A 56,329-nucleotide genomic window follows, 5' to 3' on the forward strand; every position below is an offset into this window, starting at 1 on the left:
TGTCGGTGACGGCGAGCAGCTGGGAGTGGGTCAGGTCGTTGGCGAACGCCTGCCGCTGGGCGGTGGTCCAGCTGGCGGCGCCGGACCGCCAGGCCTGGGCGAGCGGGACCATGTGGTCGATGTCGACGTCGGAGGCGGCGGTCCAGGTGGCGCCGTCGTAGGGAGAGTGCCAGGTGCCGCTGACGGCGGCACAGGAGGAGTCCTGGACGACGCCCGTGCCGTCGCGCTTGAGGACGACCTCACGGGTGTTGCAGGCGCCGCTCTGGGTGATCCAGTGCGGGAACTTGTCGCGGCTGTAGCCGGTGGACGATCCCTCGGCCTGCACGGTCAGTGCGGCCAGTTCGGTACGGGCGGTCGCGGCGCTCGGCGGCGTGGGGGGTGCGGCCTGGGCGGTGGTGGGGGCGACGAGCAGCCCGAGTGCGGCGGCGATGGCGGCGAACGCGGTGAGCACACTCACGCGTCGACGCGCGTAGACATTGCGTATCCGGGACATGCGAACTCCCTGTGGGGTGGGGGTGCTTGTGAGGGTGATGGGCCCGGTAAGCGTGCCGGGTCCGGATTGCCTGCCGAGGTGCGGCAGGTTACAGATTGGCGACATGATCACGTCATGTCGAGGGGTGGCGCACCATCAGTTCCCTTGGGTCCGGCCCGCACCCGCCTACAGTGACCCCGTGTTCGCCGTCGTGTCCGCCGCCACCACGCCTGCCGCCGGTACGGCCGCCGGCACCACTCTCCCGGCCCTGACGTCCGCCGCCACCACCTCGCTGCTGCCCGTCGACCGCACCCTCGGCGTCGTGCTGGCCGTCCTGCTCGTGGTGGCCACCGGGGTCGCCGCGTACGCCCATCTCGCGGACGAGCGGGAGAACTACGCGCGCGGGATCGCCGTCGCGGGGCTGCGTGCCGCACTGCAGCTCGCGGTCGTCTCGCTGCTCATCGGCTGGGTCGTTCGCTATCTGCCGGCGCTGCTCGCCTTCGTCGCCGTCATGTACGCGGTCGCGGTGTGGACCGCGGGACGCCGCATCACCCGCGACCGCAGCTGGCGGTGGGCGGCCGTGCCGATCGGGGTGAGCGCGCTGCCGGTCGTCGCGCTCCTCGTGCTGACCGGCCTCGTGCCGCTCGACGGCATCGCGCTGATCCCCGTCGCGGGCATCCTCATCGGCGGCGCGCTCACCGCGACGGTCCTCGGCGGGCGCCGCGCGCTGGAGGAGCTGCACAGCCGGCACGGCGAGGTCGAGGCCGCGATGGCGCTGGGATTCGAGGACCGGGACGCCCGGCTGGAGATCGCCAGGCCCGCCGCGTCCGGTGCGCTGGTGCCGGGGCTCGACCAGACGCGGACTGTGGGACTGGTCACGCTGCCGGGTGCGTTCGTCGGCATGCTGCTCGGCGGGGCATCACCCGTGATGGCGGGCGCCGTTCAGCTCTTCGTGCTGGTCGCGCTGCTGGTGGTGCAGGCGGTCGCGGTCTCGTCGGTTCTGGAGCTGGTCGCCAGGGGCCGGCTGACCCGTGGCGTAGAATAGGTGGCGCAGAAGGGGAGTAGCTCTTCGCCGGACCGTCGACATACTGCTCAGATCCTGAGCCGGCGCCCGGAGGCACGGTGGGTTTCCCACCGGGCCAGCGAGACCTTCGGCCGCAGCGTTTCCATTGACGCTGTCGAGCCGAAGCGACCCCTTTTCCCGGCGCTCTCGGTGCGGCAGCCCGACCGATGAGGATCCCGCCCCGTGTTCAGCTTCACCGTCGCCGCCATCGTCTTCGGCGTCGTCTTCCTGGCAGAACTGCCCGACAAGACCGCGCTCGCCGGTCTCATGCTCGGCACCCGCTACCGCGCCTCGTACGTCTTCTGCGGTGTCGCCGCCGCCTTCGTCGTCCATGTCGCCCTCGCCATCGCGGCGGGCAGCGTACTGACCCTGCTCCCGCACCGCTGGGTGCAGGGCGTCGTCGGGCTGCTCTTCCTCGCGGGCGCGGCCATGCTGCTGTTCAAGAAGGACGATGACGAGGAGGGCGTCCGCGAACCCGCCGACCAGAGCTTCTGGAAGGTCGCGGGCACCGGCTTCATGCTCATCCTGGTCGCGGAGTTCGGCGACCTGACGCAGATCATGACCGCCAACCTCGCCGCCCGCTACGACGATCCGGTGGCCCTCGGCCTCGGCGCGGTCCTCGCGCTGTGGGCGGTCGCCGGGCTGGGGATCTTCGGCGGGCGGCTGCTGATGAAGCGGGTGCCGCTGGCGCTGATCACGAAGGTCGCCGCCGCGGTGATGGTGCTGCTCGCCGTCTTCAGCCTCTACGAGGCGATCGCGGGCTAAGGGCTAAGGGCTAAGGCCTTACGGCCGGAAAGTGCGGCGCTCAGCCGATGTGGACCAGGAGGCCGCCGTCCGCGGTGGCCTCCACCCGCACCTGCTCCAGCGAGTCGACGTGCGCGGTGGGCGCGTGGACGGCGGCGCGCGGGCCCACGCCGATGACGCGCATCCCGGCGGCCTTCGCCGCGGCGATGCCGACCTCGGCGTCCTCGAACACGATGCAGTCCTCGGGGGCGAAGCCCAGCTCGGCGGCGCCCTTCAGGAAGCCCTCCGGGTCCGGCTTGCTCGCGCTCACCCGCTCCGCGGTCACCATGACCTCCGGCATCGGCAGCGCGGCGGCGCCCATCCTCGCGCGAGCCAGCGCCTCGTCGGCGGACGTCACCAGGGCGTGCGGCCGGCCGGCGAGCGACGCCAGGAAGGCGGGGGCGCCCGGGACGGGCACGACGCCGTCGAGGTCCGCGGTCTCCTCGGCGAGCATCCGCCGGTTGTCGGCGAAGTTCTCCGCCATCGGGCGGTCCGGCAGCAGCACCGCCATGGTGGCGTGGCCCTGCCGTCCGTGCACGACCTTCAGCACCGCCCGCGCGTCCAGCCCCTGCGCCTCCGCCCAGCGGCGCCAGCAGCGCTCGACCACGGCGTCGGAGTTCACCAGGGTGCCGTCCATGTCGAGGAGCAGCGCTCGGGCGGTCAGGACGGACGGGGTGGACGGGGTGGACGGCATACGGACTCCTTGGAAGTACTCGGTGGCCCCGCCCGCCGGTCAGGGGAAACGGGCGGAGCCACTTTGTTTCTCTACGATACAAAACAGGGACCCGGTTGCGCCAGTGGCCCCCCGGTCCGGGTCACCGGGGGGCCAGGAACGGGGGCCGGGAACGGGGGCCGGGAACGGAGGCCGGGAACGGAGGCCGGGAACGGAGGCCGGGAAGGGGCTACGCCTCCTCGACGTACTGCAGCAGACCCCAGGTGAAGTGGGCGATGCGGCGGGTGCCGGCCGAGGAGTCGCCGAAGGCGAGCCGCCAGCGGGTGGGGGCGCTGCCTTCCAGGGGTGTCGCGGGCCGGAAGGCGCGGGCGACCTCGTCGACGGTGCAGGACCACGGGACGAGGTCGTCGGGACTCTCCAGGACCGGTGACGGGGCGCCCGGGGCGCGGATGAGCCACTCGTTCCACACCGCGCCGCCGCCGGGCGCGCACAGCACCTCGAAGCGCAGCTCCGGCCAGAGCGGTACGGGCCACAGCAGGGCCTCGCAGCTCAGATCCCCGATACGGCGGACGATCGTGCTCTCGGGCGGGCCGAGCACGGCACGGTAGCGGCGTTCACCACCCGGGGAGTGCCGCCCGTGCAGCCGCGCCTGCCAGCGGCGGTTCGCCTCCCGCAGCTCCGCGCGGGACGCGCCGAGCGTACGGAGCGCCTCCTCGACCAGCTCGGGCCGGTGGTCCGCCATCCGCCGCAGCAGGACGAGCTGGAACTGACCGGCCCCGAATTCCTCCATCGCCACGGGACGATCCTCGCAGACGCGGCTACCAGGAGGTCTGCCGCTCCAGCGCGGTCCGGGTCGCCGGGCCGTAGACACCCTCGGGGTCGCTGGTGATCCCCATCCAGAACTGGAACGTCGCCACGGCGTCCCTGACCTCCGTGTCGAAGACGCCGTCCACGCTGCCCATGTACACGTAGGCGCGGCGCAGCCGCTGCTGGAGGTCCCTGACCTGGGTGCCGGTGTCGCCCATCCGCAGCGCCGGGGTCGCGAGCGTCGGGTGGTTCGTGGGAGCGGGAGTGCCGCTCGGGGTCGCGTCGGGCCCTGGCACCACCGGGTCGCCCACCGTTGCAGGGGGCGGGGACGGGGTCGCGGACACCGGGGCGACGGTGGCCGGGGGAGTCGTCACCGGGGTGGACGGGGCACGGTGGGTCGCCGTCGGCGAGGCCGTGGGGGCCTTGCCGTGGGCGGCGGTCGGTGCCACGGCGGCCATCGCGTCACTGGTCGGCAGGACGACGTCGGGGACGCTGCTGCTGTTGTCCGGCAGCGCCCGCTCCGGCCGGTCGGGCGTGCTCAGCAGCTGGTTGGCGACGGCGACCGCGCCGGCGGCCATCGCCGTGGCGGCCACCGTGGCGGCCGCGACGACGAGGCCCCGTCTGCGGCGGCGGGGCCGGCGGCGCCGGCCGCCGCGGTGCTGACCCGGACCCTCGACGTCGTTCCAGTCGGAGTCGGAGTGGCCGGTGCGGTCCAGCAGCAGCCCGGACTCGTGGGGGCCCGCCGCGGACAGGTCCGCAGGATCTCCGGGACCGTCGCCGGCCGGGTGGGCGGGAGCGTCGTCCGCCGGGTATTCGAGGCCGTCGTAGGTGGCCGGGAACATGCCCACGTCGGTGGCCGGGAACACGCCCGCGCCGGTGGCCGGGAACATGCTCACGTCGGTGGCGGCCGGGCGGTACGCGGCCGTCCCGATCAGCGGCTTGACCGTCGACTCGGCGGGCCCGGTGCCCGGCTCCGCCACGTATGGCCGAACGCGCAGCGGGTGGAAGCCCTCCGTCGCCGCGAGCGCGATCTGCCGTTCGGCCGACCGGGCCGCGGCCGTGGCCACACCCTGCTCCGGCCCCTCTTCCCCCTCCGGCGCCACTGGGCTCCCCTCCCGCAAACGGTCCTCGGATACCTCAAGACGCAGTGATTATGCCGCCGCGGGCATGCCGTGCCCAGGTCCGTCCAGCACTACCGGGGGTCCATAGAGCGCGAAACCGGAGCGAATAGTGTGAATATTGATTCGCGATCAAGCGGCGCGACGCGAGGAGCACGGCATGGCGCAGGAGACCACGGCCCCGACCGGACCGCCGACCGCCCCCGGCGAGATCCAGGACCGGCGATCGGTGCGCCTGGCCATCAGCGCGCTCGCCCTCGGCATGCTGCTGGCCGCGCTGGACCAGACGATCGTGTCCACCGCCCTGCCGACCATCGTCAGCGACCTGGGCGGGATCGAGCACCTGTCCTGGGTCGTCACCGCATATCTGCTCGCCTCGACGGCGGCCACCCCGCTGTGGGGCAAGCTCGGCGACATGTACGGCCGGAAGAAGCTCTTCCAGACCGTCATCGTGATCTTCCTGATCGGCTCCGCGCTGTGCGGCATCGCGCAGAACATGCCGCAGCTGATCGCCTTCCGCGCCCTCCAGGGCCTGGGCGGCGGCGGTCTGATGGTGCTGTCGATGGCGATCGTCGGCGACATCGTGCCGCCCCGCGAGCGGGGCCGCTACCAGGGCGTGTTCGGCGCGGTGTTCGGCGCGAGCAGCGTCCTCGGGCCGCTGCTGGGCGGGGTGTTCACCGAGGAGCTCTCCTGGCGCTGGGTGTTCTACATCAACCTGCCGATCGGCGTCGTCGCGCTGGCCGTCATCGCGGCCGTGCTGCACATCCCGGTACGCCGCACCACGCACCGCATCGACTACCTGGGCATGGCGCTGGTCGCCGCGGCGGCGACCAGCCTGGTGCTGGTGACCTCGCTCGGCGGCACGACCTGGGCCTGGAGCTCCCCGAAGATCATCGGGCTGGCGGTGCTCGGCCTGGTCCTGGTGGCCGTGTTCATCGTCGTCGAGCGCCGGGCGGTGGAACCGGTGCTGCCGCTGCGGCTGTTCCGGATCCGCACCTTCTGGCTCGTCTCGGTGATCTCCTTCGTCATCGGCTTCGCGATGTTCGGCGCGATGACGTACCTGCCGACGTTCCTGCAGGTCGTCCACGGCTTCTCACCGACGCTGTCCGGCGTGCACATGATCCCGATGGTCATCGGTCTGCTGGTGTCCTCCACCGGCTCCGGGCAGATCGTCAGCCGCACCGGCCACTACAAGATCTTCCCGATCCTCGGCACCGGGATCACGGCCATCGGTCTGCTGCTGCTGCACCAGCTCGACGAGTTCACCAGCACCTGGGTGATGAGTCTCTACTTCCTGATCTTCGGCCTCGGCCTGGGTCTCGTCATGCAGGTGCTGATCCTGGCCGTCCAGAACTCCGTCGGCTACGAGGACCTGGGCGCCGCCACCTCCGGCGCGACGTTCTTCCGTTCCATCGGCGCCTCCTTCGGCGTCTCGATCTTCGGCACGGTCTTCGCCAACCAGCTCAACAGCAAGATCGACGCCCTGGTCGCGCACACACCGCTGCCGCCCGGCTTCGACCCGTCGCTGATCTCCTCCGACCCGCGCGCCGTGGAGTCACTGCCGGCCGCGATCCACGGTCCGGTGGTGCACGCGTACTCGGAGTCGATCACCACGGTGTTCCTGTGGGCGGTGCCGGTCACCCTGATCGCGTTCGTACTGGCCTGGTTCCTCAAGGAACAGCCGCTGCGCGGTTCCGTGACGGTGCCGGACGCCAGCGAGACCCTGGGCACCAACCCGGTGGAACGGTCCTCGATCGAGGAGATCGCCCGCGGGCTGTCGGTGCTCGGCAGCCGGGAGGCGCGCCGCGACCTGTATGTGCGGATCACCGAGCTGGCCGGGCTCGACATCCATCCGGCCTCCAGCTGGCTGCTGTTGCGGATGGCCAAGGGCGGCGAGACCGACCCGGTCGAGCTGGCCCGGCGCACCACCGTGCCCGCCGACGTCATCGAGGAGGCGGCCGTCGAGGTCGAGACCCGCGGACTGGCCGTCCGGGACGGCAATCCGCTGGTCCTCACCGACAGCGGCCGGGCGATGGCCGCGCAACTCGGCGAGGCCCGGCGGACCGTGCTGGGCGAGTTGCTCGGCGACTGGGACCCGGAGCGGCACGCGGAGCTCGCGGCGCTGCTGACGAAACTCAGCGGCGAACTGTGCGGCGGCGACACCGACCGCCTGGAGAAGGGCCGCCCGGCGACGGGCGGCGCCACCGCCTGACGCTCCCGCCGCTCGCGCGACCGCCGCGGGAGCGCACCACCCGACCCTCCAGCAGCACCCGTAACACGCGTGTCCCGCCCCCGGTCCGGCGGCCGGCCCCCGGACCCCGCAGGTACGCCCGTCCGGCCCTGACCGGACGGGCGTTCGACGTTTGGGCGCCCGCTTTCGGGCAAGCCGATCGATGAGCCGGCAACGCAACACACCCTGTCCTTCGACCCGTAGCAGACCCGTAGAAACGGGAGGCATTCCCATGTCCACTGGCGTCATTATCGCCATCGTCGTGGTCGTCATCGTTCTGGCCGCCGCTCTCACGACCGTGATGCTCCGGCCGGGTGGGCTGGGCGGCCGGAGCCTGCACCGGCGCTTCGGGCCCGAGTACGACCGGGTCCTGCGCCGTCACGACGGTGACACCAAGGCCACCGAGAAGGAACTGTCCGAACGGCTGCGCAAGCACGAGGGCCTCACGACCCGTCCGCTGCCGACCCAGGCCCGCGAGGAGTACACGGCCCGCTGGACCGCCGTGCAGGAGCACTTCATCGACTCGCCCGCGAAGGCGCTCGGCGAGGCCGACACGCTGATCGAGAACCTGGCCCGCGACCGCGGCTTCCCGGGCGCGAAGTCCGGCGAGCACTTCGACGCGCTGTCGGTGCACCACGCCCGTCATCTGCACGGCTACCGCGACGCCCATGAGATCGCCGGGCGCGGCGACGACGGCACCTCCACCGAGGAGATGCGCGAGGCGCTCGTCCGGGCCCGCGCGATGTTCGAGGAACTCATCCAGGCAGACGCGGACCGTGCTCCGTCGAACCGCGACGCGGACCCCGAGCGCCTCGACGACGGCGCCGACCGCACCGACGCGCGTGCCGCGGAGAAGCACCACGGCGTGCTCGGCCGCCGGCAGAACTGACGGAACACCGCCGGTACCGACCCCCCGCAGGACCAGGGCCGTGAGGCCGTCAGGCCGCCGGCCCATGCCGTGATCCGTAGTCCACGAGACATCAGCGAACTGTCAGGAGCGCAGAGACGATGAGCGAAGGCCAGGACCAGACCCGCCAGGACCAGATCAGCCAGGACCAGGCCCGCGGCAGCGCCGCGCCGGACCGGAACACCGGCCGGGTCCCAGCCCAGAACCCCGACGAGCCGCCCCGTCCGCCGCGCATTGACGGCGGCCGCACGGACGACCCGCGCAAGGACGCAGCGGCCACGGCCCGCCCGACCGAGGCCCCGCGCACGACGGACCCGGCGCGGACGACGGACGCGGCGCGCACGAACGAGCCGACGCGGACGAACGAGTCCACCCGCACCACCGATGCCACCCGCGCGAGCGAGGCCAAGCACGTGGCCGACCCCACCCGCAGCGGCACCGGTGACGCCCCGCGAACGGGGGACGCCACCCGCGCCACCGACCCGGCGCGTACGACCGAGGCCGCGCGCACCGGCGAAGGCAGCGTCCCCCGCGCCGCCGAGCACACCGCCGAGACCCACACCGCCCGCCACGGCGGAGCCGCGGGCTCGGGCGACGGGCTGGAGGAGCGCCTGCAGCACGCGATGGGCACGTTCGTGGACGAGCCGCGCAAGTCCGTGGAGGAGGCCGACGCCGTTCTCGAGCAGGCCGCCAAGCAGCTCACCGAGAAGCTCGCCGAGCGCCGTCGCACCCTTCGGTCGACCTGGCAGAACGACGACGCCAAGGCCGACACGGAGGAACTGCGCGTCGCGCTGACGCGCTACCGCGACCTGACGCAGCAGCTTCTCAGTATCTGATCAGCGGTCGGGAACGTGAAGCGGCCGGTTCGGGCCGCGCCGCGCCGCCCTCCGGGCGGAGTGGTGGCCATGGGCCCCCGGCGCTAGAGCCCCTCCAGGGCGATCTGGAGGGGCTCTTCCCTTTCGCCCCACCGGCGTACACTGGCTGTGAAGGGTGGTGACGCATGTCGGATGAACTCGCAGACAACCTACGGCGATACCGGCGCGCGAAAGGGATCAGTCAAGAGCAACTGGCGCACCGCGCCGGTCTCTCGGTCGGGCCGGTTCGCAGGATCGAGCAAGGCGACGACGGGGTGCGCATGGAGACCCTTCACGCCATCGCTCGCGCCTTGGAGATCAAGACCTCTGAACTGATGAAGGCCGGACCGCCCGAGCCGGTCAAGCACGACGATCCGAACAGTCTGAACCTGCGCGAGCTGCGCATCGCCCTCACACCGGCCATCGGCCTCCGCTCCGAGGTCACCCCGGTCGGAGCGGAGCCGGACCTTCGCCGCCTTCAGCGGATGACCCGCGACAACGCCGTCCTTTACTTCGGAGACAGCTACCGGAGTATTGCCGCGGATCTCCCGGCACTCATCCGCGGAGCCAATGATGCCGTGGCGTACTACGACTCCGGCGAGGAGCGAGCGCACGCCCTGGTGGCCCGCTCGCAAGCCCTTCAGCTTGCCGGCCGGTACCTGACGCAGATTCGCCAATACGACCTTGCTCACGGGGCTGTGCGTGAGGCCATCGCCGACGCCAAGGCCGCCGGGGACCAACTCGTCGCCGCTTCGGGGGTTGGCGGGATGTGCTGGATGCTGATGCGGACCGAACGCTTCGACGAGGCCGAGGATGTAGCCGTAGCGACCATGGATCTGGTCGAGCCGAAGATCAAGGGCGCCACGTCGGACGCATACGCGACGTGGGGCGGTCTGGCGATGGAGGCAGCCGCAGCGGCGGCGAGGAACAACCGCCCCAACGAGGCCAAGGCGCTTCGCCGTGCCGCAGGCACCGCGGCCAAGGCGGTCGGGGTGACGCACAAGAACCTTCTGCGCCATTGGTCGATGTTCGGACCCGTGACGGCGTCCATGAAGGAACTGGAAGACCTCATGGTGGCCGGGGACGCCCGGGCGGTGGTCCGGAAGTCCGGCGACGAGGAGAACCTGCAGGAGAAGAGCTGGAAGCGGCTTGGCGGCCCCAGCACCAACGACGGCAACCGGTACCACCTCGACCTGGCACGCGCCCAGGTCCGCACAGGTGACGCGACGGGCGCCATGGAGCAACTCGCGCGGCTGGACGAGATCGCACCCGAGTGGTTCCGCCACCAGGCATCGGCCGCCGTCACCTTCGAAGAGATCACCAAGAAGCGCCGCACCCTCACGACAGAGATGCGTGAAGTCGGATCCCACCTGGGCGTATTCGCCTAACTGCACGGCCGCGATGCACTTCTGACGAACCGTCGTCGCAAGTGCATCGGCGTGCGCCTGGTCGGCGCTCATCACGCCCCGTAACTTCGTACTCACGGCGCGAGACCGGTAGGCCGGAGCCGAATCGGCTAACTGGCCGCAAAATCCCAGCAGTTGCGCCGTGGTGAGAGCGAACGAAGGAGCGACGCATGACGAGTCTGTGGGCCACCGCCCCCACCTGGGGTGGGAGCGACGACAAGGACAAGCATCCCGGCACCCCCTGGACCCCGCCGAAGGACCCGCCCAGCCCCGACGGGGGAACCCCGCCCGGCGACGGGAACCGCCGCAGGTGACGCTGAACCCTGCGCAGGTGGAGCGCCCCGGCCGCAAGGAGCTGGGGCGCGTCCTCCTTGAAACGCACTCGATGACGTCGGACTGGGCTCCGACCTTCGCGGCCGTGGACCGGGCCGCGTTCCTGCCGGACCTGATGTGGCCGTTCGACATGGACGCAGGGACAAGCGTCCCGGTGGATCGAACGGCCGACCCCGACACCTGGTACGCCACGGCGGACAGCGACATCCCCATCGTTACCCAGTGGGATGACGGGAAGCACGCGGGCTCCGCACCTGGGGACGTGTCCACCAGCTCCTCGTCCATGCCCTCCGTCGTGTACGCGATGCTTCAGGCCCTGGACGTGGACGCGGGCATGAACGCGCTCGACGTGGGCACCGGTACGGGCGAGACGGCCGGTGCGCTGACGCACCGTCTTGGCGGTGAGAACGTCACCACGATCGAGGTGGACCGCGACGTGTCCGCCCGTGCCCGTGAGCGGCTGTGCGCGGCTGGGCTGTACCCGGTGGTCGTCAGGGGCGACGGGTTCGCCGGATGCGCGGAGCAGGGCCCGTACGACCGCGTTCTGGCCACCGTCGGGCTCCGGGAGATTCCTGGTGCCTGGATCGAGCAGACCCGCCCGGGCGGACTCATCGTCGCCCCATGGGGGACGCACTTCTCCAACGCGGATGCCGTGGTCCGGCTGGTGGTGAAGGACGGCAAGGCGATGGGGAACTTCACGCGCCCCGTGGAATTCATGAAGCTCCGGGCTCAGCGGTCGTCCCGCCCCGACCACGACGACTATCTCGCCACGGGCTCGATGAATGACGCCGACACGTCCCGTACGACGATCACTGAAGCCGAGTTCGTCACCGGTCCGTACACCGCCGCCCCGTTCGCCCTCGGCCTTCGCGTGCCCGACTGCTCGCAGGCCGTGGCCGACAAGCGTGAAGGCGCGCGGCCCGTCTGGTTCTACGGGCTGACCGACAGATCCTGGGCGTGCGTCATGTTCCGGGACGCGGAGAACGAGGCGCGCGTCTGGCAGTCGGGTCCGCGCCGGCTGTGGGACGAGACGGAAGCGGCCTTCCGGTGGTGGGAGGAACAGGGCCGTCCTGAGCACTCGCGGTTCGGGCTCACCGTGACGCGGGAGGGCGAGACCGCCTGGCTCGACGACCCCTCGCGGTCGGTGCGGCCGGAGGACTGATGCCGGCCGGCAGAACGAAGAACGCTCCCCCCGGCCGGGAAGGCCGGGGGGAGCGTCCTGCCGCGCAGTTCCCTGGGCCGGGGCAGGCCCTAACTCTTGGGGGCCGTCTGCTGGACGACCTCGAACGACCACAGGGCGGAGTCCGAAGCGGCCGGCTTGGGCCGCTCGCCGCCGCCCTCACCGCCGCCCGCGCCCGCGCTGCCGCCCGCGCCGCCGCCGTGCGCGCCCGGGCCGCGCATCGAGGTGGACATCCAGTTCTTGAAGTCCTCCTCGCTGCGCCAGCGCGTGTACACGAGGTACTGGTCGGTGCCTTCGACCGGGCGCAGCAGTTCGAACCACTCGAAGCCGTCGGAGTTCTCGACGGAGCCGGCACGCGCCGCGAACCGCTTCTCCAGCGTCTCGCGCATCTCCGCCGAGACGGTCAGGGCATTGATCTTCACGATGCTCATGGCCTCATCCTGCCGTATGCGCCGGCCGGCTCAGCCCTCGTAGCTGACCTGCATCTCCTTGACGCCGTTGATCCAGGCGGAGCGCAGCCGGCGGGGGTCGCCGACCAGCTTGATGTCGGGCATCGCGTCGGCGATGGCGTTGAACATGAGGTCGATCTCCATGATCGCCAGGTTCTTGCCCATGCAGTAGTGCGGGCCGCCGCCGCCGAACCCCAGGTGCAGATTGGGGTCGCGGGTGATGTCGAAGCGCTCGGGGTGGTCGAAGACCTCGGGGTCGTGGTTGGCGGAGGCGTAGAACATGCCGACGCGCTGACCCTTCTTGATCTCCTGACCGCCCAGCACGGTGTCCCGGGTGGCGGTGCGCTGGAAGGACGTGACGGGGGTCGCCCAGCGGACGATCTCCTCGGCGGCGGTGCTCGGCCGCGTCGCCTTGTAGAGCTCCCACTGCTCGGGGTGGGTGAGGAAGGCGTGCATGCCGTGGGTGATGGCGTTGCGCGTCGTCTCGTTCCCGGCGACGGACAGCACGAGGACGAAGAAGCCGAACTCGTCCGTGCTGAGGTTGCCTTCGTCCTCGGCGGCGACCAGCTGGCTGACGATGTCCTTGACCGGGCACTCCTTGCGGGCGGCGGCGAGGTTCATGGCGTACGAGATCAGCTCCATGGCCGACTCGGCGCCCACCTCCTCGGTGATGGCCAGCTCGGGGTCGTCGTAGGCGATCATCTTGTTCGACCAGTCGAAGATCTTGATCCGGTCGTCCTGCGGGATGCCGATCAGCTCGGCGATGGCCTGCAGCGGGAGTTCGGACGCGACCTCGGTGACGAAGTTGCCCGTCCGGCGGCCGCGCGCCTCGGCGACGATGCGGTGGGCGCGGTCGCGGAGCGTCTGTTCCATCTGGCGGATCGCGCGCGGGGTGAAGCCCCGCTGGACGATCTGCCGGACGCGGGTCAGCTCGGGCGGATCCATGTTGAGCATGATCAGCCGCTGCATCTCGATCTGCTCGCGGGTGATGTGCTCGTTGAAGCGGATGACCGCGGTGTTGAGGAACGACGAGTAGACGTCGGGGTTGAGCGAGACCTCTTTGACGTCGGCGTGCCGGGTGACGACCCAGTACCCCTCGTCCTCGAACCCCGCGGTGTTGAAGGGCTGTTCGTTCCACCACACGGGGGCGGTCTGGCGCAGCTGCGCGAGTTCGGGGAGCGGTACCCGCTGCTCGTACACGTCCGGGTCTGTGAAGTCGAAGCCTTCGGGAAGCGCTGGGCAGGGCATCGGCCACTCCATGTCTGACGGTCCATCAGATATGGCTCGAAGGTAGTAACCAGTTCTACAAGTGGCAAGGGGAATGACCGTGTGGATTGGGTGCGGGCCCATGGAGGCTTGTGCACGAGTCTTGCGCGCCGCGCTCCATGGGTAATAAGACTGCAGACAGAACTAGTACGCGTTCTAGTTCTGCCGGAGGCGCCGGGACGCCGACCGGTCGAGGAGAGGACGAGATTCATGGCCGCTGAACCCGTCATCGTCGAAGCTGTACGCACGCCCATCGGCAAGCGCGGAGGCGCGCTCGCCAATCTGCACCCCGCCTACCTGCTGGGTGAGACGTACCGCGAACTGCTCGGCAGGACCGGGATCCAGCCGGACGCCGTCGAACAGGTCGTCGGCGGCACCGTCACGCACGCCGGCGAGCAGTCGATGAACCCCGCACGCAACGCCTGGCTCGCGATGGGACTTCCGTACGAGACCGCCGCGACCACCGTGGACTGTCAGTGCGGTTCCTCGCAACAGGCCAACCACATGGTCGCGAACATGGTGGCCGCCGGAGTGATCGACATCGGCATCGGCTGCGGGGTGGAGGCGATGTCCCGGGTGCCGCTCGGCAGCGGTTCCAAGCACGGGCCGGGCAAACCGTTCCCCGACGAGTGGAACGTCGATCTGCCCAACCAGTTCGAGGCCGCCGAGCGGATTGCCCGGCGGCGCGGGCTGACCCGGGAGAACGTCGACCGGCTCGGCCTCATCTCGCAGGAGCGGGCCGCCCGGGCCTGGGCGGAGGAGCGGTACAAGCGCGAGACGTTCGCGGTGCAGGTGCCCACCAACGAGGAGGAGCAGCAGGCCGGTCAGGGCATGTGGCGGCTGGTCGACCGCGACCAGGGCATGCGGGACACCACCATGGAGGGCCTGGCCAAGCTGAAGCCGGTCATGCCGACCGCCGTGCACACCGCGGGCAACTCCTCGCAGATCTCCGACGGGGCCGCGGCCGTCATGTGGGCCTCCAAGCGCATGGCACGGGCCCTCAAGCTCCGCCCGCGCGCCCGGATCGTCGCCCAGGCGCTCGTCGGCTCCGACCCGCACTACCACCTGGACGGCCCGGTCGACGCGACCCGCGCGGTGCTCGGCAAGGCCGGGATGTCGCTGAAGGACATCGACCTCATCGAGATCAACGAGGCGTTCGCGTCCGTCGTGCTGTCCTGGGCGCAGGTCTTCGACCAGGACCTGGAGAAGGTCAACGTCAACGGGGGCGCGATAGCGCTCGGCCATCCGGTGGGGTCGACGGGGGCGCGGCTGATCGTGACGGCGCTGCATGAGCTGGAGCGCACGGACAAGGAGTTCGCGCTCATCACGATGTGCGCGGGCGGGGCGCTGGCGACGGGCACGATCATCCAGCGGCTGTAGGCCGGGGTTCCGCCCCGGTCCCCGGTCCTCGAGCACCGGACGGCTGCATCAGCCGTCCGGCGTCTGGAAACCGGTGGGCACGTCGAACGCCGCGCGCCGCGTCGCCCGGCGCAGCGCCTTGAGGATCGTCGCGCCGAGCGTGAGCGTGAGGATCGCGGTGACGGCGGCGCGCGGGAGGTCCCAGCCGAGCGAGGTGGCGAGGCAGTACGCGACGAAACGGCGGAGGTTGTCGAGGACCGGGTCGCCGCCGACGTAGGAGATCCCGGAGGACAGCCCGCCGATGGTCACCCAGCCCTGCAGATTCATGACCGTGCCGTAGAAGATCGACGAGAAGACGCCGTAGCAGGCGAGCATCACCCGCTCGCCGCGGCCGCGCAGCGTGTCGGGGCGTGGCAGCAGGCCCGCGCCCATCGCGACCCAGCCCATCGAGAGCATCTGGAACGGCATCCACGGTCCGACGCCGCCGGTGAGCAGCGCCGACGCGAACATCGACACGGCTCCCAGCACGAAGCCGAATCCGGGGCCCAGCACCCGTCCCGACAGCACCATCAGGAAGAACATCGGCTCGATGCCGGCCGTGCCGGCGCCCAGTGGGCGCAGGGCCGCACCGACGGCGGCCAGCACCCCGAGCATCGCGATCGACTTGGCGTCCATCCCGCCGTCCGCGATCGTCGCGATCACCACGGCGATCAGCATCGGCAGCAGCGCGGCGAACAGCCAGGGGGCGTCCTTGCTGTGGGCGAGCCCGGTGCCGGGGTCGGCGAGCAGCGGCCAGCCGAACAGCGCGATGCCGATCGCGGAGATCAGTGCCAGCGCGACGACGGACCGCGGCCCGAGCCGGATGGGGCGTACCTGACGGTCGGCGCGCGGTCGCAGCCCGGGAGACGTTCCGGGTGGTGGTCCGGGAGACGTTCCGAGGGGCGTTCCGGGTGGTGTTGCAGGAGACGTTCCAGGTGGTGTTCCGGGAGGCGTCATGACGACTCCTCCAGGGCCAGCGCGACCTGCGGGACGGTCAGCCAGGGGAGCGGCGCGAGGATCTTGGAGACCTGGGGGGCGAAGCCGGGGGAGGAGACCACGACCTCGGCGGTCGGGCCGTCCGCGACCACCTCGCCGTCGGCCAGGATCACCACCCGGTGGGCGAGTTCGGCGGCGAGCTCGACGTCGTGGGTGGCCAGCACGATCGCGTGGCCGTCCGCCGCCAGCGCCCGCAGCTGGGCGATCAGCCGGCCCTTGGCGGCGTAGTCGAGGCCGCGGGTCGGCTCGTCGAGCAGCAGCAGCGGCGGCCGGGCGGCCAGGACGACGGACAGCGCCAAGGCCAGCCGCTGGCCCTCGGAGAGATCACGGGGATGGGTCTCGTCGAGGACGCCCGGCAGGAGTGCGGTGACCAGCGCGCGGCAGGTGCCGGGCGCGGCCTGCGCGTCCTGGTCGGCGGCCGCGCACTCGCCGGCCACGGTGTCCGCGTAGAGCAGGTCCCGCGGCTCCTGCGGCACCAGGCCCACCTGCCGGATCAGCTCGCCCGGCTTCGTCCTGGACGGGACCAGGCCGCCGACCGTCACCGTGCCGGAGGCGGCCGTGTGCAGCCCGACGAGCGTGGACAGCAGCGTCGACTTGCCCGCTCCGTTGCGGCCCATCAGCGCGACGGCCTCGCCCGGCCGGACGGTCAGCGACACCTGGCGCAGCGCCTCGGTCCTGCCCCGGCGGACGGAGAGCCGGTCGAGCACCGCCACCGGCGCGGCGGCGGCCGGCAGCACGGGCGCGGCCGGGGGAGTACGGTCCGCCAGCCGCTCACGCAGCGGTCCGGCCTTCCGGCGCGCGTCACGCACCGACAGCGGCAGCGGCGACCAGCCCGCGAGGCGGCCCAGCGCCACCACCGGCGGGTGCACGGGGGAGAGCGCCATGATGTCGGCGGGCGCCCCCTGCAGCGGGGCGGCGCCGGGGGCGGGCAGCAGGATCACCTGGTCCGCGTACTGCACGACGCGCTCCAGCCGGTGCTCCGCCATCAGCACCGTGGTCCCCAGGTCGTGGACCAGCCGCTGCAGCACGGCCAGCACCTCCTCGGCCGCGCCGGGATCCAGCGCGGACGTCGGCTCGTCCAGCACCAGCACCTTGGGGTGGACGGTGAGCACCGAGCCGATGGCGACGCGCTGCTGCTGGCCGCCGGAGAGCGTGGCGATCGGCCGGTCCCGCAGCTCGGCCAGGCCCAGCAGGTCGAGGGTCTCCTCGACGCGGCGGCGCATGGTGGCGGGCGCCAGGCCCAGCGACTCCATGCCGTAGGCGAGTTCGTCCTCGACGGTGTCGGTGACGAAGTGCGACAGCGGATCCTGGCCGACCGTGCCGACGACATCGGCGAGTTCGCGCGGCTTGTGCGTGCGGGTGTCACGGCCCGCCACGGTGACCCGGCCGGACAGGACCCCGCCCGTGAAGTGCGGCACCAGGCCGGACACCGCGCCCAGCAGAGTCGACTTACCGACTCCGGACGGCCCGACGAGCAGGCACAGTTCACCCTCGGGGACGGTGAGGTCCACTCCGGCGACGGCGGGCTCCGCGGCGTCGTCGTACCGGACGGAGACCTGCTCGAAGCGGATCACGTGCGGTCCTCCTTCGAGTTCGGCTTGGGGATGACGTGCCGGGTCGGGACGACGTGTGGGGCCGGGACGACGTGCGGGGCCGGCCTGACCTGCGGGGCCGGCCCGACGTGCTGGGCCGGGGACACCAGGGTGGGCCGGGGCGGCGCCGGGGGTGGTGCGACGAACGCCGGCAGCAGCCCGATCAGGATCGAGAGCGCGGGCCACAGGGGCAGCGTGGGCGCGGCGAGCGGGATCGTCGGCGGGGCCAGCGCCAGCGGATCGTGCGAGGCCGCCCAGATCATCAGCCCCGCCACCGCGACCCCGGAGCCCGACACCAGCCAGGCCCGCGCCCCCCACCGGTCGGGCCGGTAGCGGCTGCGGATCGACCGCCGGCCGCCGAGCCGCAGCCCCGCCAGCGCCGAGACCAGCCCGAGCAGCAGCACCGGCACGCCGTACCCGGCGCCGGACGCGGACAGCAGTGCGTACGTTCCCGCGCACACGCCGAGCAGTCCGCCCAGCGTCAGCGCGGCCGTCGTCCGGCGTATCCCGGCCGGCACGTCGGCGGAGCGGCCGTAGCCGCGGGCGTCCATCGCGGCGGCCAGTGCCACCGACCGCTCCAGCGCCCCTTCCAGAACCGGCAGTCCGACCTGCAGCAGCGCCCGCACCCCGCGGTCGTCACGGCCCCGCAGCCGGCGGGCGGCGCGCAGCCGCTGCACATCGGTGACGAGGTTCGGCGCGAAGGTCATCGCCACGACGACCGCGACACCCGCCTCGTACAGCGCGCCCGGCAGCGACTTGAGCAGCCGGGCCGGGTTGGCGAGCGCGTTCGCCGCGCCCACGCAGACCAGCAGGGTGGCCAGCTTCATGCCGTCGTACAGCGCGAACAGCAGACCCTCCGCGGTCACCTTCCCGCCCAGCCTGACCCCCCGCGCCCAGTCGGGCAGCGGGACCTCGGGCAGCCTGAACAGCACGTAGGTCCCCGGGATCGGCGAGCCGAGCAGGACCGCGAAGGCCAGCCGGATCGCCAGCACCACCAGTCCCAGCTTCAGGAACGCCCCGTAGGACTTCGCCCAGGGCGCGTCCGTGCGGCGGGCGGCGACCACATAGCCCGCGACCGCGACCAGCAGCAGGAGCAGCAGCGGATTGGTGGTCCTGGACGCCGCCGTCGCCAGCCCCAGCGCCCACAGCCACCACGCCCCGGCGTGCAGCGCCGTCGACCGGGTGGCGACGGCGGCCCCGCGGCCGGCGGTGTTCCGGCGTACCCCGGTGTTCATCCGCGCCGGCGGCGGGCCTGCCAGAGGGCCGCCCCGCCGAGGGCGAGGACGGCGGCGATGCCGGCGAACCAACCGACCGAGGGACCCCCGCCGTCACCGCCGGAATCGCCCGACGCCTGCGGCGCGGGGCTCTTCGACGCCGATGCCGTGCCGGAGCCGCCGGAGCCTTCGGCGACCGGCTCCCCGCAGCCCGCCTTCGGGTAGCCGGCGATGGCGCACACCATGCCGGCCGAGTTGTAGCGCAGCGGCTTGGCGACGGCGGCGAGCGCGTCGGCGCCCGTCGCGTCGCCCGGGACCTGGGCGCAGGCGGTACGCGGCGCGGGCGGTGCCGCACCGCCGCCCGCGTCGGCGGCGGTGCCGAAGTCCAGCACGAGGGCGATGCGCTTGGTGCCGCCCTTGGGCGGGGTGCCCGTGCAGATCGCGGCGAACGACGTGGCGCCGGGGACATCACGCGGCTTCGAGGAGTCCTGCGCCTCGGCGCTGGCCGCGAAGCGCCAGCCCTCCACCGACCCGTCGGCGGGCCGGTCCAGCGCGGGACCGGTCTGCGCGTACGTCCAGGTGTCGCCGGAGCGCTGCCAGAACGACCAGTAGCGGTACGCGGCGGCCTGCGCGGGCAGGGCGGAGACCGCGAGCAGCGCGCCGAGCGCCAGCAGGACGGCGAGGACCCGCAGCCGGGGGCGCGGCATCAGCCCTGCTTCTTCTTGCGGCCGCTGACGAGGAACCCGACGCCGATGCTGGCGACGAAGAAGACCCCGACGATCCACCAGGTGGCCGAGGAGGACTTGTCGTCCTTCTTCTCGGTCTTGTCGGACGGCGACGGGCTCGCGCTCGCCACGGCGGCCGGCTTCGGGCCGAGGTTGGTCAGCTGCTGGACGAGGTCCGCGCCACCGGCGCTCCGCGGGTCGTTGCCCGTCGCGTGGGCGGCGAGGATCAGCTGGGACAGGGCCGCGGGGTTGCCCTTCGACCAGGTCGCGGAGTTCTTCGCGAGCCAGTCGTACGACGTCTTCGCCGTGTCGCGCTGGTGGATCGCGGCCAGCGCGATCACGGCGTCGGCGGTGGTGCCGTAGTCCGGCGTCGGCTTGTCCGCGCCCGGCGTGACGGCGGTCAGGTGGCCGCCGCCCGCGGTGAGCTGCGTCGTCAGGTACGCGCCGCCGGCCGAGGCGGCACCGTCCGCGTCGAGCTTCTTGTAGGCGTCGGGCGACGCGCAGTCCGGGGCGGTCGCGACCACGTTCGTGGTCGACGGGGCGACGACGAATCCCGCGCCGTGGGCGCCGCGCACCGCGTCGGCGGTGGCCTTGGCGTTCACCGTGAGCTTGCCGTTCATCGGGTAGCCGAAGGCGCCGCGGTCGGCGGCCTTGGCGTCGCAGCCGAACTGGAAGGCCTTGAGGCTGTCCGAGGCCTCCCGGACAGCGCTCTGCGCGCCGATCACGACACCGGTGGAGTTCGGGTCGGAGGCGCCGCCGGGGTTGTACGACCAGCCGCCGTCCTTGTTGCGCACCGAGGTCAGCCAGTCGGTGGCCTTCTTCACGATGGCGTCCTTGCCGCCCAGCGCGGTGAGCGCCTGCACGGCGATGCCCGTCGCGTTGGTGTCCTCCGTCTTGGCGTCGCAGGCCTTCGCCGGGTCGGCCCGGTACGACGGGAAGCCGCCGTCCGCGCACTGCTGACCGGTCAGCCAGGCCACGGCGCTGTCGGCCGGCTTCACCCCGGCGGTGTCCAGCGCCAGCAGCGCGTACGACTGCCGCCACACCCCGTCGTACGTCGGGTCCCCGGTGCCGTAGAGACCCGGCGGCAGCGGGGTGTCGGCGGAGGCCGCGGGCACCGCGGCCATACCGAGCACGGTGGCGGCGGCGAGCGCGGCGGCGCTGCGACGGAGGTTCATGAGGGGTTGATGCCTTTCGCTGAGCGGGTGCGTGGCCGGGCGCACCGCTGCGAGCCCGCGCCATGCGCGGGGCACCGGGCTCCGGCTCCGTTACCTCGACGGTGCCGGTCACCGCCGATACGTCGCCGCATCTGCCGGACCGGGAGCCGCTCCCGTCCGCGCGGGTACTCCGACTCGCCGCCCCTGCCCTGGGGACGGCTCACGGTTGCGGGTCAGTGCCGGATTCGCGCCGGCTTCCCCCGCTCGGACGTGGATGGAATTGTCCCGAACATCGTATGCCCTGCGGGTGCCGCTCCCGGTCCCGGCCCGCCCGTGCCCCGGCCGCCCGTTCCGTCAGACCGCCTGGTACGTGACCGGGTCGGAGCCGGGGACGGCCTCGGCGCGGCCGGCCTTCACCAGCCGCCGCAGATGGGCCTCGGCCTCGGAGACGGCGATGTTGCGGGAGCCGAACGGGATCTGCTCCCAGGGGCGGTTCCACTCCATCACCTCGGCGAGCTGCCAGGGCGTGCGCGGTGCGTCGCTGATCAGTGCCGCCAGCCCGGCGAGCCGCTCCTCGTGGTGGTCGAGCAGCTCCCGCACCCGGCCCGCCGCGTCCTTGAACGCGTACTGGTGGGCGGGCAGCACCTCGTCGGGGTCGAGCCGGCCGATGCGCTCCAGCGAGGCCAGGTAGTCGCCGAGCGGATCGGTCTCGACCTCGTCGTCGGGGTCCTCGTACAGCCCGATGTGCGGGGAGATCCCCGGCAGCAGGTGGTCGCCGGAGAACAACCGCCGGCTCTCCTCCAGGAACAGGCAGACGTGCCCGGGGGTGTGGCCGGGCGTCCAGATGGCGCGCAGCCGCCGGCCGGCGAGGTCCACGAGCTCGCCGGGTTCGATGTCCCGGTCCGGGAGCGCGGGCCGCAGCCCCGGCAGGGTGGTCGGCCGGCCGGCGGCGCGGGCGGCGCGCAGCGGGGCGAGGTGCTCCTCGGGGGCCCCGGCGGCGATGAGCTTCGCCATCATGAAGGACATCCAGCGGGCCGGCTCGGCGGACCGGGTGCGTCGCACCACGTCCGCGTCGGCGGCGTGCATCGCGATCCAGGCCCCGGACACCTCCCGGACCTGCGCGGACAGCCCGTGGTGGTCGGGGTGGTGGTGGGTGATGAGGACGCCGTGCACCTCGGCGACGGAGGTGCCCGCCTCGACGAGACCGGCCTCCAGCGCGGCGTACGAGTCCGGGTCGTCCCAGCCGGTGTCGATCAGCACGGGACCACGGTCGGTGTCCAGGAGATGGACGAGCGTGTGGCCGAGGGGGTTGTCGGGAATCGGGACCGGGATGCTCCAGACCCCTCCGCCGTGGTCGGTCACGCGCACCATCTGGTCCCCTCTCGCCGACGAAGTCATTGCCCACTATAACTAGAACTGGTATCAGTTCTGAAACAGCGTCAGGTATGGGCCGACCCGCAGGAGGCACCAGTAATGACCGACCTCATCGAACACGGACAGCTGTTCATCGGCGGGGAGTTGGTGGACCCGCTCGGCAGCGAGACCATCGAGGTCATCTCCCCGCACACCGAGCAGGTCATCGGGCGGGTGCCGCACGCCTCCCGCGCCGACGTGGACCGCGCGGTCGCCACGGCCCGCAAGGCGTTCGACGAGGGTCCGTGGCCGCGGATGACCCTCGACGAGCGGATCGCCGTCGTCACCCGCATCAAGGACGCGATCGCGGTCCGGTACGACGAGATAGGCCGTCTCATCAGCTCGGAGAACGGCTCCCCCTACTCCTGGAGCATCCTCGCCCAGTCGCTCGGCGCGATGATGGTGTGGGACGCGGCGATCACCGTCGCCCGCGACTTCCCCTACGAGGAGCACCGCACCGGCGTCCTCGGCCCGATCCTGGTCCGCCGCGAGCCCGTCGGGGTCGTCGCGGCCGTGGTGCCGTGGAACGTCCCGCAGTTCACCGCCGCCGCCAAGCTCGCGCCCGCGCTGCTCACCGGCTGCACCGTCGTACTGAAGCCGTCGCCGGAGACCCCGCTCGACGCGTACGTGCTGGCCGAGATCACCAAGGAGGCCGGGCTGCCCGACGGCGTGCTGTCGGTCGTGGCGGCCGACCGGGAGGTCAGCGAGTACCTGGTCGGCCACCCCGGCGTCGACAAGGTGTCGTTCACCGGCTCGGTCGGGGCCGGCCGGCGGGTGATGGAGGTCGCGTCCCGCAACCTCACCCGCGTCACCCTGGAACTGGGCGGCAAGTCCGCCGCCGTCATCCTCCCGGACGTGGACCTGGACACCGCCGTCCCCGGCATCACCTCGGCCGCCTGGATGAACAACGGCCAGGCGTGCGTGGCCCAGACCCGGATCCTGGCGCCGCGCTCCCGCTACGACGAGATCGCCGAGCGCTTCGCCGCGGCGGCCTCCGCGCTGGTCGTCGGCGACCCGCTCGACCCGGCCACCGAGGTCGGCCCGCTGGTCGCCCAGCGTCAGCAGCAGCGCTCGTTCGACTACATCAAGATCGGTCAGGAGGAGGGCGCGAAGGTGCTGACCGGCGGCGGCCGGCCGGCCGGACTGGACACCGGCTGGTACGTCGAACCGACGCTCTTCGGCGATGTCAGCAACTCCATGCGGATCGCCCGCGAGGAGATCTTCGGCCCGGTCATCTGCCTGCTCCCGTACGACGACGAGGCCGAGGCGCTGCGGATCGCCAACGACTCCGAGTTCGGGCTGTCCGGCAGCGTGTGGACCGCCGACGTCGAGCACGGCATCGACATCGCCCGCCAGGTGCGCACCGGCACGTACTCGGTGAACACCTTCAGCCTCGACATGCTCGGCCCGTTCGGCGGCTACAAGAACTCGGGCGTGGGCCGGGAGTTCGGCCCCGAGGGCTTCGGCGAGTACCTGGAGCACAAGATGATCCACCTGCCGGCCGGATACCAGGCGCCGGCCGGTACGGCGGGGGCGGAGGGCTGATGGGCGACCGCTGGCACATCGAGGTGGACCGTACGGTCTGCATCGGCTCCGGCATGTGCGTCAACGCGGCCCCGGACGGCTTCACCCTCGACGGCGCCCGGCAGTCCCACCCCGCCGCCGCCGAGGCCGACGCCTCGGAACAGGTGCTGGCGGCTGCCGAAGGGTGCCCGGTGGAGGCGATCACGCTCACCCTGCTCGCCACCGGTGAGCCGGTCTTCCCGCCCGAGGAGTAACGACCTGGTGCGGAACAGCTGTCCAGCCGCAGGTCAGGACACGTCCTGACGTGCGGCTGCACACCCGTGCATTACGCACATATGCGTTCTGCACGGGTGTTTCGTTACGGACGCGACTGTTCCCCGTTTCGGCCACGTGAAAATCTCAGCACCTCGAGGCCGGAGGGGGAGAGTCATGGACAAGCGGTACGAGGTCTTTTGCCTAGTCGACAGGTATTTCTACGAGACCCCGGACCGCTTGTCCACGGGCTCCGGTTCCGACAAGGGATCCGGTGCGTCGCTCTACGAGCCGGCCCAGCGCCCGGTCCCCGAGGGCTGGCGCACCGGACGCTCCGGTGACTGGCTGCACTTCACGCCGGTGGACGGCGCCGGCGTCCCCAGACCCGGATCGCCCCCGCAGGGGTGGAAGATCCATGTCTCCGCGTGTCTGGAAAACGCCGAGAAGACCATCGCGAAGGTTTGGGACCACTGCGTCCCGCGCGGCATACCGTTCAAGTTCGTACCCGGCCCCTACGCCCTGCACCTGCGCAACTCCAAGTACGCGGGACGGGCGTCCAGCGGCAAGTGCATCACCATCTACCCTTCGGACGACGAGCAGTTGCACACGATCCTCCGGGAACTGGAGGACCTGCTCGGCGGCGAGGCCGGCCCGTACATCCTCAGCGACCTGCGCTGGAACCAGGGACCGCTCTACGTCCGCTACGGCGGATTCGTCCAGCGGTACTGCGTGGACGGCTCGGGTGTGCTGGTCTCCGCGGTCGAGGACGGCGACGGGGTGCTCGTACCGGACCGCCGGGAGCCGGCCTTCCACATCCCGCCGTGGGTGACGCTGCCCGCGTTCCTCCAGCCGCACCTGGACGCCCGCAACGCCACGACCACCAACGACCTCCCGTACCGCATCGAGAGTGCCCTGCACTTCTCCAACGGCGGCGGTGTCTACACCGGCCAGGACGTGCGGACCGGCGAGAAGGTCGTCCTCAAGGAGGCCAGACCGTACGCCGGGCTGGCCGCGGACGGGGCCGACGCCGTCGCCCGGCTGGAGCGCGAGAAGACCGCCCTGGAACGGCTGTCGGGGCTGGGCATCGCCCCCGAGGTCCGCGACTGGTTCGTGCTGGGCGACCACCGCTTCCTGGTGATGGACTTCCTGGAGGGCCGCACCCTCAACTCGTTCTTCGCCCAGCGCCATCCGCTGATCTCCATCGATCCCGACCCCACGGCCGTCGCCGACTACACCGACTGGGCGCTGGGCATCCACGCGGCGGTCGAGGAGGCCGTCGCCGCCGTGCACAGCCGCGGTGTGGTCTTCAACGACCTGCACATGTTCAACATCATGGTCGGGCCCGACGAACGGTCGGTCTCGCTGCTGGACTTCGAGGCCGCCGCGCACATCGACGAGCACACCCGCCAGGCCCTGGCCCACCCCGGCTTCATCGCCCCGGCGGACCGCAGGGGCTTCGAGGTGGACCGGTACGCGCTCGCCTGTCTGCGGCTGGCGCTGTTCCTGCCGATGACGACGCTGCTGGTGGTGGACCGCGACAAGGCCGTACACCTGGCCGACGTGATCGCCGAACAGTTCCCGGTGCCCAGGGAGTTCCTCGACGAGGCTGTCGAGACCATCACCGGAACCAGTCCCACCACCCGGGGCCGGACCCCGTACGTACCCGTGGAGCCGGCCGACTGGCCGCGCAGCCGCGACTCGATGGTCGCCGCGATCCTCGCCTCGGCGACCCCGGAACGCGACGACCGGCTGTTCCCCGGCGACGTCGCCCAGTTCTCCGACGGCGGCGGGATCGGGCTGGCGCACGGCGCCGCCGGTGTCCTGTACGCCCTCGCCGAGACCGGCGCCGAGCGGTACGAAGCCGGTGAGGAATGGTTACTGCGCCATACCGACCCGCCGCCGCCCGGCACCCTGCTCGGCCTCTACGACGGGCTGCTCGGCACCGCGTTCGTCCTCGACCGGCTCGGCCACACCCCGCGCGCGCTCGATCTGACCGAGCGCGTACTGGGCGAGAACTGGCAGCGCCTGGTGCCCGACCTGTACGGCGGTCTCGCCGGTGTGGGACTGGCCCTTGAGCACCTGTCCAGGACCACCGGCGAGAGCGGACTGCGGGACCGGGCCGTGGAGGCCGCCCAGTTGCTCGCCGACCGGCTGGCCGGCGAGCCCGGTACCCACACCGGGCTGCTGCGCGGCGCCACCGGCTCCGCCCTGCTCTTCCTGCGCCTGTACGAGCGGACCGGCGCGCCCGAGCTGCTCGACCTCGCCGCGACCGCGCTGCGCCAGGACCTCGCCAAGTGCGGCCAGGACCGGGAGGGCACCTGGCTCGTCAACGAGGGCTTCCGCACCATGCCCTATCTCGGAGCGGGCAGCGTCGGCATCGGCATGGTCCTCGACGACTATCTCGCGCACCGCCCCGACGAGGAGTTCGAACGGGCGCGGGCCGGGATCCTGCCCGCCGCGAGATCGCGCTACTACGCACAGCCCGGACTGTTCAACGGACGGGCCGGCATGATCCTGCACCTCGGCCGCACGACGGCCCCGGACGCGGCTCCCGGCCACCTCGCCGCCCAGATCGCCGCACTCTCCTGGTACGCGATGCCCTATCAGGGCCAGCTCGCCTTCCCCGGCGACCAGATGATGCGGCTCTCCATGGACCTCAACACCGGAACGGCCGGCTGCCTGCTCGCGCTCGGCGCGGCACTGGGCGAACAGCCCGCGGCCCTCCCGTTCCTCCCGCCGCTCACGCGGCCCCAGAGCAGCCCCTTCACCGGGGCTGGAACAACATCAACCCCGTCCCCATGATCGAAAGGACTACACCATGGCACTTCTCGACCTTCAGAGCCTGGAAATCCCGCAGGGCCACGGCGGCGGCGGCGGCGGTGGCGGCGACCTCAGCACCGCGAGCCTCCTCCTCTGCGACACCAACAGCCACGGCAGTGTTCTTCTCTGCCTGTGACACCAGTAGGTAGTTGAGCACGGACGCGGTCCCGGGCGGCAGCACGCCGCCCGGGACCGTGTCCGTCACCGCGAACGAGGTGAGGACCTCCACCACATGGCGACCTCCACCGGTACGGAGACCAGCGGGACCAGCGGGACCAGCGGGACCACCGGGACCTCCACCGCGGCCGAGGCCGACCGGCTGCTGCGCGCGGCGGTCCGGCACAGCGCGGGCCGCAGCGCCGCGCTCTGTCTGTGCACCACCGCCTCCGCGTTCATCGGGCTGGCCCTCCCGGCCGCCCTCGGCCGGACCCTGGACCTGCTGCTCACCCGCGACAGCGGCCCGCAGGCCACCCACTGGATCCTGCTGTGCACCGCCCTCACCTGCGTACTCGTCCTCCTCGACGCGGTCGACGGGCTGATCACCGGCGTCACCAACGCCCGCGGCACCGCCTGGGTACGCGGTCGGCTGCTGCGCCACGTACTGGCCACCGGACCGCGCGCCACCTCCCGCTTCCCGCCCGGCGACCTGGTCGCCCGGCTGATCGGCAACGCCGCGCACGCCGGGACCGCCCCGGCCGCGCTCGCCACGCTGCTCGCCACCGTGATCACCCCGGTCGGCGGCCTCGTCGCGCTCGCCCTCATCGACCCCTGGCTCGCCGTCGCGTTCCTCGCCGGCCTGCCGGTCCTCGCCCTGACCCTGCGGGCCTTCGTCCGCCGCGCCACCGACAGCGTCGCGCGCTACCAGACCGCCCAGGGCGAGATCGCGGGCCGGCTCGTCGAAGCGCTCGGCGGCGCCCGCACCATCGCCGCCGCCGCGACCACCGAACGCGAGATCGCCCGGGTCCTGGAGCCGCTGCCCGAACTGCGCCGCCAGGGGCTCCGGATGTGGCAGGTCCAGGGCCGCTCCAACGCCCAGGCCGCCATCATCGTCCCGCTGCTGCAGATCGCCGTCCTCGCGGTCGGCGGGCTCCGGGTCTCCCAGGGGCACTTGAGCGTCGGCGAGCTGCTGGCGGCCTCGCGGTACGCCGTGCTCGCCACCGCGCTCGGCATGGCCGTGGGCCAGATCAACGGCCTGGTCCGCAGCCGCACCGCCGCCCGCCGGCTCGCCGAACTGCTCGCCGAACCGGCCACCGCGTACGGGACCGGACACCTACCGGCCGGCGGCACGGGACGGCTCGAACTGCGCGGCATCACCGCGGTACGGGGCGGCCGCGCCGTCCTGGACGACCTCGATCTGACGCTGCCCGGCGGCACGTCCGTGGCCCTCGTCGGACGGTCCGGCACCGGCAAGTCCGTGCTGGCCGCGATCGCCGGACGGCTCGCCGACCCGGACCGGGGAACCGTGGAGCTCGACGGCGTACCGCTCGACGGGCTCTCCCACGACGAACTGCGCGGCGCCGTCGGCTACGCCTTCGAGCGCCCCGCGCTGCTGGGCGGCACCATCGGCGGCACCATCGCCTTCGGCATTCCCGAGCCCGCCGGGGCCGCGGTCACCGAGGCCGCCCGCACCGCCTGCGCCGACAGCTTCATCCGGCTCCTGCCCGAGGGGTACGCCACTGCCTGCGGTGACGCGTTCCTGTCCGGCGGCGAGTCGCAGCGGCTGGGCCTCGCCCGCGCCTTCGCGCACCCGGGCCGGCTGCTGATCCTCGACGACGCGACGTCCAGTCTTGACACGGTCACCGAGTTCCGGGTCACGGCGGCGCTGCTGAGCCCGACCCCTGACCGCTCCCGGCTGATCGTCGCGCACCGCGCCTCCACCGCCGCCCGCGCCGATCTCGTCGCCTGGCTCGACGACGGCCGCATCCGCGCCATCGCCCCGCACGACCACCTCTGGCGGCTGCCGGAGTACCGGGCGGTGTTCCACGCCCCGACCGATACCGATACCGATACCGATCCCGATGCTGGTGCTGAGCGCGATTCTGAGCGCGATCGGGAAGGGGCGGCGGAGGAGGCGGGATCGTGGTGACGCGGCGCGGCGGCCGGGCCGGCTCCGGCCTGCGGGCCGAGGGGATCCGCTTCCTGCGGCGGCGGCCGCGGGTGGTCGGCGCGCTCCTCGGGTGGTCGGTGCTGGAGGCCGTCGAGACGTTCCTGACCGGATTCGCGCTGGCGCGGGCCCTGGACGACGGGTTCCTCGCCGGGCGCGCCGGGGTGGGTCTCGGCTGGCTGGGGCTGGCCGCGCTGGCCGTGGCGGCGGGCGCGTTCGGGACCGGCCGGGTCTACCGCGCGGTCGCGGCCCTGGTGGAGCCGCTGCGTGACGGCCTGGTGCGGCGGGTGGTGGCCCGCGGTCTGGACGACGCCGTACGCGACCCGCACGGCGCGGACACCGCGGTCGTCTCCCGGCTGACCCAGCAGGTCGAGATCGCCCGCGACACGTTCGCCGGTCTCGTCATGGTGTCGCGGTCGTTCCTGTTCACCGTCGCGGGCGCCCTCATCGGACTGCTCTCGCTGGCCCCCGTCCTGCTGCTCGTCGTCGTGCCGCCGCTGTTCGTGGGGCTCGGGCTCTTCTGTCTGACGCTGCGGCCGATGAACCGCCGCCAGGCGGCCTTCCTCACCGCGAACGAGGACGTGGCCGAGAGCCTGGGCGCGATGGCCGCCGGGCTGCGCGACATCGCCGCCTGCGGCGCGGAGGAGCGGATGACGGCGGAGGCCGCACGGCGGATCGACACCGAATTCCGCGCGTCACGGGTCCTCGCCCGCTGGGGAGTGCTGCGCGCCCTGGCCCTGGGCGTCGGCGGCCGGCTCCCCGTCGTGCTGCTGCTCGCCTCGGCGCCGTGGCTGCTGGGGAGAGGGGTGACCGCGGGCGCGCTGGTCGGCGCCCTCGCCTACCTCACCCAGTCGCTGCTGCCGGCACTCCAGAGCCTGACCCAGGGGCTGGGCACGGCCGGCTCGCGCTTCGTCGTCGTCCTCGGCCGTCTGGTACCGCAGGCCGCCGCACCGGACCCGGCGGACGCACCGCCTGTCGGGGATGCGCCGTACGTGCCCGCCCTCAGGGACGTACCCGCCGCCCCCGCCGTGGAGTTGCGCGGTGTCACCTTCGCCTACGGGGAACTGGCCGAGCCGGTGGTCCGGGAGCTGGACCTCGTGGTGCCGCGCGGCTGTCATCTGGCGGTCGTCGGGCCGAGCGGGATCGGCAAGTCGACCCTCGCGGGGCTCATCGGGGGGCTGCTGCGCCCGGGCGCGGGCGTGGTGGAACTCGGTGGGCGGCCACTGCGGGAGCGGCCGGCCACCGAACTGCCGGGGATGCGGGTGCTGATCCCGCAGGAGGCGTACGTCTTCGCCGGCAGCGTCCGCGACAACCTGTCCTACCTGTGCCCGGGACCCGAGCCGGTCTCCGACAGCCGGCTGCGGGCGGCGGCCGGGGCCGTCGGGATGGCGGAACTGCTGGACCGGATGGGCGGGTTGGACGGCATCGCGGAGCCGGGCACGTTGTCCCAGGGGGAGCGGCAGCTGCTGGCGCTGACCCGCGCCTATCTGTCGCCCGCGCCGCTGGTGCTGCTGGACGAGGCGACCTGCCATCTCGACCCGGCGGCGGAGGCCCGTGCGGAACGGGCCTTCGCACTCCGCCCCGGCGGTGGAGCGCTGATCGTGATCGCGCACCGCATCAGCTCGGCGCGGCGCGCGGACCGGGTGCTGGTCATGGACGGCACGCATACGGTCTGCGGCGGCCACGAGGAGCTGCTGGAGCGGTCCGCGCTCTACCGGGACCTGGTGGGGAACTGGTCAGAGCCAGCCGGCCACCCGGGATATTCGTATGGCGTCGACCCGGTTCCGGGCGCCCGTCTTGCGGGTGATCGCGGCCATGTAGTTGCGCACGGTGCCGTTGCACAGGTGCAGGACGCGGGCGATCTCGCCGATGGACGCGCCCTCGGCGGCGAGTGACAGCACGCTCAACTCACGGGGTGTCAGCGGAATGTCGGCGGCCTGGAGGAAATCAAAAGCGAGCGAATTGTCGACGAAACGTTCCCCCGTAGCGACTCTCCTGATCCCGCGGACCAGTTCCTCGGGCGGTGCGTCCTTGTTGACGAACCCCAGCGCACGCGCCTGCGAAGCGCGGCGCAGCAGCCCCGGGCGGCTCGCGGTGGCCAGCACGAGCAGCGCGCATTCCTGGCCGACCGCGTAGTCCTGTAACTCCGTCAGCTGGGCCACGTTGCCGTGTTCGGCGCCGGGACACTCCACGTCGACCACGCACACTTGAGGCCGTAACGAGCGGGCGCGTCTTGGTGCGTTGCGCCATGGTGTGGCCACCACTTCGATGTCATGTTCCCTGCCCAGCAGCGCCGCGAGCGCGGATCGCATGAGCCATGTGTCATGTACTAGTAAAACCCGGATCACATTTGCCCCTTCGAGAACCCCGTGGACCGGACCGTGCGAGCAACCCCATTCGTACCCGCGATGTCGTCAGGGATGGCCCCGCAATCCGGCCAAGGAGATGCACGGAGGCGCATTCCGTGCGCCCATGTGCCCCCCGCACGCCGGGAATGTGCGTGCGACAGGGGCCACCTGGGGGTGCCTCCGGCACATCCCCCCGGCCGGTATCGCCAGGTCCCGGGCGTGCCGTTCCTGAGGCGCCTTCTCAGCCGCGCGGCTCCGGCGCCGTCAGGTCGATCAGCCGGCACACAGTTTCGATGTCTATCTTCACCTGGGCGATGGAGGCCCGGCCGGAGAGCCAGGTCACCAGGGCCGAGTGCCAGGTGTGCTCGATCACCCGGACCGCGGAGAGCTGGTCGGCGGTGGGCGGGCCGTCCAGGCCCATCGCGTCCAGGATGATCGCGGTGGTGAGCCGGGAGACCGTGTCGACCTCGGGGCTCACGGAACGGTCGGCGAACGTCAGGGCGCGCACCATGGCGTCGGCCAGATGCGGCTCGCGCTGCATCGCACGGAAGGCGCGCATCAGCGTCTCGGCGACCCGGTCGGCCGGCTCGGCGGTGTCCGGCGGACGCTTGCGCAGCGTCTCGTGCATCTGGCCGAGCTGGTCCTGCATGGTGGCGACCAGCAGATGGATCTTGGACGGGAAGTAGCGGTAGAGCGTGCCGAGCGCGACGCCCGAGTTCTCGGCGACCTCACGCATCTGCACCGCGTCGAAACCGCCGCGGCAGGCGAGCTGCGCGCTGGCGTGCAGGATGCGACGGCGGCGCGCCTCCTGACGTTCGGTCAGCAGGGGCGACGACGGAGTCGGCGGCTTGGGTTCTGTTGTCATATGTCCCATTCCGTGACATTCCATCCGTAATCCGCGGTCACCGTGGCACTGCGTTGCATGATGGCAGGACAGATGTCGTGGTGCGAATCACCTGGTCCGCCTCATTCGGGGCCGTGCCGCTGCCGGTAGATTCGGTTCTGAACGTTCGAGTCTGAAACTTGTTCTAGATTAGCGCGACCGGTTACGCTCCGGCGGAAGTGAGTGAGAAGGGGGCCGGGAGTGACCGTTGAGGCCATGCCACTACGGATCGCGCTGCTCACCTACAAGGGGAACCCCTTCTGCGGGGGCCAGGGCGTCTACGTACGCCATCTCTCCCGTGAGCTCGCCCGGCTCGGCCACACCGTCGAGGTGATCGGTGCCCAGCCCTATCCGGTGCTCGACGCCGTCGGTGCCGGGGTGACCCTCACCGAGCTGCCCAGCCTGGACCTGTACCGGCAGCCGGACCCGTTCCGCAATCCCCGGCTGCGCGAGTACCGCGACTGGATCGACGCGGTCGAGGTCGGCACGATGTGGACCGGTGGCTTCCCGGAGCCGCTGACGTTCTCGCTGCGCGCCCGGCGCCACCTGGCGGCCCGGCGCGGCGAGTTCGACGTGATCCACGACAACCAGACGCTCGGCTACGGGCTGCTCGGCCTGGGCACCCCGCTGGTCACCACGATCCACCACCCGATCACCGTCGACCGGCGGCTGGACCTGGCCGCGGCGCCCAGCTGGAAGCGCCGGCTGTCGGTGCGCCGCTGGTACGGCTTCACGCAGATGCAGAAGCGCGTCGCGCGCCGGCTGCCGTCCGTGCTGACCGTCTCCGGCTCCTCCCGCGCCGAGATCGTGGAGGACCTGGGGGTGCGGCAGGACCGCGTCCACGTCGTCCACATCGGCGCCGACACCCGGCTCTTCTCGCCGGACGCCTCGGTGCCCGAGATCCCCGGCCGGATCGTCACCACCTCCAGCGCCGATGTGCCGCTGAAGGGCCTGGTCCACCTCGTCGAAGCGCTCGCCAAGCTCCGCGCGGAGCGACCCGACGCGCATCTCGTCGTCGTCGGCAAGCGCGCCGAGGACGGACCGGTCGCCGCCGCCATCACCCGGTTCGGCCTCGAAGGCGCCATCGACTTCGTCAAGGGCATCACCGACGCCGAACTCGTCGACCTCATCCGCGGTGCCGAGGTCGCCTGCGTCCCCTCGCTCTACGAAGGCTTCTCACTGCCCGCCGCCGAGGCGATGGCCACCGGCACCCCGCTGGTCGCCACCACCGGCGGCGCGATCCCCGAGGTCGCCGGGACCGACGGCGAGACCTGTCTCGCCGTACCGCCCGGTGACGCCGGCGCGCTCGCCACCGCCCTGGGCCGGCTGCTCGGGGACGCGGACCTGCGGCGCCGCCTCGGCGTGGCCGGCCGGCAGCGCGTCCTCAGCCGCTTCACCTGGGAACAGGCCGCCATCGGCACGGCCGAGCACTACCGAGCGGCGATCGCCGCCCAGTCCGCCGCCCCCGCCCCGACCCACCGGACGAAAGCAGAGGCTCCGTGCTGACCGTCGACTTCTCCCGTTTCCCGCTCGCCCCTGGCGACCGGGTCCTCGACCTGGGCTGCGGCGCCGGAAGGCACGCCTTCGAGTGCTACCGGCGCGGCGCCAATGTCGTCGCCCTGGACCGCAACGGCGACGAGATCCGCGAGGTCGCGAAATGGTTCGCGGCGATGAAGGCGGAGGGCGAGGCCCCGGCCGGCGCGTCCGCCGTCGCGATGGAGGGCGACGCGCTCCAGCTGCCGTTCCCCGACGACAGCTTCGACGTCGTGATCATCTCCGAGGTCATGGAGCACATCCCGGACGACAAGGGCGTACTCGCCGAGATGGTGCGGGTGCTGCGGCCCGGCGGCCGGATAGCGATCACCGTGCCGCGCTTCGGCCCGGAGAAGATCTGCTGGGCGCTCTCCGACGCCTACCACGAGGTCGAGGGCGGCCACATCCGCATCTACCGGGGCGACGAACTGCTCGGCAAGATGCGCGAGGCCGGCCTCCAGCCCTACGGCACCCACCACGCGCACGGACTGCACTCCCCGTACTGGTGGATCAAGTGCGCCGTCGGCGTCGACAACGACAAGGCCCTGCCGGTGAAGCTGTACCACAAGCTCCTGGTCTGGGACATCATGAAGAAGCCGCTGGCCACCAAGGTCGCCGAGCAGGCGCTCAACCCGCTGATCGGCAAGAGCTTCGTGGCCTACGCCACCAAGCCGCACACCCCCGTGCTGGATGCGCGGGTGGAAGCGTGACGAGTCCCGGACGTACCGAACACCTCGTCCTGCCCGGAGTCCTGACCGCCGAGCAGGCCGAGCTGACCGTGGCCGGCATCGCCGCGATCCAGCGGGCCGACGGCGCCATACCGTGGTTCACCGGCGGGCACCTCGACCCGTGGGACCACGTCGAGGCGGCCATGGCCCTGGACGCGGCGGGCGAACACGGCCGCGCCGAGGCCGCGTACCGCTGGCTCGCCGACCGGCAGAACGCCGACGGCTCCTGGTACGCGTCCTACTCGTACGCGGGCGACGTGCCCGGTGCGGACGCGGCCGTGGCGCCCGGGGAGCCCCTCGACCGGACCCGCGAGACCAACTTCGTCGCCTACGTGGCCGTGGGCATCTGGCACCACTACCTGTCCACGGGCGACGACGCCTTCCTGGAACGCCTCTGGCCGACCCTCTCCGCCGCCGTGGAGTTCGTGCTGGCGCTCCAGCTGCCCGGCGGCCAGATCGCCTGGAAGCGCGACGACGACGGCAGCTTCCCCGAGGAGGCGCTGCTCACCGGCTCGTCCTCGATCTACCAGGCGCTGCGCTGCGCGCTGGCCGTCGCGGACTACCGCGAGGAGCCGCAGCCCGACTGGGAACTGGCGACCGGCCTGCTCGGTCACGCGGTGCTGCACCACCCCGAGCGCTTCCTCGACAAGGGGCGCTTCTCCATGGACTGGTACTACCCGGTGCTCGGCACCGCGCTGCGCGGCCCCGCCGCCAAGCAGCGCATCGAGGCGCTGTGGGAGACCTTCGTGGTGCCCGGCCTCGGGGTCCGCTGCGTCTCGGACCGGCCCTGGGTCACCGGCGGGGAGAGCGCGGAACTCGCCCTCGCCCTGTGGGCGATGGGCGAGTCCGATCGCGCGGTGGAGATCCTCGCCGACATCCAGCACCTGCGCACCGGGGACGACGGGATGTACTGGACGGGCTACGTCTACGACGACGACGCCGTCTGGCCGGAGGAACGTACCTCCTGGACGGCCGGCGCACTGCTGCTCGCGGTGGCCGCGCTCGGGGGGACGAGGCGACCACCGCGGTCTTCGGGGGCGAGCGGCTCCCGATCGGCCTGGCTCCGGACGACGCGGGCTGCTGCTAGGACGTACGGCCGTGCTGTCAGGGGACGTTGCCGCCAGGGCTCGGCCGGGCTCCGGCGGCCGGCCTTCCGGCCGGTTTCTTCCGCGCCGCCGGATCAGGCCCGATTGACCCGGCCGGCCACGGCATGGCCGATGACCAGGTAAACGACGGCCGGCAGGCCGTAGTTCAGCACGGTGCGGAGTTTGTCCGAATCCATGGTGAACAGGTCGAGGGACCAGCCCGCGAGCCAATTCGCTGAATGGTGGACCCAGTTGACCAGGTCATTGGCCCTGTTGGCGTCGAGCAGATACATGAGTATCCACAGGATCAGGATCAGGGCCGCGACATCTGCGACGATCAGAATGATCGCCGCTGCGGGATTGCCTCGGTAGCGTCTGGACATAACCCTCGCCTTGCCCCGTTAGGCTGGTTGAAACTGCTGGTGGAAAATCCTTTCGATATGAAGTAGACGAGGGATGGCGGCGCATGGCCTGGCTGGAGCACGAGGCGTACTGCACGGCGATCGTCGAGGAGACCGCCCGGCTGCGTGACACACTCCGCGGTTCCGACCCCGGCGCCAAGGTGCCGACCTGCCCGGGCTGGACCCTGCACGAGCTGGCGGCCCACGTCGGCCAGGCGCACCGCTGGGCGGAGACGATCGTCGGCACCAGGGCCGAGAAGTACCTCCCCGAGAACCAGGTGCCGGACTACGAGGCACCCGCCGGCGAGAAGCTCGACAGCTGGCTGGCCGAGGGTGCCGAGCGGTTCGCGGCCACGCTGCGCGAGGCCGGTCCCGAACTGCCGGTATGGACCTGGGCGCGGCCGCAGCAAGCGGGCTTCTGGGCCCGCCGGATGGTCCTGGAGACCCTGGTGCACCGGGCGGACGCGGCGCTGGCCACCTGGAGCGAGTACCACGCACCGGCCGAGCTGGCCGCGGACGCGATCGACGAGTGGCTGGAGATCATCACCGATCCGCTCGCGGTCGAGCAGACCCCGGAACTCGTCGAACTGCGCGGCCACGGACAGACCCTGCACCTGCACGCCACCGACAGCCCGGCCGGGCTGGTCGCCGAATGGGTGATCGAACGCGGCCCGGAATCCGTCACCTGGCGGCGCGAGCACGCCAAGGGCGACGTGGCCCTGCGCGCTCCCCTCACCGACCTGCTGCTCGCCTTCTACCGGCGGCTGCCGCTGGACAGCGACCGCGTGCAGGTGCTCGGCGACCGCGAGCTGCTGGACCACTGGCTGGCGCGTACGGCGTTCTGAACGGCCCGGACGGCCCGGACGGCCACCGGCAACCGGGCCGGCGGTCCCGGCGCCCGAGTGGCGGGGGTGTGCCGGCCGGGTGATCCTGCGAGGACGTGTGCCCCGTACGTCCTCGGAGGTCGACCGTGCCGAATGGCATCCCCTTGCGCCGCCTGCTGACCGCGCTGCTGCTCTGCGGTGCGCTCCTCACCGCGACGACCGCGTGCAACGACAAGGCGAAGAGCGAGGTGTCCGGCAGCCCGACGCCGTCGACCACGGTGGAGCAGCAGAAGCTCGCCAAGACCCGCTTCGTCGCGAACGCCGGGCTCGCGGCGGGCGCCACCTATCAGTGGATCATCAAGCCGTACCGCGCCGGGACGTTCAAGAAGGGCGCGGACGGCCGGACGTTCGCCCTGGTCAAGGGTGGTCTGGCCGGGGCGTTCGCCTACAACCGGCTGAAGGCCGCGGCGGACAACGCCAAGGGCGACCCGACGCTCTCCAAGCTGGTGGCCCCGCTGACCGCCGGAATCGCCGCCCTCAAGGACCTGCCCAGCAAGCTGCGCAAGGGCGATTCGACGGACGACGTGGTCAGCACGTTCCAGAAGACGATCGACGGTGTGAAGGAGGCGGGCAAGCAGGCGGGCGCCGAGGTCAAGGACCAGATCCCGTCGGCGAGCCAGCTCGGGGGCTAGATCGTCCCCGCTAGCCGTTCAACTCGGCGAGCACACGCAGGGTGTCGGGATCGGGCGCGGTCACCAGCAGGTCGGTGACCGGGCCCGACCGCCACATCTCCAGCCGCTCCGCGATCCGCTCCCGCGGCCCGACCAGCGAGATCTCATCGGCGAAGGCGTCCGGAACGGCCAGCACCGCTTCCTCCCGGCGCCCGTCCAGAAAGAGCCGCTGGATGTGCCGGGCCTCCTCCTCGTACCCCATCCGGGCCATCAGGTCGGCGTGGAAGTTCTTCGCCTGGGCACCCATCCCGCCGATGTAGAAGCCGAGCATCGCCTTGACCGGCAGCAGCCCCTCGGCCACGTCGTCGCACACCTGGGCCCGCACCAGGGGCGCGACCATGAAGTCCTCGGGGGCCTCGGCCAGTGACAGCTCGTAGACGTCGGTACGCATCGGCGACCAGTACAGCGGCATCCAGCCGTCCGCGATCCGGGTCGTCTGGGCGATGTTCTTCGGACCCTCGGCGCCGAGCAGAATCGGCAGATCGGCCCGGAGCGGATGAGTGATCGGCTTGAGCGCCTTACCGAGCCCCGTACCGTCCTCGCCGGAATACGGATGGCTGTGGAACCGCCCGGCCAGCTCGACCGGCCCCTCCCGCCGGAAGACCTGCCGCAGCACGTCCACATACTCGCGGGTCGCGGTCAGCGGGCTCTTCGGGAACGGCCGCCCGTACCACCCCTCGACCACCTGCGGCCCGGACAGCCCGAGCCCCAGCAGCATCCGGCCGCCGGACAGATGATCCAGGGTGAGTGCCTGCATCGCGGTGGCGGTGGGGGAGCGGGCGGCCATCTGCGCGATGCCCGTCCCCAGCTTGATCCGCGACGTGTGCGCCGCGATCCAGGTCAGCGGAGTGAAAGCGTCCGAACCCCACGCCTCGGCGGTCCACACGGAGTCGTAACCGAGGCGTTCGGCCTCCTGCGCGAGTTCCACATCGCGCGGCCGCGGCCCACGCCCCCAGTAGCCGAGTGCCAGCCCGAGCCTCATGGCGTGCCGCCTCCTTGATAACTGACGATGCGTCAGATCAGGACTGTACGGCACCGGTCGGGGCGGCGAAAGACATGAGCCCCCGCCCGGATTCCGGGCGAGGGCTCACACGTCGGTCGCGAACGTCAGCCGCGCTGAATGCCGCTCGTGTCCTGCAGCACGCCACGCCGGCCGTCCTGCGTCTGCGCGATCAGCGCCGCACCCCGCTGCTCCACCGCCAGGTACCACGTACCCGGCGCCAGCTCGGCGATCGGCGTCGGCGAACCGTCCTCCGCGAACAGCGGACGCGGCACCGGCACCGCGAACCAGAACGCCGTGAAGTCCGAGGAACCGGACTGCGGCGGCTGGCCCTGTGCCGGCTGCTGCGACTGCGGGGCCGGTGCGGGCGCGGGCGCCTGGCCGCCGAAGGCATGCGGCTGGGGCTGCGGCTGTCCGCCGAACGACGGGTCGGGCGCCGGAGCGCCGGGGTAGCCGTAGCCACCCGGCTGCGGCATACCCGGCTGCGGCATGCCCGGCTGGCCCAGACCCGGCTGCGGCGCACCGTAGGGCGCGCCACCGTACGGCTGCGGCTGCTTCGGGGCGCCCATCAGCGGGGCCTGCAGGGCCGGAAGGCGGGACGACAGCACCGCGAGGACCGCGAACGCGATGCCGAAGACGAGCGTCAGCCAGGCGCCGGCGCCCTTGCTGATGTTGTCGCCGTCGCCGCCGTGGCCCACGTCCGGGATGACGGTGGAGAACGCCGACCACAGCGCCGCCCAGCCGACGAAGACGGCCAGCGCGGTGCCCCACTGCTCCAGGGTCAGTCCCGCCACCTGGCGGCCCGCGGGCACCATGGCCCGGCCGAGCACGATCAGGGCCGCCGCCGCGAGGGCGGCGAGGGTCACGGTCGGCAGCAGCGGGAACAGCGCCGCGCTCCACGTACTGACCGTCTCGTCGGATCCTGAACCAACATCGATGGAGAAGAACGGCAGGAACGAAGCGATCAGCAGCAGCACCGCTGCTCCGATCACCGCGCCGTCTCCTCGGGACAGGGAGCGGATGTTCACGTAAGGTCCTTTGTCGGTCTCGGTGTCTTCGTCGCTGTCGCCGGTACGCGCAGCGCTCTCTAGCCAGTTCAGGGGCGAGGCGCGGGAGTGGCCCCCCATCGTAAGGGTGTGGTCCGCACCCGGTGAGCCGGGTGCGGCAACTGGTGCGCAATCGGCGCCGAATGGCTACCGGTTGGTCACCTCTTTCCCTGGAGGAAAGCCGTAATACCGTCAGCGATGCCCTCCGCTGCCCGCTGCCGCCACTTCGGATCGGTGAACTGCGCCGCGTCCTGCGCATCCCGCATGTTGCCGCACTCGATGAGCACTTTGGGGACGGTGGAGAGATTGAGCCCGCCCAGATCGCTGCGGGCCATCAGCCCTGTGCCGTCCGCCAGGTAGTTCGCGGGCGCCGAGCCCGTGTCGGTCGCGAAGTGCGACTTCAGCGCCGCACCGAGCAGACCGGACGGCGCCACGATGGGCCGCGTGTCGGCGGCCCCCGCGTGCAGGGACGCCGGGGTGATCACATGGAATCCGCGATTCCCCGCCGCCGAACCGTCCCCGTGAATGGATACGGCCGCGTCCGCGTGCGCCTCGTTGCCGATCCGCGCCCGCTCGTCGATGCACGGTCCGAACGACCGGTCGCCGTCCTGCGTCAGCCGCACCTTCGCCCCGCGCTCGGCGAGCAGGGTGCGGACCCGCCGGGAGACGTCGAGGGTGAACGACGCTTCGGCGTATCCACTGTTGGTGGACGTGCCGGTCGTGTCGCATTCCTTACGAGTCGTCCCGATATCGACGAGCCGGTTGATGTCCGCGGTGTGGTTGACGTTGTTCGTGTTGTGCCCCGGGTCGATGACGACGGTCCTCCCGCTGAGCGGGAGTGCCGCGGCCGGGGCGGCGGGCGTCCCCTTCGCCGGGGACGTACCGGACGCCTTCCGCTGCGGATCCGTCGACGGCGGCCTCCCCGACGCCGGAGACGTCGGGGACTCGGCCTTGCCGTCCGTCTGCTCGTTCGGGTTCGCCGGGGCCGACGTCGACGGCAGGGGCAGCACCCGCTGGGCCCCGTCGTCGCCGCCCGGCCCGTGCATCGACTGGTACACGAGCCAGCCCGCGAAGCAGGTGGGCACCAACGCGGCCACGGAAATGACCACGGCGCCGGTCCTGCCGCTCATCCTCGACTCGTCGCTGAACACGCTTCCGATGCTATCGGCCGCCGGCGGCGGCCGTCCCGGATCCCTGTTTCGGATCCCGGTCCCGGATCCCGGTCCCGGATCCTCGGCTGGGATGCCGGTCTCGGGTCCCGGTCTCAGATCCCCTCGCCGGTGCGCCGCAGGACGCGCAGCGAGCGCGTCACGGAGACCTCCGTGAACGCTCCGGAGTCCAGCGCCCGCCGGTACACCCGGTACGGCGCCTGGCCGCCGTCCGCCGGGTCCGGGAACACGTCGTGCACGACGAGCACGCCGTCCGGCGCCACGTGCGGGGCCCAGCCCTCGTAGTCCGCGGTGGCGTGCTCGTCGGTGTGCCCGCCGTCGATGAAGACCAGGGCGAGGGGCTTGCCCCAGGCCGCGGCGACCTGCGGGGAGCGGCCGGCGATGGCGATGACGTCGTCCTCGAAGCCTGCCGCGTGCAGGGTCCGCCGGAAGGTGGGGAGGGTGTCCATCAGGCCGACCTCGGGGTCGACGAGGTCCTTGTCGTGGTACTCCCAGCCGGGCTGCTGCTCTTCGCTGCCGCGGTGGTGGTCGACGGTGACGGCCACCGTGCCGGTCGCCGTGCCGGTCGCCGTGCCGGCCGCTCGGGCCGCTTGGGCCGCTCGGGCCGCTTGGGCCGCGGCGGCGAGCAGGATCGTGGAGCGTCCGCAGTACGTTCCCACTTCGAGGAGGGGCAGCCCGGGGAGGCGCGCGGCGGCGTCGGTGGCGGCGGCGTGGAGGGCGAGGCCTTCGTCGAGCGGCATGAACCCCTTGGCGGCCTCGAAGGCGGCTTGGACGCGGGGATGCAGGGTGGCCATGGCGCCGCCTTCTGTGTTTGTGCCTGGGTGGTCGTCCGGGCATCCTGCCAGGTGGGGTGGTGGGTGCGGGGGCCGGGTCCTCCGGGGTGGGGGGTCGAAATCGACTATTTAGGGCCTGGCGGCCCACAAATAGCTCGGCAGCATTTCGACCCCCCACCCCTCCGGCCCCGTCCCCCTCCCGTCCGGACGGCGGGGGTGGCTGCCCGCGCCTTCCCCGTCGGCGGGCTGCGTGCCCTCGGCGGGGGCCAGGGCGGGTGGCCGGCCATCCGGCCGGGTGCCCCCGGCGGCCAAAGGCCCGCCGCAGGACCTCGCGTATCTGCGCCCCCGCCGTAGGCGAACCGCCGGCCGGGTGCCGGCGCAGGTCCGCCGGGTCGCGGGCAAAGGGTGGGTGGGTGGGGAAGGGCCCGCCGCAGGCGCAGCCCTGCCGCGGGGCGCCAACCCTGCCGGTAGGCAAAGGGGCGGGTGGGTGGGCGAAAGCCCGCCGCAGGCGTGGCGGTGCTGCGGGCGCCCACGCACCTGCATGCCCGCCGCAGGCGTGTGGCGCGGGTGCGTTTCTGCCTGAACCTCGCCGGAGGCGAACCCGTTTCTGACCTTCCGTCAGAATGGAACACGTTCTAGTATCCGTCCGCATGGGCATCGGAATCACCGAAGAGCACCAGGAGTTGGCGGCAGCCACCCGCGGGTGGGCGGCTCGTACCGTTCCCCCCGAAGCCGTGCGCGCAGCGCTGGACGCGGAGGTGGACCCGGACGCGGGGGCGCCCGTGTGGTGGGGGGAGGTGGCTGCGCAGGGGTTGTTGGGGGTGCATCTGCCGGAGGAGTTCGGCGGGGGCGGCGGCGGGCTGCTGGATCTGGCGGTCGTGCTGGAGGAGCTGGGGGCGGTCTGTCTGCCGGGGCCGTTCCTGCCGACCGTGCTGGCGGCGGCCGTGCTGGGGCGGGCCGCGGAGGGCAAGGCGCTGCTGCCGGAGCTGGCGGACGGCAGCAGGATCGCGGCGGTCGCGCTGGGCGCGGGGTCGATGACGGCCGAGCCGTCGGAGGGCGGCGGGTACGTACTGGACGGCACCGCTCCGCCGGTGCTCGGCGGGGCGGCGGCCGGGCTGGTCCTGCTGCGGGCCGGTGAGCTGTGGATGGCGGTGGACGCGGCGGCGCTGGAGGTGCGCGAGCGGTCCGGCGCCGATCCGACGCGGCGCACCGCCGAGGTGGTGGCGCGGCGGGTGGTGGTGCCGCCCGAGCGGGTGCTGGGGATCGAGCCGGGAGTCGTGGAGGTGCTGGCCCGGGTGCTGTTCGCCGCCGAGGCGTGCGGGATCGCGGGCTGGGCGCTGCGTACGGCCACCGAGTACGCGAAGGTGCGCGAGCAGTTCGGGCGGCCCATCGGGCAGTTCCAGGCGGTGAAGCACGCGTGCGCGGACATGCTCGTACGGGTCGAGCAGGCGCGGGCGCTGACCTGGGACGCGGCGCGTGACGTACTGCCGCTGACGGCCGCGATGGCGGCGGCCGCCGCGGTCGAGGCGGCCTTCGGCTGTGCCAAGGACTGCATCCAGATCCTCGGCGGCATCGGCTTCACCTGGGAGCACGACGCGCATCTGTATCTGCGGCGGGCGACCGCCGTGCGGCAGTTGCTCGGGGCGGGGCACACCTACCGGCTGCGGGTGGCGGAGCTGGCGGAGCAGGGGGTCCGGCGGGAGCTGCGGCTCGATCTGCCCGAGGAGGCGGAGACCTACCGGGAGCGGGCGCGGACGGTGGTGGCGGCAGCCGCCGGGCTCGATCCGGCCGCGGCGCGCCAGGCGCTGGCCCCCACCGGGTACGCCGCGCCGTATCTGCCCGCGCCGTACGGGCTGGGCGCCGGGCCCGTGCAGCAGTTGGCGGTGCAGCTGGAGCTGCGGGCGGCCGGGGTGAAGGTGAGCGATCTGGGGATCGCCACCTGGGTGGTGCCGTCCCTGATCGCGCACGGCAGCCAGGAGCAGCGGGACCGCTATGTGCCGCGCACGCTGCGCGGCGAGGCGCTGTGGTGCCAGCTGTTCTCGGAACCGGGGGCCGGTTCCGACCTGGCGTCGCTGCGGACCCGGGCGGAGCGGCTGCCGGACGGCCGGTGGAAGGTCAACGGGCAGAAGGTGTGGACGTCGGCCGCCCAGTGGTCGGACTTCGGGATCCTGCTGGCCAGGACGGATCCGGCGGCGCCCAAGCACAAGGGCCTGACGTACTTCGTGGTGGACATGAAGAACACGCCCGGCATCGACATCCGGCCGCTGAAGGAGATCACCGGCGACTCGTTGTTCAACGAGGTGTACTTCGACGATGTCGTGCTGCCCGGCGACGCGGTCGTCGGGGAGGTGGACGGCGGCTGGCGGGTGGCCCGCAACACACTCGGCAACGAGCGGGTGCACATGGCGGACCAGGTGGCCTTCGACACCGGTCTCGAGGCGCTGATCGGGCGGGCCGGCGCGGCGGGCGAGGTGGTGCGCGACCGGCTCGGCGGGCTGCTCGTCGAGGCGCACGCGCTGGCCTGCATCGGTCTGCGGACCACGCTGCAGCAGGTGTCGGGCCTCGAGCCGGGCGCCGGCGCCTCGGTGCGCAAGCTCGTCCAGACCCCGCACCAGCAGCGCATCGCCGAACTGGCGCTGGAACTGCTCGGCCCGGAGGGCGTCACGGACGAACGCGCCCTGCACGGATTCCTGATGGCGCGCTGCCTGACCATCGCGGGCGGTACGACGCAGGTGCAGCTCAATGTCGTCGCCGAGCGGATCCTCGGCCTCCCCCGTGACTGAACCCGTGACTGAAGGAGTACGCATGACCAGCAAGGTCTTCGTCGTCGGCGTCGGCATGACGAAGTTCGAGAAGCCCGAGACCCGTGACTGGCAGTACTGGGACATGGTGAAGGAGGCGGGCACGGCGGCCCTGGCCGACGCCGGGATCCCGTACGACCTCGTGGAGCAGGTGCCGGTCGGGTACTGCTACCAGGCGTCCACGGCGGGCCAGCGGGCGGTGTACGAGCTGGGGCTCAGCGGGGTGCCGGTCTACAACGTCAACAACAACTGCGCCACGGGTTCCACCGCGCTGATGATGGCCCGGCAGTTCGTGGCCGGCGGCCTCAACGACTGTGTGCTGGCGCTCGGCTTCGAGAAGATGACCAAGGGCGCGCTGGGCGCCGGTTCGAGCGGCGGTGACTTCGCGACCTCGCCGGTCGCCCGGCACTACGGGGTGATGGCGGCGAAGCACGGGTTCGAGATGACCCCGCCGACCGCCCAGATCTTCGGCAACGCCGCGCGGGAGCACATGGAGCGGTACGGCACGACGGCGGAGCAACTGGCGGGGGTCGGCGCCAAGAACCACGGGCACTCGGCGAACAACCCCAACGCCCAGTTCCAGGACGTCTACACCGTCGAGGAGATCCTGGCCGCCAGGACCATCCACTCGCCGCTGACCAAGCTGCAGTGCTCGCCTACCTCGGACGGCGCGGCCGCCGCGGTGGTGGTCTCGGAGCGTTTCGTGCGCGAGCACGGTCTGGAGGACCGGGCGGTGGAGATCGCCGGCCAGGCGATGACCACCGACACCGGCGAGAGCTTCTCGTCGGGCTCGTGCATCGACGTGGTGGGCAAGCCGATGTCGCGGGCGGCGGCGCACGCGGTCTACGAGGAGTCCGGGCTCGGGATCGAGGACGTCGACGTCATCGAGCTCCATGACTGCTTCTCCATCAACGAGTTGCTGACGTACGAGGCGCTCGGCATGTGCGGGGAGGGGGAGTCCGGCAAGCTCATCGGCGACGGGGCCACCACGTACGGCGGTCGCTGGGTCGTCAATCCGTCGGGCGGTCTGATCTCGAAGGGCCATCCGCTCGGCGCCACCGGTCTGGCGCAGGCCGCCGAACTCGTCTGGCAGCTGCGGGGCGAGGCGGGGCCGCGGCAGGTCGAGGGGGCCCGCGTCGGCCTCGCGCACAACATCGGGCTGGGCGGCGCCGCGGTCGTCACCCTGCTGCGGCGGCCCGCCGGCTGACCGTTCGGCGGGTGCGGTGAGTGGGCGGTGAGTGGGCGGTGCGTGGGTTGTGAGTGGGTGCGGTCAGGTGCGCGGATGGGGCGCGTGGGGCCGTTGTTGGGGGCGATCGTGGCATGTACCGTTCAACGGTACGTTGCCCGGTCGTTCCCCACACGACGTTCTACGCGCGCAGACTTGGCGACCGCACGACCTCTCCCACCCCCCACGGAGGTACGCCGGATGCTTGTACACAGCAGTTCCCGCCGCCGCTTCACCGGCGCTCTCGCCGTCCTCGGTGCCCTGATCGCGGGCACCGCCGTCCAGACGGCGACCGCTCACGGCGCCCACGCGGCCACCCCCCACCGCGTCCTGTTCGACAACGCCCACGCCGAGACGGCCGGCAACGCCGACTGGATCATCGGCACCAGCCAGCCCGACCCGCTGGGCCAGAACTCCGCGCCCAAGACCGACAAGGACTGGACCGGCGCCCTCTCGTCCTGGGGTGTGGCGCTCCAGAAGACCGGTGGCTACTCGCTCAAGACGCTGCCCGCGGGCGGGAAGATCAGCTACGGGACGTCCGCCGCGACGGACCTGGCGAACTTCGACACCTTCGTGCTGCCGGAACCCAACGTCCTGCTCACCGCGGCGGAGAAGACCGCCCTGATGACGTTCGTGCAGAACGGCGGCGGCCTCTTCCTGATCTCGGACCACAACGGTTCGGACCGCAACAACGACGGTGCCGACTCGCCCAAGATCATCAACGATCTGATGACCGACAACACCGTCGACAGCACCGACCCGTTCGGCTTCTCCGTCGACAAGCTGAGCATCAGCTCCGACCACCCGGCGGCGATCAACGACAGCACCGACCCGGTGCTCAACGGAACCTTCGGCAAGGTGACCAAGAGCCTGATCGCCAGCGGCACCACCTTCACGCTCAAGCCGTCCGACAACCCCGCCGTCAAGGGCCTGCTCTGGCGCACCGGTTACAGCCCCACCGGCGCCACCGGAGCCTTCTTCGCCACCAGCACCTTCGGCAGCGGCCGGGTCGCGGTCTGGGGCGACAGCTCCCCGATCGACGACGGCACCGGCCAGTCCGGCAACACCCTCTACGACGGCTGGAACGACACCACCGCCACCAACGCGGCCCTGGCACTGAACGCCACCGCGTGGCTCTCCCGGGCCAGCTGACGCCGCGCGCGGTGAACGGCTGGTGTCACAGCCAGCCGTTCTGGCGGGCCGAGCGGACGGCCTCCATGCGGTTGCGGGTGCCGGTCTTGCCGATGGCCGAGGAGAGGTAGTTGCGGACGGTGGACTCCGAGAGGTGGAGTTTGCCCGCGATGTCGGAGACGGTCGCTCCGTCGGCGGCCGCGTTGAGCACATCCTGTTCCCGGGCGGTGAGCGGGCTCGGGCCGGCGCTCAGGGCGGCCGCCGCGAGGGCCGGGTCGACGACGCGTTCGCCGGCCAGGACACGGCGGATGGCGCCCGCCAGGTCCTCGACCGGCCCGTCCTTGACCAGGAAGCCGGCGGCGCCCGCCTCCATCGCGCGGCGCAGATATCCCGGGCGGCCGAAGGTGGTGAGTATCAGCACCTGGCAGGACGGCAGTTGCTTGCGCAGGTCGGCGGCGGCGTCGAGGCCGCTGCGGCCGGGGAGTTCGATGTCGAGCAGCGCGATGTCCGGCCGGGCGGCGAGCGCCGCCTCGACGATCAGGTCGCCGGCCGCCACCTGGGCGACGACCTCGATGTCGTCCTCCAGGTCCAGGAGGAGCGCCAGCGCGCCCCGCATCATGCCCTGGTCCTCGGCGAGCAGTACCCGGATCGGGTCGGTCATGCGGCGTTTTCCTCCTCGACGGGCAGTTCCGCGGTCACCTGGAAGCCGCGGCGCGGCGCCGGGCCCGAGTCCAGGGAGCCGCCGGCCGCGGCGAGCCGTTCCGACAGGCCCTTGAGGCCGGTGCCGATGCGGTGCGCCGTGGTGGTGGCAGCCGTCGTCGAGCTTACGCCGGAGCCGTTGTCGGTGATCGTCAGGCGGGCTTTTCCGCCGCTGGAGCGCAGCTCGATCTCGCACGAGGAAGCGCCGCTGTGCCGTACGACGTTGGTGACGCCCTCGCGGACCACCCAGCCCAGCAGGGCCTCCGCCTGCGGGGGCAGCGGCGGCCCGGATTCCGTCACGACGACCTCGATGTCGGAGGCGGACAGCGCGGACCGGGCCCGGTCCAGTTCGGTGGCCAGGCTGCCCTCGCGGTAGCCGGTGACGGCTTCGCGGATCTCGGTGAGGGCCTGCCGGCCGACCGCCTCGATGTCGGCGACCTGGGTGAGCGCCGCGTCCATGTCGCGCGGCGCGAGCCGCCGCGCGGCCTCGGACTTGACCACGATGACGGAGAGCGTGTGGCCGAGCAGATCGTGCAGATCGCGGGAGAAGCGCATCCGCTCCTCCGCCACCGCGCTGCGCGCCAGCTCCTGCCGGGTGGCCTTGAGCATGTGGACCGCGTCGAAGAGGGTGAGGATCACCGACACGACCAGGCCGGACAGGAAGGTGCCGTAGGAGAGGGTGGCGGTGTTCCAGAAGTCCTCGTGGTGCCCCACCCCCGCGATGACCCCGGCCGAGGCGCTGAGCCCGATCAGCACGATCCCGAGCCGGCGGCCGCGGGCGCTGACACCGCACGCCAGCGACAGCAGCGGGAAGAGCAGCAGCCAGTTGCCCCCGTAACCGATGGCGAGGGCGAAGGTGACGGCGGCCTGCGCGAGCAGCAGCCGCACCGGTACCGGGCCGCCCTTGAAGCGGTCGCTGAAACCGGCGCGGACGGCGCAGATGTAGAGGACGCAGAACGCGGCGAGGCCGGAACCGGCCAGCCAGGGGAGCGCCACCCGGCCCTCGGCCACGTCCACGGCGGGTCCGCTGGCCATCAGCAGCCAGGGGATGAGCGACCCGCCGTCCGGGCCCTTCATCCGGTCGATCTCCTCGCCGAAGTCCCGCGGCGCGTTGTCGCCGCAGCCACCCCGCCGGCCGAAGGCCCGCAGCCCCCACATGTCGACCATGTCCGTTCCACTCCCCGTCCAGCCCGCACCGCGTCGATCAGCCCACATCATGCGGTACGCGCTCCCCGGCGGTAAGAGAGGACCGCGTATCCGCCGAACAGCAGCAGCCAGCCGCCGAGCACGGCCACCGTGCCCGGGCCCGGGGCGTGGCCGGCGACGACGCTCCAGCCGAGGTCGCCGAAGCGGGCCGTGGGCGTCCAGCGCGAGATCTCGGCCAGCCAGCCGGGGAAGAGCGAGGTCGGGAACCACAGGCCGCCGATCACCGCGAGGGCGATCATGCAGGCCGTGTTGGCCACCCCGGTGGTCTGCGCGGTCAGGCCGTAACCGTTGCCCAGGCCGAGCAGGGTGAACGGAACGGTGCCCAGCCACAGCAGCACCGCCGCCGCGGCCCACTGCCAGGCCGCCAGGTCCACCCCGTTGACGAGGGCGCCGGCCAGCAGCACCGAGCCGATCGCGGGGAGCACGGTCACCGAGCTGGTGAGGGCGCGGGCCACCACGACCTGCAGCGGGCTCATCGGGGTGACCCGCAGCTGCCGCAGCCAGCCGAGGCCCTTGTCCTCCGCGACCCCGGTCCCGGTGCCGATCGCCGCGCCCAGCGCGCCGTACGCGGCCATGCCGATCATCGAGTAGGCCGCGTAGTCGTCCTTCTCGTCCCCGCTGACGCCGAGGTTGGTGAAGAGCAGGTACATCACCAGCGGCATCCCGATGCCGAACAGCACGAATCCGGGATCGCGCAGCGCGCGGCGCACTTCGAGCCTGACGTACTCCAGCAGGACCGGCATCAGATCGTCTCCTTCGTACGGGTCGGGTTCGCACGGGTCGGGTTCGCACGGGTCAGGGTGAGGAACGCGTCCTCCAGGCTCGCGGCGGTCACTTCGAGCCCGCGGACGGCGCCGCGCTCGGCGAGGGCGATCACGGTGGCGTCGGAGTCGCTGGTCCGCAGCCGGGCCCGGTCGCCGCGGATCTCCACGGAGGTCACTCCGGGAAGCAGCCGCAGCCCGGCGGATCCGGAGCCGGCCAGATCGACGCTGACCAGGTTGCCGCCGGCCGCGGACTTGATCCGCTCGCCGCTGCCGTCGGCGGCGATCCGGCCCCGGTCGATCACCACGATCCGGTCGGCGTTCTCGTCCGCCTCCTCCAGGTAGTGGGTGGAGAACAGCACGGTGTTGCCGCGCCGGGCGTACCCGCGCATCGACTCCCAGAAGGCGCGCCGCGCCTCGACGTCGAGAGCGGCGGTCGGCTCGTCGAGCACCAGCAGCTCCGGGTTCCCGGCCAGCGCCACCGCGAAGCGCACCCGCTGGGCCTGGCCGCCGGAGATCCGGTCGATCCGGCGGCGGGCGAGTCCGGTGAGACCGGCCAGCTCCAGGGCCTCGTCCACGGGCATCGGCGCGGGGTACGTCCGGGCGACGAACGTGACGAGCTCGCGCACGGTGACCCGCGGCACCGGCCGGCCGTCCTGCAGCATCGCGCCGACCCGGCCCTGGCGCACGGCCCGCTCCGGCGGGCCGCCGAACAGCCGCACCTCGCCGGCGTCCGGCGCGTCCAGCCCCAGCAGCAGGCCGATCGCGGTGGACTTCCCGGCCCCGTTGCGGCCCAGCAGGGCCACGGCCTCACCACGCCGGATCTCCAGGTCGATCCCGTCCACGGCGCGGACGCCGCCGAAGGCCTTGACCGCCCCGGAGAACCGCACCGCGGGCTCGCTCGCCATGGTTGTCGTCATGCCGTCGACGGTACGGAGAGCACCCCTGACCTCGGCAGAGGGGAATGTACGGGGTCGGCCGGGACAAATGTCACCGGTGGTGTGATCTGATGGTGCGTCAGCTATTCACAGGCTCAGGGCGATGCGTTATACATGAGCCACTGCTAGAACACGTTCTAGCAGTCCGTGATCGACCCCGGCGCGGCCGACGGTGCGGACAGCCGCGCCGGGGTCCTCCAAGACACGCGGGCACCGCCGTCGGCGCCCGCCGGCCCGTATCCGGCGCCCGCCCGCGCCGGTCAGTGCCCGTCCCTGTCCCCACGGCGAAGGAGCAAGCCGGACCATGCCCATCGACGTCGCGAAGGCCACCGCGGCCGAACCCCGCACCACCGACCTCGCCTGGGACCACAAGGACGTCCTGCTCTACCACCTGGGCGTGGGCGCGGGCCGGCCCGCCACCGATCCCGACGAGCTGCGCTACACGCTGGAGAGCAGACTGCAGGTCCTGCCCAGCTTCGTCACCGTCGCGGGCGGCAGCCTCGCCGCCGCCGGCGGGCTCAGCGCACCCGGGATCGACGTGAACCTCGCCGCCGTGCTGCACGGCGGCCAGCGCATCGAGCTGCACCGCCCGATCCCGGTCACCGGGAAGGCCGTGCAGACCAGCCGGATCGCCGCCGTGTACGACAAGGGCAAGGCGGCCGTCATCGTGCTGCGCTCCGAAGTCGCCGACGACGAGGGGCCGTTGTGGGCGGCCGACACCCAGATCTTCGTCCGCGGCGAGGGCGGCTTCGGCGGCGACCGCGGCCCCTCCGTCCGCACCGAGGCGCCCGGCCGGGAGCCGGACCGGACCGCCGAGATCGCCACCCGCGAGGACCAGGCGCTGCTCTACCGGCTGTCCGGCGACTGGAACCCGCTGCACGCGGACCCCGAGTTCGCCAAGGTCGCCGGCTTCGACAAGCCGATCCTGCACGGCCTGTGCTCGTACGGGATCGTCCTCAAGGCCGTCGTCGACACCATGCTCGACGGCGATGTGGCGCGGGTCCGCGCCTACTCCACCCGCTTCGCCGGGATCTTCTTCCCCGGCGAGACGCTGCGCGTGCGGATGTGGCGCGAGGACGGCCGCATCCAGGTGTCGGCGACCTCGGCCGACCGGGACGACGCACCGGTCCTCGCGGACACGGTCGTCGAACACGCGTAACTCCGTCAGCACTCCATCAGCACTCCATCGGCGAACGACCGCACCGCCCGCATCACCCCGCACCATTCCGCACCTCGCGAAGGGAGCCGCCCCGTGCGCGCAGCAATCCAGCAGGAGATAGGCCAGGACAAGCTCGAAGTCGTCGACGACATCGAGGCGGTGGGATTCGGGCCCGGCAAGGTGCGGATCCGCATCCGGGCGACCGGACTGTGTCACTCCGACCTGTCGGCGATGAGCGGTGTGCTGCCGCAGCCCGCGCCGTTCGTGCCCGGCCACGAAGGTGCCGGCGAGATCATCGAGGTCGGCGAAGGCGTCACCAACGTCAAGGCCGGCGACCGCGTGCTGGTCTGCTGGCTGCCGGCCTGCGGCGCCTGCGCCTCCTGCAAGCGCGGCCAGACCCAGCTGTGCATCGCCGGCTTCCTCAACGCCGGCACCCCCAACTACAAGCGCCCCGGCGGCGATGTCTTCGGCTTCGCCGGCACCGGCACCTTCGCCGAGGAGGTCGTCGTCGACGCGCTGTGCGCCGTCCCGATCCCCGACGACGTGCCGTACGAGATCGCCGCGCTGATCGGCTGCGGGGTCACCACCGGCATCGGCGCCGCCATCAACACCGCCAAGGTGGAGGCCGGCTCCTCGGTCGCCGTCATCGGCTGCGGCGGGGTCGGCATCAGCGTCATCCAGGGCGCGCGGGCGCTCGGCGCCGCCGAGATCGTCGCCATCGACCCGGTCGAGAGCCGGCGCGAGGCGGCCCTGCGGTTCGGCGCCACCGAGGGCATCGCCCCCGACGGGCTCGCCGACGCCAAGAACCGCATCACCGCGGGCGAGGGCTTCGACTACGTCTTCGAGGTCGTCGGCAAGTCCGCCACCGCCCGCACCGCGTACGAGAACACCCGCCGCGGCGGCACCCTGTGCATCGTCGGCGCCGGCGCCATGGACGACAACCTGCAGATCAACATGTTCGAGCTGTTCTTCGACGAGAAGCGCATCCTGCCGTCGCTCTACGGCGGCGGCGACGTACTGCGCTCCTACGAGCGCGTCATCAAGCTCTGGCGCGCCGGCCGCATCGACCTGGAGGGCCTGATCACCCACCGGGTGCGGCTGGAGGAGATCAACGACGCGATCGACCAGATGCGCACCGGCGAGGCGCTGCGCACCTGCATCACCATCTGAGCCGTCCGAACGACGTGAACCATCCGAACCCGCACCTGTCGCCGTAGATGTAGCTGAGAGGACCAGGATGTCTGTGCACGGGCAGCAACTGTCGGGTCTGGCCGCGATCGTCACCGGGGCCGGGCGCGGCCTCGGGCGGGCCGAAGCCCTGGAGTTGGGACGGCTCGGCGCGAGTGTCGTCGTCAACGACTTCGGGCAGCCGGGCCGGGACGGCTCCGGTGCGGCGTCGGCCACCCCGGCCGAGGAGGTCGCGGCCGAGATCGTCGCGGCGGGCGGGCAGGCCATCGCCCACCACGGCGACGTGGCCGACTTCGAGGAGGCCCGCGGGCTGATCCAGCTCGCCGTCGACACCTACGGAAAGCTCGACATCCTGGTCAACAACGCGGGCATCCTCCGCGACCGGATGATCTTCTCCATGTCGGAGGCGGAGTGGGACGCGGTGATCCACGTCCACCTCAAGGGCCACTTCAACACGACCCACTTCGCGGCCGTCCACTGGCGGGAACGTTCCAAGGCGGCGGGCGGACCGGTCTACGGCCGGGTCGTCAACACCTCCTCCGAGGCGTTCCTCGCCGGCTCGGCCGGGCAGCCCAACTACGCCGCCGCCAAGGGCGGCATCGTCGGGCTCACCACCTCCACGGCGCTCGCGCTCGGCAAGTACGGCGTCACCGCCAACGCGATCTGCCCGCGGGCCCGCACCCGGATGACCGAGGACGTCTTCGCGGGCTATCTGGAGGTGGCGGAGGGTCTCGACCCGCTCGCCCCCGAGCACGTCTCACCGCTCGTCGGCTACCTCGCCTCACCCGCGGCCGCGCGCGCCAACGGCCAGCTCTTCGTGGTGCACGGCGGCATGGTCGCGGTCATCGACCGCCCCCGCGTCGCCGCCAAGTTCGACACCGCCAAGGACGTCTTCAGCCACGACGAACTCGACGGCCTGCTGACTCCGTACTACGCGGACCGCGACCCGAACCACACGTTCGCGGCCACGGAAGTGCTGGGCCTCAAGCACGAGTAGTCCTGCTGCTCCGGCCCGGCCGGCTGACGAGACCCAAGGGTCTCGTCAGCCGGCCGTCCTTCAGTCCTTGCTGCCCGCAGGGCGCCGGTGGCGGCCGTGCGGGTCGCCGTCGCTGTCGTGCGGCGAGGCGGTACCGCGGTGGCGACCCCCGGCGTTGTCGTGACCCTCGCCGGAGTCGGATGTGGATTCGGACATGGAACGTCTCCCCGATGAATGGCGTGCTGATTTGCGCTTGAAGCGGCCGAATATCCCCAACTCGGCCTGTGGGTACGCCCGTTGGTCACCCTCGGTGCCCGAGGGGTCCGGATGCGTAGCCCCCGGCGAGTGTAGTCGGCGGCCGCGTCCGGAGATCATCGGGGTTACCGTGCCCGCGCCGTGTCGAGCGGCGCCTGCTGGAGCGGGAGCACGGACATCGGCCTCGGCTCGTCCCCGTCGGGCCCGCAGGCGGCGGCCCCCTCGACCGCCGCCCGTGCACCACCCGTGACGGCCGCCACGGGTGCCGCGGCCGGCGCCTCGTACTCGCTCAGCCCGAACGGCCAGCGCGCGCAGGCGTACGGCAGCCGCAGGGAGCCGCGCGCCGACCACAGCCCGGTGCCCGCGAGCCAGCCCTGGGGGCGGTGAGCCACGTCACCGTCCGCTCGCCCGGCCGCCAGACCACGGGCGCGGCCCCGTCCGGCCCCTCGGCGCGCAGCGCCACCGCCGCCCCCTCCGGCATCAGTATCTGACCGGACTGCGCGGCGAACGGGGTGAGGACCGTGTCGGCCATCCGCAGCGCCTCCGGGAAGCGCACCGGACGCCGGCTGCCCAGCACGCCCCAGCCGAGCCGGTCGGTGCCGGGTGCGTCGCTGCGCAGCAGGAGCAGCCCGCTGTCGGGCTCGGCGAGCAGGACCCGGTCGTTGCTGTCCTCGGCGATCTGCAGCAGCGGGGTCGTCTCGCCCTGTCGCAGATCGACGGCGACGGCCTTGGTGCGGCCGCCGTCCGGGCCGACGCGGTCGAGGGCGAGCATGCGGCCGGCGCGGTCCAGCCAGACGCCGCCGGTGCAGCGGCCCGGCACGGTGGCGAGCAGCTGCGGCCCGCCGCTGTGGTTGCCGCCGCCGCTGCCGCAGACGAGCCACACCTGGGTGGCGCCCTCGGTGTGGGCCAGCGCGAAGGCCGCTCCGGCGACCGGCGGCAGCAGCCGTACCTCCTGGCCCTCCAGGGACTCCAGGGAGCCGAGCGGCAGTTCCCCGGTGCCGGGCCCGGTCGGGTAGAGCAGCGCGAGGTCGAAGCGGTCGGCGACGCGGCGGCGGATGAGCACCCGCCCGTCGGGCAGCGGCAGCACTTCGGTGCCGGGTTCCTCCGGCTGGTTGCCGGGCAGCGGGACGGTGTACGGCTCGGGGCCGGCCAGCGTCCAGCGCTCGGGGTACCAGCCCCCCTCGCCCGAGTCGGTGAGGCAGGCCGCGTACGAGCCGTCGGACGCGATCGTGAACCCCGCCCGCAACACCGTGGCCCTTTCGATGGCACAAGCCGTCATCGGATCTCTTCTTTCGTGGATACCCAGGCTTCAGCTGCGGAAGGAAAACGAGTCCTGGGGTGGGAGACGCGGAGTGACGAACGTCTTTCGGTCACGGTCAGGTGAGGGGTCCTTCGGGCCGGGAAGCATAGGCATAGCCGTCTGCTTGTTGGAGGAGGCGGAAGTGCTTGTGCCCGATGCCTTGGACGAGGCCGTTGGCGGTGCGGATGTTGAAGCTGCCGGTGTTTCGGACGGCGATGCGGCCGGTGTATGTCCCCGCTTTCTTGCCATGGGGGACGACAGCTCGTCCGAGGTCGCCGGTCCGGAAGCCGAAGAATGTCTTCTGGCGGGGCAGACGCAGGCGAGGGAAGCCGTATTTGTCGGTGCGGGTCCGGGTGCAGGTGCCACGTCCGGTGGCGCTGATCGCCAGCACTGTGGAGGGGTGCTGGGTGACGGTGTTGAGGACCCCGACGCACAGTGCGTCGAGGGTATGGGTTTTGGGCAGCCCGGTCCGGATGCGATTCCATTTGGTGCGGCCGCCGGATGCGGTATGCACGGTGAGGAAGGTCCCGTCGAGCGCGCGCCACAGTTCCCAGCGGGTTGCGTTGACGGCGGCGGCGTCCCGGAGGGGGAATGTGGCCTGCGCCAGGACGCGCGCCAGCCGCTGGGGGCTGTTCCTGAGAAAGTCTTCGACCGGAATGTTGTTTTTGGCCTGGTTGCAAGGGATGCAGGCCACGCACAAGTTGGAGACACGGTCGGAGCCACCCCTGCTTCTGGGATGGATGTGGTCGATGTTCAGTGGCACACCGGTGATACCGCAGTAGGTGCAGGCGCGGCCCGATGTGGCCAGGAGATATTCGCGGACCTCGGTGCCGTGCAACGTGCCGTACCGGTACTCGGCGCCTTCCAGCGGTTTGCCCGCGCTGATGGCGTGGGTGTCGAAAGCGACGCGTTCCACATGAACGGCGGTGACGGGTGCCCATCGTGCGAGGCGCCGGCACCACGACATCGTGGTCTCGACGCGGTGACGCAGCGATGGGGCCAGCCAGCCCTTGGGCCTGGTGCGGTTGAGGAAGCGCGGCGCGCGATAGCGCAGGTTCCGGGTCCGTCGTCCGCGCCGGTAGGCGGCACGCGATGTGAGTTTGTCGCGGATCCGTCCACCCCGGTGGACGAGTTCGATGCTGTACATGCCCCGACGGTCCCCGTCCCCGGTGCTGGCGAAGACGGAGATTCCGGTGTGCTTGGAGCCGGGGTCAATCCCCAACTCCACGCCGGCCACCGATGCTTCGGCGGCGGTGCGGTCCTTCAAGCGAATGACGAACGGGGTATGCCGGGCCACGACCGCGCGCTTCTTGGCGAGGAGTTTCCTCGCTCGAGCCGGGCTGCTCGGCATAAGTGGTGCGCCGTGTTTGTCCAGGACGAACACGACAGGATGGGCCTTGCGGCCCGGCTCCCCAACCCCGGGGTTGGGGGTGACG

Annotated in this window: 48 protein-coding genes, 4 pseudogenes and 1 riboswitch (2 of these 53 running past the window's edge); of the genes and pseudogenes, 26 read left to right on the forward strand and 26 right to left on the reverse strand. The window is 72.1% G+C overall.

Annotated features, from left to right (window positions below; translation table 11 throughout):
- Positions 1 to 484: the 5' portion of an HNH endonuclease family protein gene (locus LNW73_RS22835; protein WP_250980149.1), read on the reverse strand. It extends 167 nt beyond the left edge of the window; the window shows 484 of its 651 coding nt (coding positions 1-484); it begins with the start codon at positions 482 to 484; its stop codon lies off the left edge, out of view.
- A 256-nt stretch (positions 485 to 740) separates the two neighbouring features.
- On the opposite strand from LNW73_RS22835, the gene LNW73_RS22840 reads away from it, so the two are divergent.
- The gene (locus LNW73_RS22840) at positions 741 to 1,517 is read left to right on the forward strand and encodes an ABC transporter permease (protein WP_374118275.1); all 777 of its coding nucleotides are present in this window, start codon (positions 741 to 743) and stop codon (positions 1,515 to 1,517) included.
- A gap of 201 nt (positions 1,518 to 1,718) precedes the next feature.
- Positions 1,719 to 2,300: a TMEM165/GDT1 family protein gene (locus tag LNW73_RS22845; RefSeq protein WP_250991169.1), complete on the forward strand. Its 582-nt coding sequence runs from the start codon at positions 1,719 to 1,721 to the stop codon at positions 2,298 to 2,300.
- 40 nt (positions 2,301 to 2,340) lie between these two features.
- Here the strand turns inward: LNW73_RS22845 and LNW73_RS22850 are convergent, their stop codons facing one another.
- From LNW73_RS22850 to LNW73_RS36430, 3 genes are all read right to left on the reverse strand, one after another.
- Positions 2,341 to 3,012 carry an HAD-IA family hydrolase gene (locus LNW73_RS22850; protein WP_250991170.1) on the reverse strand — a complete coding sequence of 224 codons (672 nt, stop codon included), beginning with the start codon at positions 3,010 to 3,012 and terminating at the stop codon, positions 2,341 to 2,343.
- 208 nt (positions 3,013 to 3,220) lie between these two features.
- The gene (locus LNW73_RS22855) at positions 3,221 to 3,781 is read right to left on the reverse strand and encodes a hypothetical protein (protein WP_250993007.1); all 561 of its coding nucleotides are present in this window, start codon (positions 3,779 to 3,781) and stop codon (positions 3,221 to 3,223) included.
- A 28-nt stretch (positions 3,782 to 3,809) separates the two neighbouring features.
- Positions 3,810 to 4,865, reverse strand: coding sequence for a peptidoglycan-binding domain-containing protein (locus LNW73_RS36430; RefSeq protein WP_250991171.1), 1,056 nt, complete (start codon positions 4,863 to 4,865; stop codon positions 3,810 to 3,812).
- A 211-nt stretch (positions 4,866 to 5,076) separates the two neighbouring features.
- On the opposite strand from LNW73_RS36430, the gene LNW73_RS22865 reads away from it, so the two are divergent.
- The 6 genes from LNW73_RS22865 (at position 5,077) to LNW73_RS22890 (ending at position 11,808) form a co-directional block, all read left to right on the forward strand.
- Complete coding sequence (locus LNW73_RS22865) at positions 5,077 to 7,128, forward strand: MFS transporter (RefSeq protein ID WP_250991172.1); 2,052 nt, start codon at positions 5,077 to 5,079, stop codon at positions 7,126 to 7,128.
- A gap of 250 nt (positions 7,129 to 7,378) precedes the next feature.
- Entirely contained in the window at positions 7,379 to 8,035 is a 657-nt protein-coding gene (locus tag LNW73_RS22870) for a hypothetical protein (RefSeq protein WP_250991173.1), read from the forward strand.
- A gap of 119 nt (positions 8,036 to 8,154) precedes the next feature.
- Positions 8,155 to 8,889, forward strand: a complete 735-nt coding sequence (locus LNW73_RS22875) for a hypothetical protein (protein ID WP_250991174.1) — start codon at positions 8,155 to 8,157, stop codon at positions 8,887 to 8,889.
- 164 nt (positions 8,890 to 9,053) lie between these two features.
- On the forward strand, positions 9,054 to 10,295 hold the full coding sequence (locus LNW73_RS22880; RefSeq protein WP_250991175.1) for a helix-turn-helix domain-containing protein: 1,242 nt from the start codon (positions 9,054 to 9,056) through the stop codon (positions 10,293 to 10,295).
- A 188-nt stretch (positions 10,296 to 10,483) separates the two neighbouring features.
- Positions 10,484 to 10,627, forward strand: coding sequence for a hypothetical protein (locus LNW73_RS22885; RefSeq protein WP_250975725.1), 144 nt, complete (start codon positions 10,484 to 10,486; stop codon positions 10,625 to 10,627).
- On the forward strand, positions 10,624 to 11,808 hold the full coding sequence (locus LNW73_RS22890) for a methyltransferase domain-containing protein (RefSeq protein ID WP_250991176.1): 1,185 nt from the start codon (positions 10,624 to 10,626) through the stop codon (positions 11,806 to 11,808). The genes LNW73_RS22885 and LNW73_RS22890 overlap by 4 nt, the downstream gene beginning before the upstream one ends.
- Before the next feature lie 89 nt (positions 11,809 to 11,897).
- On the opposite strand, the gene LNW73_RS22895 is transcribed toward LNW73_RS22890, so the two are convergent.
- Positions 11,898 to 12,257, reverse strand: coding sequence for an antibiotic biosynthesis monooxygenase family protein (locus LNW73_RS22895; RefSeq protein ID WP_250975723.1), 360 nt, complete (start codon positions 12,255 to 12,257; stop codon positions 11,898 to 11,900).
- Between the two features lie 30 nt (positions 12,258 to 12,287).
- A complete protein-coding gene (locus tag LNW73_RS22900) occupies positions 12,288 to 13,523 on the reverse strand; it encodes a cytochrome P450 (protein ID WP_250975722.1) in 1,236 nt (411 codons plus the stop codon).
- A gap of 228 nt (positions 13,524 to 13,751) precedes the next feature.
- Between LNW73_RS22900 and LNW73_RS22905 the strand changes: the two genes are divergently transcribed.
- Positions 13,752 to 14,921, forward strand: a complete 1,170-nt coding sequence (locus tag LNW73_RS22905) for a steroid 3-ketoacyl-CoA thiolase (RefSeq protein WP_250991177.1) — start codon at positions 13,752 to 13,754, stop codon at positions 14,919 to 14,921.
- Between the two features lie 48 nt (positions 14,922 to 14,969).
- On the opposite strand, the gene LNW73_RS22910 is transcribed toward LNW73_RS22905, so the two are convergent.
- From LNW73_RS22910 to LNW73_RS22935, 6 genes are all read right to left on the reverse strand, one after another.
- Positions 14,970 to 15,896, reverse strand: coding sequence for an ECF transporter S component (locus LNW73_RS22910; RefSeq protein WP_250991178.1), 927 nt, complete (start codon positions 15,894 to 15,896; stop codon positions 14,970 to 14,972).
- Positions 15,893 to 17,509, reverse strand: a complete 1,617-nt coding sequence (locus LNW73_RS22915) for an ABC transporter ATP-binding protein (protein WP_250991179.1) — start codon at positions 17,507 to 17,509, stop codon at positions 15,893 to 15,895. Before LNW73_RS22915 ends, LNW73_RS22910 begins: the two co-directional genes overlap by 4 nt.
- Complete coding sequence (locus tag LNW73_RS22920) at positions 17,506 to 18,762, reverse strand: CbiQ family ECF transporter T component (protein ID WP_250993008.1); 1,257 nt, start codon at positions 18,760 to 18,762, stop codon at positions 17,506 to 17,508. The genes LNW73_RS22915 and LNW73_RS22920 overlap by 4 nt, the downstream gene beginning before the upstream one ends.
- Positions 18,759 to 19,448: an SCO2322 family protein gene (locus LNW73_RS22925; protein ID WP_374118156.1), complete on the reverse strand. Its 690-nt coding sequence runs from the start codon at positions 19,446 to 19,448 to the stop codon at positions 18,759 to 18,761. Before LNW73_RS22925 ends, LNW73_RS22920 begins: the two co-directional genes overlap by 4 nt.
- Complete coding sequence (locus LNW73_RS22930; protein WP_250991180.1) at positions 19,448 to 20,641, reverse strand: prenyltransferase/squalene oxidase repeat-containing protein; 1,194 nt, start codon at positions 20,639 to 20,641, stop codon at positions 19,448 to 19,450. The genes LNW73_RS22925 and LNW73_RS22930 overlap by 1 nt, the downstream gene beginning before the upstream one ends.
- A gap of 142 nt (positions 20,642 to 20,783) precedes the next feature.
- Positions 20,784 to 20,909, reverse strand: a riboswitch (cobalamin riboswitch).
- 65 nt (positions 20,910 to 20,974) lie between these two features.
- On the reverse strand, positions 20,975 to 21,991 hold the full coding sequence (locus LNW73_RS22935; protein WP_250991181.1) for an MBL fold metallo-hydrolase: 1,017 nt from the start codon (positions 21,989 to 21,991) through the stop codon (positions 20,975 to 20,977).
- A 102-nt stretch (positions 21,992 to 22,093) separates the two neighbouring features.
- Here LNW73_RS22935 and LNW73_RS22940 point away from each other — a divergent pair, with 102 nt between their 5' ends.
- The 6 genes and pseudogenes from LNW73_RS22940 to LNW73_RS36435 form a co-directional block, all read left to right on the forward strand.
- Positions 22,094 to 23,578, forward strand: a complete 1,485-nt coding sequence (locus LNW73_RS22940) for an aldehyde dehydrogenase (RefSeq protein ID WP_250991182.1) — start codon at positions 22,094 to 22,096, stop codon at positions 23,576 to 23,578.
- Entirely contained in the window at positions 23,578 to 23,811 is a 234-nt protein-coding gene (locus tag LNW73_RS22945; protein ID WP_250975713.1) for a ferredoxin, read from the forward strand. Before LNW73_RS22940 ends, LNW73_RS22945 begins: the two co-directional genes overlap by 1 nt.
- Positions 23,812 to 23,986: 175 nt before the next feature.
- Entirely contained in the window at positions 23,987 to 26,611 is a 2,625-nt protein-coding gene (gene lanKC, locus LNW73_RS22950; RefSeq protein WP_250991183.1) for a class III lanthionine synthetase LanKC, read from the forward strand.
- A gap of 16 nt (positions 26,612 to 26,627) precedes the next feature.
- Positions 26,628 to 26,765, forward strand: coding sequence for a SapB/AmfS family lanthipeptide (locus tag LNW73_RS22955; protein ID WP_164296709.1), 138 nt, complete (start codon positions 26,628 to 26,630; stop codon positions 26,763 to 26,765).
- Between the two features lie 96 nt (positions 26,766 to 26,861).
- Positions 26,862 to 28,715 (forward strand): ABC transporter ATP-binding protein, encoded by a 1,854-nt coding sequence (locus tag LNW73_RS22960; RefSeq protein WP_250991184.1) that lies wholly within the window; start codon positions 26,862 to 26,864, stop codon positions 28,713 to 28,715.
- A gap of 668 nt (positions 28,716 to 29,383) precedes the next feature.
- Positions 29,384 to 30,199, forward strand: a pseudogene (locus LNW73_RS36435) (ATP-binding cassette domain-containing protein); the annotation flags it as partial.
- 270 nt (positions 30,200 to 30,469) lie between these two features.
- Here the strand turns inward: LNW73_RS36435 and LNW73_RS22970 are convergent.
- Complete coding sequence (locus LNW73_RS22970; protein ID WP_164296714.1) at positions 30,470 to 31,045, reverse strand: response regulator transcription factor; 576 nt, start codon at positions 31,043 to 31,045, stop codon at positions 30,470 to 30,472.
- A gap of 277 nt (positions 31,046 to 31,322) precedes the next feature.
- Positions 31,323 to 31,946: a TetR family transcriptional regulator gene (locus LNW73_RS22975; protein WP_250975708.1), complete on the reverse strand. Its 624-nt coding sequence runs from the start codon at positions 31,944 to 31,946 to the stop codon at positions 31,323 to 31,325.
- 234 nt (positions 31,947 to 32,180) lie between these two features.
- On the opposite strand from LNW73_RS22975, the gene LNW73_RS22980 reads away from it, so the two are divergent.
- The 3 genes and pseudogenes from LNW73_RS22980 to LNW73_RS22990 all read left to right on the forward strand — a co-directional run bounded on the left by LNW73_RS22980 (position 32,181) and on the right by LNW73_RS22990 (position 35,312).
- Positions 32,181 to 33,470, forward strand: coding sequence for a glycosyltransferase family 4 protein (locus LNW73_RS22980; protein WP_250991186.1), 1,290 nt, complete (start codon positions 32,181 to 32,183; stop codon positions 33,468 to 33,470).
- Positions 33,464 to 34,207 (forward strand): class I SAM-dependent methyltransferase, encoded by a 744-nt coding sequence (locus LNW73_RS22985; protein ID WP_250991187.1) that lies wholly within the window; start codon positions 33,464 to 33,466, stop codon positions 34,205 to 34,207. Before LNW73_RS22980 ends, LNW73_RS22985 begins: the two co-directional genes overlap by 7 nt.
- Positions 34,204 to 35,312, forward strand: a pseudogene (locus LNW73_RS22990) (prenyltransferase). The gene LNW73_RS22985 and the pseudogene LNW73_RS22990 overlap by 4 nt, the downstream one beginning before the upstream one ends.
- Before the next feature lie 93 nt (positions 35,313 to 35,405).
- Here the strand turns inward: LNW73_RS22990 and LNW73_RS22995 are convergent.
- Complete coding sequence (locus LNW73_RS22995) at positions 35,406 to 35,693, reverse strand: hypothetical protein (RefSeq protein ID WP_250975705.1); 288 nt, start codon at positions 35,691 to 35,693, stop codon at positions 35,406 to 35,408.
- Between the two features lie 83 nt (positions 35,694 to 35,776).
- On the opposite strand from LNW73_RS22995, the gene LNW73_RS23000 reads away from it, so the two are divergent.
- The gene (locus LNW73_RS23000) at positions 35,777 to 36,556 is read left to right on the forward strand and encodes a maleylpyruvate isomerase family mycothiol-dependent enzyme (protein WP_250991188.1); all 780 of its coding nucleotides are present in this window, start codon (positions 35,777 to 35,779) and stop codon (positions 36,554 to 36,556) included.
- Positions 36,557 to 36,681: 125 nt separating this feature from the next.
- Positions 36,682 to 37,227 (forward strand): hypothetical protein, encoded by a 546-nt coding sequence (locus tag LNW73_RS23005; protein WP_250975703.1) that lies wholly within the window; start codon positions 36,682 to 36,684, stop codon positions 37,225 to 37,227.
- A 10-nt stretch (positions 37,228 to 37,237) separates the two neighbouring features.
- Here LNW73_RS23005 and LNW73_RS23010 read toward each other — a convergent pair whose 3' ends face one another.
- The 4 genes from LNW73_RS23010 to LNW73_RS23025 form a co-directional block, all read right to left on the reverse strand.
- A complete protein-coding gene (locus LNW73_RS23010) occupies positions 37,238 to 38,248 on the reverse strand; it encodes an LLM class F420-dependent oxidoreductase (protein WP_250991189.1) in 1,011 nt (336 codons plus the stop codon).
- A gap of 125 nt (positions 38,249 to 38,373) precedes the next feature.
- The gene (locus LNW73_RS23015) at positions 38,374 to 39,294 is read right to left on the reverse strand and encodes a DUF5336 domain-containing protein (protein ID WP_250991190.1); all 921 of its coding nucleotides are present in this window, start codon (positions 39,292 to 39,294) and stop codon (positions 38,374 to 38,376) included.
- A 176-nt stretch (positions 39,295 to 39,470) separates the two neighbouring features.
- Positions 39,471 to 40,415 carry an N-acetylmuramoyl-L-alanine amidase gene (locus LNW73_RS23020; protein ID WP_250993009.1) on the reverse strand — a complete coding sequence of 315 codons (945 nt, stop codon included), beginning with the start codon at positions 40,413 to 40,415 and terminating at the stop codon, positions 39,471 to 39,473.
- A gap of 161 nt (positions 40,416 to 40,576) precedes the next feature.
- The gene (locus LNW73_RS23025) at positions 40,577 to 41,275 is read right to left on the reverse strand and encodes a class I SAM-dependent methyltransferase (RefSeq protein ID WP_250991191.1); all 699 of its coding nucleotides are present in this window, start codon (positions 41,273 to 41,275) and stop codon (positions 40,577 to 40,579) included.
- Positions 41,276 to 41,904: 629 nt separating this feature from the next.
- On the opposite strand from LNW73_RS23025, the gene LNW73_RS23030 reads away from it, so the two are divergent.
- The 3 genes and pseudogenes from LNW73_RS23030 to LNW73_RS23040 all read left to right on the forward strand — a co-directional run.
- Positions 41,905 to 44,037 carry an acyl-CoA dehydrogenase gene (locus LNW73_RS23030; RefSeq protein WP_250991192.1) on the forward strand — a complete coding sequence of 711 codons (2,133 nt, stop codon included), beginning with the start codon at positions 41,905 to 41,907 and terminating at the stop codon, positions 44,035 to 44,037.
- 22 nt (positions 44,038 to 44,059) lie between these two features.
- Positions 44,060 to 45,262 (forward strand): lipid-transfer protein, encoded by a 1,203-nt coding sequence (locus tag LNW73_RS23035; protein WP_250991193.1) that lies wholly within the window; start codon positions 44,060 to 44,062, stop codon positions 45,260 to 45,262.
- A gap of 219 nt (positions 45,263 to 45,481) precedes the next feature.
- Positions 45,482 to 46,429 (forward strand): annotated as a pseudogene (locus tag LNW73_RS23040) (hydrolase); the annotation flags it as partial.
- A 28-nt stretch (positions 46,430 to 46,457) separates the two neighbouring features.
- Here LNW73_RS23040 and LNW73_RS23045 read toward each other — a convergent pair.
- From LNW73_RS23045 to LNW73_RS23060, 4 genes are read right to left on the reverse strand one after another with little or no spacing between them, the layout of a single operon-like run.
- The gene (locus LNW73_RS23045) at positions 46,458 to 47,072 is read right to left on the reverse strand and encodes a response regulator transcription factor (RefSeq protein ID WP_138357852.1); all 615 of its coding nucleotides are present in this window, start codon (positions 47,070 to 47,072) and stop codon (positions 46,458 to 46,460) included.
- Positions 47,069 to 48,277 carry a sensor histidine kinase gene (locus LNW73_RS23050; RefSeq protein WP_374118158.1) on the reverse strand — a complete coding sequence of 403 codons (1,209 nt, stop codon included), beginning with the start codon at positions 48,275 to 48,277 and terminating at the stop codon, positions 47,069 to 47,071. Before LNW73_RS23050 ends, LNW73_RS23045 begins: the two co-directional genes overlap by 4 nt.
- Before the next feature lie 47 nt (positions 48,278 to 48,324).
- On the reverse strand, positions 48,325 to 49,050 hold the full coding sequence (locus tag LNW73_RS23055; RefSeq protein WP_250993011.1) for an ABC transporter permease: 726 nt from the start codon (positions 49,048 to 49,050) through the stop codon (positions 48,325 to 48,327).
- 8 nt (positions 49,051 to 49,058) lie between these two features.
- Positions 49,059 to 49,997: an ABC transporter ATP-binding protein gene (locus LNW73_RS23060; protein ID WP_250991194.1), complete on the reverse strand. Its 939-nt coding sequence runs from the start codon at positions 49,995 to 49,997 to the stop codon at positions 49,059 to 49,061.
- Positions 49,998 to 50,319: 322 nt separating this feature from the next.
- Here LNW73_RS23060 and LNW73_RS23065 point away from each other — a divergent pair, with 322 nt between their 5' ends.
- From LNW73_RS23065 to LNW73_RS23075, 3 genes are all read left to right on the forward strand, one after another.
- Positions 50,320 to 51,174: a MaoC/PaaZ C-terminal domain-containing protein gene (locus tag LNW73_RS23065; protein WP_250991195.1), complete on the forward strand. Its 855-nt coding sequence runs from the start codon at positions 50,320 to 50,322 to the stop codon at positions 51,172 to 51,174.
- Between the two features lie 93 nt (positions 51,175 to 51,267).
- On the forward strand, positions 51,268 to 52,344 hold the full coding sequence (locus LNW73_RS23070; protein ID WP_164296733.1) for a Zn-dependent alcohol dehydrogenase: 1,077 nt from the start codon (positions 51,268 to 51,270) through the stop codon (positions 52,342 to 52,344).
- 67 nt (positions 52,345 to 52,411) lie between these two features.
- The gene (locus tag LNW73_RS23075) at positions 52,412 to 53,359 is read left to right on the forward strand and encodes a 3-oxoacyl-ACP reductase (RefSeq protein ID WP_250975694.1); all 948 of its coding nucleotides are present in this window, start codon (positions 52,412 to 52,414) and stop codon (positions 53,357 to 53,359) included.
- Between the two features lie 60 nt (positions 53,360 to 53,419).
- Here the strand turns inward: LNW73_RS23075 and LNW73_RS36045 are convergent, their stop codons facing one another.
- From LNW73_RS36045 to iscB, 3 genes and pseudogenes are all read right to left on the reverse strand, one after another.
- Entirely contained in the window at positions 53,420 to 53,554 is a 135-nt protein-coding gene (locus LNW73_RS36045) for a hypothetical protein (RefSeq protein WP_285369560.1), read from the reverse strand.
- 164 nt (positions 53,555 to 53,718) lie between these two features.
- Positions 53,719 to 54,872: pseudogene (locus LNW73_RS23080) on the reverse strand (hypothetical protein).
- A gap of 97 nt (positions 54,873 to 54,969) precedes the next feature.
- A protein-coding gene (gene iscB / locus LNW73_RS23085; protein WP_250991196.1) for an RNA-guided endonuclease IscB crosses the window boundary here: on the reverse strand, positions 54,970 to 56,329 show its 3' portion. It continues 185 nt past the right edge of the window; 1,360 of the gene's 1,545 nt are visible here — the last part of the coding sequence; its start codon lies off the right edge, out of view; the stop codon is at positions 54,970 to 54,972.

It is taken from the genome of Streptomyces sp. RKAG337 (genome assembly GCF_023701715.1).
Taxonomy (GTDB): domain Bacteria; phylum Actinomycetota; class Actinomycetes; order Streptomycetales; family Streptomycetaceae; genus Actinacidiphila.

What these genes read in the sequence shown, in the direction of transcription:
- LNW73_RS22850 (WP_250991170.1), bottom strand. Translation starts at nt 3,012, where the DNA reads ATGCCGTCCACCCCGTCCACCCCGTCCGTCCTGACCGCCCGAGCGCTG.
- LNW73_RS22855 (WP_250993007.1), bottom strand. Translation starts at nt 3,781, where the DNA reads ATGGAGGAATTCGGGGCCGGTCAGTTCCAGCTCGTCCTGCTGCGGCGG.
- LNW73_RS22865 (WP_250991172.1), top strand. Translation starts at nt 5,077, where the DNA reads ATGGCGCAGGAGACCACGGCCCCGACCGGACCGCCGACCGCCCCCGGC.
- LNW73_RS22870 (WP_250991173.1), top strand. Translation starts at nt 7,379, where the DNA reads ATGTCCACTGGCGTCATTATCGCCATCGTCGTGGTCGTCATCGTTCTG.
- LNW73_RS22875 (WP_250991174.1), top strand. Translation starts at nt 8,155, where the DNA reads ATGAGCGAAGGCCAGGACCAGACCCGCCAGGACCAGATCAGCCAGGAC.
- LNW73_RS22880 (WP_250991175.1), top strand. Translation starts at nt 9,054, where the DNA reads ATGTCGGATGAACTCGCAGACAACCTACGGCGATACCGGCGCGCGAAA.
- LNW73_RS22885 (WP_250975725.1), top strand. Translation starts at nt 10,484, where the DNA reads ATGACGAGTCTGTGGGCCACCGCCCCCACCTGGGGTGGGAGCGACGAC.
- LNW73_RS22895 (WP_250975723.1), bottom strand. Translation starts at nt 12,257, where the DNA reads ATGAGCATCGTGAAGATCAATGCCCTGACCGTCTCGGCGGAGATGCGC.
- LNW73_RS22900 (WP_250975722.1), bottom strand. Translation starts at nt 13,523, where the DNA reads ATGCCCTGCCCAGCGCTTCCCGAAGGCTTCGACTTCACAGACCCGGAC.
- LNW73_RS22905 (WP_250991177.1), top strand. Translation starts at nt 13,752, where the DNA reads ATGGCCGCTGAACCCGTCATCGTCGAAGCTGTACGCACGCCCATCGGC.
- LNW73_RS22910 (WP_250991178.1), bottom strand. Translation starts at nt 15,896, where the DNA reads ATGACGCCTCCCGGAACACCACCTGGAACGTCTCCTGCAACACCACCC.
- LNW73_RS22920 (WP_250993008.1), bottom strand. Translation starts at nt 18,762, where the DNA reads ATGAACACCGGGGTACGCCGGAACACCGCCGGCCGCGGGGCCGCCGTC.
- LNW73_RS22925 (WP_374118156.1), bottom strand. Translation starts at nt 19,448, where the DNA reads ATGCCGCGCCCCCGGCTGCGGGTCCTCGCCGTCCTGCTGGCGCTCGGC.
- LNW73_RS22930 (WP_250991180.1), bottom strand. Translation starts at nt 20,641, where the DNA reads ATGAACCTCCGTCGCAGCGCCGCCGCGCTCGCCGCCGCCACCGTGCTC.
- LNW73_RS22935 (WP_250991181.1), bottom strand. Translation starts at nt 21,991, where the DNA reads ATGGTGCGCGTGACCGACCACGGCGGAGGGGTCTGGAGCATCCCGGTC.
- LNW73_RS22940 (WP_250991182.1), top strand. Translation starts at nt 22,094, where the DNA reads ATGACCGACCTCATCGAACACGGACAGCTGTTCATCGGCGGGGAGTTG.
- LNW73_RS22945 (WP_250975713.1), top strand. Translation starts at nt 23,578, where the DNA reads ATGGGCGACCGCTGGCACATCGAGGTGGACCGTACGGTCTGCATCGGC.
- lanKC (WP_250991183.1), top strand. Translation starts at nt 23,987, where the DNA reads ATGGACAAGCGGTACGAGGTCTTTTGCCTAGTCGACAGGTATTTCTAC.
- LNW73_RS22955 (WP_164296709.1), top strand. Translation starts at nt 26,628, where the DNA reads ATGGCACTTCTCGACCTTCAGAGCCTGGAAATCCCGCAGGGCCACGGC.
- LNW73_RS22960 (WP_250991184.1), top strand. Translation starts at nt 26,862, where the DNA reads ATGGCGACCTCCACCGGTACGGAGACCAGCGGGACCAGCGGGACCAGC.
- LNW73_RS22970 (WP_164296714.1), bottom strand. Translation starts at nt 31,045, where the DNA reads ATGCGATCCGCGCTCGCGGCGCTGCTGGGCAGGGAACATGACATCGAA.
- LNW73_RS22975 (WP_250975708.1), bottom strand. Translation starts at nt 31,946, where the DNA reads ATGACAACAGAACCCAAGCCGCCGACTCCGTCGTCGCCCCTGCTGACC.
- LNW73_RS22980 (WP_250991186.1), top strand. Translation starts at nt 32,181, where the DNA reads ATGCCACTACGGATCGCGCTGCTCACCTACAAGGGGAACCCCTTCTGC.
- LNW73_RS22995 (WP_250975705.1), bottom strand. Translation starts at nt 35,693, where the DNA reads ATGTCCAGACGCTACCGAGGCAATCCCGCAGCGGCGATCATTCTGATC.
- LNW73_RS23000 (WP_250991188.1), top strand. Translation starts at nt 35,777, where the DNA reads ATGGCCTGGCTGGAGCACGAGGCGTACTGCACGGCGATCGTCGAGGAG.
- LNW73_RS23010 (WP_250991189.1), bottom strand. Translation starts at nt 38,248, where the DNA reads ATGAGGCTCGGGCTGGCACTCGGCTACTGGGGGCGTGGGCCGCGGCCG.
- LNW73_RS23025 (WP_250991191.1), bottom strand. Translation starts at nt 41,275, where the DNA reads ATGGCCACCCTGCATCCCCGCGTCCAAGCCGCCTTCGAGGCCGCCAAG.
- LNW73_RS23030 (WP_250991192.1), top strand. Translation starts at nt 41,905, where the DNA reads ATGGGCATCGGAATCACCGAAGAGCACCAGGAGTTGGCGGCAGCCACC.
- LNW73_RS23035 (WP_250991193.1), top strand. Translation starts at nt 44,060, where the DNA reads ATGACCAGCAAGGTCTTCGTCGTCGGCGTCGGCATGACGAAGTTCGAG.
- LNW73_RS23045 (WP_138357852.1), bottom strand. Translation starts at nt 47,072, where the DNA reads ATGACCGACCCGATCCGGGTACTGCTCGCCGAGGACCAGGGCATGATG.
- LNW73_RS23050 (WP_374118158.1), bottom strand. Translation starts at nt 48,277, where the DNA reads ATGGTCGACATGTGGGGGCTGCGGGCCTTCGGCCGGCGGGGTGGCTGC.
- LNW73_RS23060 (WP_250991194.1), bottom strand. Translation starts at nt 49,997, where the DNA reads ATGACGACAACCATGGCGAGCGAGCCCGCGGTGCGGTTCTCCGGGGCG.
- LNW73_RS23065 (WP_250991195.1), top strand. Translation starts at nt 50,320, where the DNA reads ATGCCCATCGACGTCGCGAAGGCCACCGCGGCCGAACCCCGCACCACC.
- LNW73_RS23075 (WP_250975694.1), top strand. Translation starts at nt 52,412, where the DNA reads ATGTCTGTGCACGGGCAGCAACTGTCGGGTCTGGCCGCGATCGTCACC.
- LNW73_RS36045 (WP_285369560.1), bottom strand. Translation starts at nt 53,554, where the DNA reads ATGTCCGAATCCACATCCGACTCCGGCGAGGGTCACGACAACGCCGGG.